Annotated in this window: 47 protein-coding genes and 1 tRNA gene; 25 read left to right on the forward strand and 23 right to left on the reverse strand. The window is 65.9% G+C overall.

Going from position 1 to position 57483, the window contains the following annotated elements:
• The coding region (locus BM031_RS25805) for a hypothetical protein (protein ID WP_218147632.1) at positions 1-207 on the forward strand (207 nt) is incomplete at its 5' end.
• A 230-nt stretch (positions 208-437) separates the two neighbouring features.
• Here the strand turns inward: BM031_RS25805 and BM031_RS21450 are convergent.
• Both BM031_RS21450 and pdxH read right to left on the reverse strand, forming a co-directional pair.
• Positions 438-1643: a class I SAM-dependent methyltransferase gene (locus tag BM031_RS21450; protein ID WP_091876592.1), complete on the reverse strand. Its 1206-nt coding sequence runs from the start codon at positions 1641-1643 to the stop codon at positions 438-440.
• Positions 1644-1699: 56 nt separating this feature from the next.
• Positions 1700-2893 carry a pyridoxamine 5'-phosphate oxidase gene (pdxH, locus tag BM031_RS21455; RefSeq protein WP_091876593.1) on the reverse strand — a complete coding sequence of 398 codons (1194 nt, stop codon included), beginning with the start codon at positions 2891-2893 and terminating at the stop codon, positions 1700-1702.
• A gap of 89 nt (positions 2894-2982) precedes the next feature.
• Here pdxH and tcdA point away from each other — a divergent pair, with 89 nt between their 5' ends.
• The 3 genes from tcdA to cysK are packed head-to-tail and all read left to right on the forward strand — an operon-like array spanning position 2983 to position 5385.
• The gene (tcdA, locus tag BM031_RS21460) at positions 2983-3867 is read left to right on the forward strand and encodes a tRNA cyclic N6-threonylcarbamoyladenosine(37) synthase TcdA (protein WP_091876594.1); all 885 of its coding nucleotides are present in this window, start codon (positions 2983-2985) and stop codon (positions 3865-3867) included.
• A gap of 32 nt (positions 3868-3899) precedes the next feature.
• Positions 3900-4424 (forward strand): FKBP-type peptidyl-prolyl cis-trans isomerase, encoded by a 525-nt coding sequence (locus BM031_RS21465; protein ID WP_229409124.1) that lies wholly within the window; start codon positions 3900-3902, stop codon positions 4422-4424.
• A gap of 28 nt (positions 4425-4452) precedes the next feature.
• Entirely contained in the window at positions 4453-5385 is a 933-nt protein-coding gene (gene cysK / locus BM031_RS21470) for a cysteine synthase A (protein WP_091876596.1), read from the forward strand.
• Here the strand turns inward: cysK and BM031_RS21475 are convergent.
• The 3 genes from BM031_RS21475 to BM031_RS21485 all read right to left on the reverse strand — a co-directional run bounded on the left by BM031_RS21475 (position 5324) and on the right by BM031_RS21485 (position 7486).
• Positions 5324-5971, reverse strand: coding sequence for an arsenate reductase/protein-tyrosine-phosphatase family protein (locus tag BM031_RS21475; protein ID WP_091876597.1), 648 nt, complete (start codon positions 5969-5971; stop codon positions 5324-5326). The two genes, cysK and BM031_RS21475, sit on opposite strands and share 62 nt — an antisense overlap.
• A 229-nt stretch (positions 5972-6200) precedes the next feature.
• Positions 6201-7172, reverse strand: a complete 972-nt coding sequence (locus BM031_RS21480) for a cation diffusion facilitator family transporter (RefSeq protein WP_091876598.1) — start codon at positions 7170-7172, stop codon at positions 6201-6203.
• Positions 7169-7486, reverse strand: a complete 318-nt coding sequence (locus BM031_RS21485) for an ArsR/SmtB family transcription factor (RefSeq protein WP_091876599.1) — start codon at positions 7484-7486, stop codon at positions 7169-7171. Before BM031_RS21485 ends, BM031_RS21480 begins: the two co-directional genes overlap by 4 nt.
• Positions 7487-7699: 213 nt before the next feature.
• Between BM031_RS21485 and BM031_RS21490 the strand changes: the two genes are divergently transcribed.
• From BM031_RS21490 to BM031_RS21505, 4 genes are read left to right on the forward strand one after another with little or no spacing between them, the layout of a single operon-like run.
• Positions 7700-10504, forward strand: coding sequence for a type VI secretion system Vgr family protein (locus BM031_RS21490; protein WP_091876600.1), 2805 nt, complete (start codon positions 7700-7702; stop codon positions 10502-10504).
• Between the two features lies 1 nt (position 10505).
• Positions 10506-11309, forward strand: a complete 804-nt coding sequence (locus BM031_RS21495) for a DUF4123 domain-containing protein (protein ID WP_091876601.1) — start codon at positions 10506-10508, stop codon at positions 11307-11309.
• Entirely contained in the window at positions 11288-12076 is a 789-nt protein-coding gene (locus BM031_RS21500) for a DUF3304 domain-containing protein (RefSeq protein WP_091876602.1), read from the forward strand. The genes BM031_RS21495 and BM031_RS21500 overlap by 22 nt, the downstream gene beginning before the upstream one ends.
• A gap of 51 nt (positions 12077-12127) precedes the next feature.
• Positions 12128-14113, forward strand: a complete 1986-nt coding sequence (locus BM031_RS21505; protein WP_177207856.1) for a phospholipase effector Tle1 domain-containing protein — start codon at positions 12128-12130, stop codon at positions 14111-14113.
• Positions 14114-14161: 48 nt separating this feature from the next.
• Here the strand turns inward: BM031_RS21505 and BM031_RS21510 are convergent, their stop codons facing one another.
• From BM031_RS21510 to BM031_RS21520, 3 genes are read right to left on the reverse strand one after another with little or no spacing between them, the layout of a single operon-like run.
• Positions 14162-16963 (reverse strand): M16 family metallopeptidase, encoded by a 2802-nt coding sequence (locus tag BM031_RS21510; protein WP_091876604.1) that lies wholly within the window; start codon positions 16961-16963, stop codon positions 14162-14164.
• 12 nt (positions 16964-16975) lie between these two features.
• Positions 16976-17878, reverse strand: a complete 903-nt coding sequence (locus tag BM031_RS21515) for a metallophosphoesterase family protein (protein ID WP_091876605.1) — start codon at positions 17876-17878, stop codon at positions 16976-16978.
• Positions 17879-17883: 5 nt separating this feature from the next.
• Positions 17884-18366, reverse strand: coding sequence for a CinA family protein (locus BM031_RS21520; protein ID WP_091876606.1), 483 nt, complete (start codon positions 18364-18366; stop codon positions 17884-17886).
• A 389-nt stretch (positions 18367-18755) separates the two neighbouring features.
• Between BM031_RS21520 and BM031_RS21525 the strand changes: the two genes are divergently transcribed.
• Positions 18756-20798, forward strand: a complete 2043-nt coding sequence (locus BM031_RS21525) for a sensor histidine kinase, YfiR-like protein-associated (RefSeq protein WP_091876607.1) — start codon at positions 18756-18758, stop codon at positions 20796-20798.
• Positions 20795-23407, forward strand: a complete 2613-nt coding sequence (locus BM031_RS21530) for an EAL domain-containing protein (RefSeq protein WP_091876608.1) — start codon at positions 20795-20797, stop codon at positions 23405-23407. Before BM031_RS21525 ends, BM031_RS21530 begins: the two co-directional genes overlap by 4 nt.
• A 119-nt stretch (positions 23408-23526) precedes the next feature.
• Here the strand turns inward: BM031_RS21530 and thiL are convergent, their stop codons facing one another.
• On the reverse strand, positions 23527-24489 hold the full coding sequence (gene thiL / locus BM031_RS21535) for a thiamine-phosphate kinase (RefSeq protein WP_091876609.1): 963 nt from the start codon (positions 24487-24489) through the stop codon (positions 23527-23529).
• A gap of 188 nt (positions 24490-24677) precedes the next feature.
• Here thiL and BM031_RS21540 point away from each other — a divergent pair, with 188 nt between their 5' ends.
• The 5 genes from BM031_RS21540 (at position 24678) to BM031_RS21560 (ending at position 31594) form a co-directional block, all read left to right on the forward strand.
• Entirely contained in the window at positions 24678-26990 is a 2313-nt protein-coding gene (locus BM031_RS21540; RefSeq protein WP_091876610.1) for an NADP-dependent malic enzyme, read from the forward strand.
• Between the two features lie 299 nt (positions 26991-27289).
• Positions 27290-28333, forward strand: a complete 1044-nt coding sequence (gmd, locus tag BM031_RS21545; protein WP_091876611.1) for a GDP-mannose 4,6-dehydratase — start codon at positions 27290-27292, stop codon at positions 28331-28333.
• A 1-nt stretch (position 28334) separates the two neighbouring features.
• Positions 28335-29276, forward strand: coding sequence for a GDP-mannose 4,6-dehydratase (locus BM031_RS21550; protein ID WP_091876612.1), 942 nt, complete (start codon positions 28335-28337; stop codon positions 29274-29276).
• A 35-nt stretch (positions 29277-29311) separates the two neighbouring features.
• The gene (locus BM031_RS21555) at positions 29312-30415 is read left to right on the forward strand and encodes a glycosyltransferase family 4 protein (RefSeq protein WP_091876613.1); all 1104 of its coding nucleotides are present in this window, start codon (positions 29312-29314) and stop codon (positions 30413-30415) included.
• A gap of 9 nt (positions 30416-30424) precedes the next feature.
• Entirely contained in the window at positions 30425-31594 is a 1170-nt protein-coding gene (locus BM031_RS21560; RefSeq protein WP_091876614.1) for a glycosyltransferase family 4 protein, read from the forward strand.
• 13 nt (positions 31595-31607) lie between these two features.
• Here BM031_RS21560 and BM031_RS21565 read toward each other — a convergent pair whose 3' ends face one another.
• Both BM031_RS21565 and BM031_RS21570 read right to left on the reverse strand, forming a co-directional pair.
• On the reverse strand, positions 31608-32600 hold the full coding sequence (locus tag BM031_RS21565) for a response regulator (RefSeq protein ID WP_091876615.1): 993 nt from the start codon (positions 32598-32600) through the stop codon (positions 31608-31610).
• 47 nt (positions 32601-32647) lie between these two features.
• Complete coding sequence (locus tag BM031_RS21570; RefSeq protein ID WP_091876616.1) at positions 32648-35968, reverse strand: MHYT domain-containing protein; 3321 nt, start codon at positions 35966-35968, stop codon at positions 32648-32650.
• A 230-nt stretch (positions 35969-36198) separates the two neighbouring features.
• Between BM031_RS21570 and BM031_RS21575 the strand changes: the two genes are divergently transcribed.
• Positions 36199-36984, forward strand: coding sequence for a substrate-binding periplasmic protein (locus tag BM031_RS21575; RefSeq protein WP_091876617.1), 786 nt, complete (start codon positions 36199-36201; stop codon positions 36982-36984).
• Positions 36985-37392: 408 nt separating this feature from the next.
• Here the strand turns inward: BM031_RS21575 and BM031_RS21580 are convergent, their stop codons facing one another.
• The 12 genes from BM031_RS21580 to hutC all read right to left on the reverse strand — a co-directional run bounded on the left by BM031_RS21580 (position 37393) and on the right by hutC (position 46084).
• On the reverse strand, positions 37393-37872 hold the full coding sequence (locus BM031_RS21580) for a T6SS effector amidase Tae4 family protein (protein ID WP_091876618.1): 480 nt from the start codon (positions 37870-37872) through the stop codon (positions 37393-37395).
• Complete coding sequence (locus tag BM031_RS21585) at positions 37869-38246, reverse strand: Rap1a/Tai family immunity protein (protein ID WP_091876619.1); 378 nt, start codon at positions 38244-38246, stop codon at positions 37869-37871. Before BM031_RS21585 ends, BM031_RS21580 begins: the two co-directional genes overlap by 4 nt.
• A complete protein-coding gene (locus BM031_RS21590; protein ID WP_091876637.1) occupies positions 38243-38737 on the reverse strand; it encodes an Hcp family type VI secretion system effector in 495 nt (164 codons plus the stop codon). The genes BM031_RS21585 and BM031_RS21590 overlap by 4 nt, the downstream gene beginning before the upstream one ends.
• A 356-nt stretch (positions 38738-39093) precedes the next feature.
• The gene (locus tag BM031_RS21595) at positions 39094-39375 is read right to left on the reverse strand and encodes a hypothetical protein (protein WP_091876620.1); all 282 of its coding nucleotides are present in this window, start codon (positions 39373-39375) and stop codon (positions 39094-39096) included.
• Positions 39376-39613: 238 nt separating this feature from the next.
• A tRNA-Leu gene (locus BM031_RS21600) sits at positions 39614-39698 on the reverse strand.
• 76 nt (positions 39699-39774) lie between these two features.
• Complete coding sequence (locus tag BM031_RS21605) at positions 39775-40242, reverse strand: hypothetical protein (protein ID WP_091876621.1); 468 nt, start codon at positions 40240-40242, stop codon at positions 39775-39777.
• A gap of 251 nt (positions 40243-40493) precedes the next feature.
• On the reverse strand, positions 40494-42215 hold the full coding sequence (locus BM031_RS21610) for an ArnT family glycosyltransferase (RefSeq protein WP_091876622.1): 1722 nt from the start codon (positions 42213-42215) through the stop codon (positions 40494-40496).
• A gap of 127 nt (positions 42216-42342) precedes the next feature.
• A complete protein-coding gene (locus BM031_RS21615; RefSeq protein WP_091876623.1) occupies positions 42343-42612 on the reverse strand; it encodes a type B 50S ribosomal protein L31 in 270 nt (89 codons plus the stop codon).
• Between the two features lie 294 nt (positions 42613-42906).
• Complete coding sequence (rho, locus tag BM031_RS21620) at positions 42907-44169, reverse strand: transcription termination factor Rho (protein WP_091876624.1); 1263 nt, start codon at positions 44167-44169, stop codon at positions 42907-42909.
• Between the two features lie 132 nt (positions 44170-44301).
• Positions 44302-44628, reverse strand: coding sequence for a thioredoxin TrxA (gene trxA, locus BM031_RS21625; protein ID WP_091876625.1), 327 nt, complete (start codon positions 44626-44628; stop codon positions 44302-44304).
• 227 nt (positions 44629-44855) lie between these two features.
• Positions 44856-45257, reverse strand: a complete 402-nt coding sequence (locus tag BM031_RS21630) for a response regulator (protein WP_091876626.1) — start codon at positions 45255-45257, stop codon at positions 44856-44858.
• A gap of 110 nt (positions 45258-45367) precedes the next feature.
• Complete coding sequence (hutC, locus tag BM031_RS21635; protein WP_091876627.1) at positions 45368-46084, reverse strand: histidine utilization transcriptional repressor HutC; 717 nt, start codon at positions 46082-46084, stop codon at positions 45368-45370.
• Positions 46085-46231: 147 nt separating this feature from the next.
• Here hutC and ada point away from each other — a divergent pair, with 147 nt between their 5' ends.
• The 9 genes from ada (at position 46232) to hutI (ending at position 57194) form a co-directional block, all read left to right on the forward strand.
• On the forward strand, positions 46232-47296 hold the full coding sequence (ada, locus tag BM031_RS21640) for a bifunctional DNA-binding transcriptional regulator/O6-methylguanine-DNA methyltransferase Ada (protein WP_370660063.1): 1065 nt from the start codon (positions 46232-46234) through the stop codon (positions 47294-47296).
• On the forward strand, positions 47293-47982 hold the full coding sequence (locus tag BM031_RS21645) for a 2OG-Fe(II) oxygenase (RefSeq protein ID WP_091876629.1): 690 nt from the start codon (positions 47293-47295) through the stop codon (positions 47980-47982). Before ada ends, BM031_RS21645 begins: the two co-directional genes overlap by 4 nt.
• A 95-nt stretch (positions 47983-48077) precedes the next feature.
• A complete protein-coding gene (locus BM031_RS21650; RefSeq protein ID WP_091876630.1) occupies positions 48078-49748 on the forward strand; it encodes an amidohydrolase in 1671 nt (556 codons plus the stop codon).
• 174 nt (positions 49749-49922) lie between these two features.
• Positions 49923-51626 carry a urocanate hydratase gene (gene hutU / locus BM031_RS21655; RefSeq protein WP_091876631.1) on the forward strand — a complete coding sequence of 568 codons (1704 nt, stop codon included), beginning with the start codon at positions 49923-49925 and terminating at the stop codon, positions 51624-51626.
• Positions 51627-51633: 7 nt separating this feature from the next.
• A complete protein-coding gene (gene hutH / locus BM031_RS21660; protein WP_091876632.1) occupies positions 51634-53190 on the forward strand; it encodes a histidine ammonia-lyase in 1557 nt (518 codons plus the stop codon).
• 21 nt (positions 53191-53211) lie between these two features.
• Positions 53212-54000 (forward strand): N-formylglutamate deformylase, encoded by a 789-nt coding sequence (hutG, locus tag BM031_RS21665; protein WP_091876633.1) that lies wholly within the window; start codon positions 53212-53214, stop codon positions 53998-54000.
• Positions 53997-55385 (forward strand): formimidoylglutamate deiminase, encoded by a 1389-nt coding sequence (locus tag BM031_RS21670; RefSeq protein WP_091876634.1) that lies wholly within the window; start codon positions 53997-53999, stop codon positions 55383-55385. The genes hutG and BM031_RS21670 overlap by 4 nt, the downstream gene beginning before the upstream one ends.
• Positions 55382-55984 carry a HutD/Ves family protein gene (locus BM031_RS21675; protein WP_091876635.1) on the forward strand — a complete coding sequence of 201 codons (603 nt, stop codon included), beginning with the start codon at positions 55382-55384 and terminating at the stop codon, positions 55982-55984. The genes BM031_RS21670 and BM031_RS21675 overlap by 4 nt, the downstream gene beginning before the upstream one ends.
• The gene (gene hutI / locus BM031_RS21680) at positions 55977-57194 is read left to right on the forward strand and encodes an imidazolonepropionase (protein WP_091876636.1); all 1218 of its coding nucleotides are present in this window, start codon (positions 55977-55979) and stop codon (positions 57192-57194) included. Before BM031_RS21675 ends, hutI begins: the two co-directional genes overlap by 8 nt.
• Positions 57195-57483: the final 289 nt, after the last annotated feature.

A 57483-nucleotide genomic window follows, 5' to 3' on the forward strand; every position in this document is an offset into this window, starting at 1 on the left:
CCACGACGAATATTTGTCTTGCGAAAACCCGCGTATATCAGGCTGATCAACCGTCGTTTCGCCGCCCGTTCTGCTGTAAGCGCATTGGATAATGCACCGGCACTCAAACATGTAAGACGTCTACAGGCGCGGCTCATCGGACCGATTGAGCATGACCGGGAAGCCGCGCCGGACACTAACTTGGAGTCCACGGATACTGCGGTTTAGCATGGGCCTTGCAGCCCATACCCCGCCAATTTGCGGTGCCTTTGGGCTGCCGCCTGACGGGTCACGTCCCAAACGAGCGAAAAGCAGGAAAAAGAAAGAAACGCTTGACGGGTCAATACATATCAGGGTGGACGGCTTGGCCGTCCGCGCGGTGAGCGCCGGCGATGGCGATGGCGATGCCGCGCATGTGCTGGCGGCAGCTGGACGCGCGGCCGGCGGAGCCGGCCACCCTACCGGTACATATACCGCCGCGACCATGGCAACTGGCTCACTTCACTTCCCGCCTTCCCGCACACGATCTGGTACAGGCTGATCCTGTCGTGCGCGAACGCATACGCGCATCCCGCCAGGTACAAATGCCAGATCCGGAAATGCTTCTCGTCCGTCAGCGTGCGGATGTGCTCGGCATTGGCTTCGAAATTGTCGGTCCAGATCGCGCAGGTGTGCGCGTAGTGCCGGCGCAGGTTTTCCACGTCGCGCACTTCCAGCCCGCCCTTCTGCATTGCCCGCACCACGGTGGACAGATGCGCCAGTTCTCCCTGCGGGAATACGTACTGGTCGATGAATTCACCGCCGCCGTAGGGCGTGGCGGCGTTGTCGACGTTGGCGGTGGTGATCCCGTGGTTCATCACCACGCCATCGGGCGCCAGTAATTTGACCACCTGGTAAAAATAGTCGGTCAGGTGCTGCACGCCGACATGCTCGAACATGCCCACGCTGGTGATGCGGTCGAACTGGCCATCCACGTCGCGGTAGTCCTGCAGCCGGATCTCGACCTGTTTTCCCAGCCCCGCGCGTTCGACCCGTTCGCGCGCCAGCGCCGCCTGGTTCTCGGACAGGGTGACGCCGACGCAGCGCGCGCCGAACTGCTGCGCGGCGCGCAGCACCAGCGCGCCCCAGCCGCAGCCGATATCGAGCAGGCTTTGGCCGGGCCGCAGGCCGATCTTGCGCAGGATGTGGTCGATCTTTTTTTCCTGCGCCGTGGCCAGGTCTTCGTCGCCGTTTTCAAAGTACGCGCAGGAATACACCATGCCCGGGTCGAGCCAGGCCGCGTAGAAAGCGTTGGAGACGTCGTAGTGGTAGCGGATGGCTTCGGCGTCTTTTTCGCGCGTGTGCGGCACCGCGCGCCGCAGCGCGTCGCCCAGGCGGCTGCGCCCCTTGCCCAGGTTCGCGGCCAGCGAGTTGCCGACGCTGATGATGTCGGCGGCCCGTCCCTTGACCTCGATGGCGCCTTCGACATAGGCCCGTCCCAGGCTGTACAGCGAGGGCGAGCGCAGGTAACGCAGGGCGGCGCGGTCGGGGACGCGGATGGTCACGCGCGGCGGATCGGAAGAAAACGCGAGCTGGCGGCCGTCCCACAGTTCCACCCGCAAGGGCAGGGACAATTTGTCACGCAGGCCCGCACTCCAGGCCGACAGCATCATTTGCTCGAACATGGCACCCTCCGGCGGTGATGGCCGGGGCGACGCGCACGCGGGCGCGAAAAACCGGCCTAGGGTTGCAAACGCTGGCGCGTCCAGCTGCCGTCTTCCTTCCGCTCGTAGACGATGCGGTCGTGGAAGCGCGAGCGGCGTCCCTGCCAGAATTCCAGGCGCTCGGGCACGAGGCGGAAACCGCCCCAGTTGCCCGGACGCGCAGGATCGTCACCAGCCTGCCGCGCGACGGTGTCGTAGTTCTGTTCGAGCTCGGCGCGGCTGCCGATGGGGGCACTCTGTTGCGAGGCAATGGCCGACAGGCGGCTTTTGAGTGGCCGGCTGCGGAAATACCGGTCGCTTTCCTCGCTCGAAGTGCGCTCTACACGTCCTTCGATGCGAACCTGGCGCTCAAGTTCGCTCCAAAAAAACAGCAGGGCCGCGTATTGATTATCCTCCAAGTCGTGGCCTTTGCGGCTATCGTAATTGGTGTACCAGGTGAAGCCGCGCTCGTCGAATTGCTTGACCAGCACGATGCGCGAGCTGGGACGGCCGTTGGCCGCCACGGTGGCCACCGACATCGCATTGGGCTCGTTCACTTCGGCCTTGAGCGCCTGCTCGAACCACTGCGTGAACTGCAGCATCGGGTCGTCCAGTACCTCGGTTTCGTTCAGGCTCGCCTGGCCGTAGTCCTTGCGCAGGTCGGCCACCGCCTGGCCCACCGTGGGGGCCGCAGGCGCAGCGCCGATGCCGCGGCGCGCCTGCATCGCCTTGCCCAGTTGCGCCATTTGTTCCTGGCTGAACAGGCGCATCGCCATCGGCGCCATTGTGCTTTCCTCGCGCTCCATGTGGGCAAGATAGCGCTGGCTGAAACGCTGCACGGCGCTGGCCGACAAGGTCGCGGCGCCGCCCGTGGCGATGGCCGCGAGTTGTTCGTGCAAGTCCTGCCACAGCGCGTCCATGTCCTGGTGGTCCTGCAGGATCACCGGGGCCAGCGCCTGCAGGGTAGCGGCGTCCTCGCCCTGGGCCACGGCGCGCAGCATCGGGATCAGGTCCTGCTCCTCGTCGTCGTGGTGCAGGTGGGCGGCTTTCTCGAAATAGGTCAGCACTGCCTGCGCGGCCTGGCGCGCCTGCTCGTCGGCGCCGAACTCGGGCAGGTGGGCGAGCAGCTTGTCGAGGGTGGCGAGCTGCTTGCGGATGCGCCCGTGGCAATGCTTGAGGACGGCGATTGGCTGGTCGAAATCGGGAGCGGTGTCGTGGAGGAGTGAGGTCATGGGGTATTTTGTTGACACACGAGAAGAATTTGGTTGACTAGAAGCTATTTTAGTGCAGACGCTCAAGCGTCGTCCGTTAAAATGCTGGGATGAACCTGACCGATACCCCCTCTTTCGCAGCAAGCCTGGATGACGAAGTCGACTTTGCACGCCGCTTCGGCGGGATCGCACGCCTCTACGGCGAGCGTGCCCTCGAACGCTTCCGTGCGGCGCACGTTTGCGTGATCGGCGTGGGCGGCGTCGGTTCCTGGATCGTGGAAGCGCTGGCGCGCAGCGCGGTCGGCCACCTGACCCTGATCGATCTCGATAACGTGGCCGAATCGAACATCAACCGCCAGCTGCAGGCCTTGACCTCGACCATCGGCATGGCCAAGATCGACGCGCTCAAGGAGCGCATTGCGCAAATCAACCCGTTTTGCAGGGTGACCCTGGTCGAAGACTTCATCGATCCGGAAAACCTCGAGTCCATGATCGCCGGTAAGGGTTTTGACTACGTGGTGGACGCCATCGACGGCGTCAAGTCGAAGGCCGCCCTGATCGCGTATTGCAGCGCCAGCAAGCTGCCGCTGATCGTCATCGGCGGCGCCGGCGGCCAGACCGACCCCACGAAGATCGAAGTGCGCGACCTCGCGCGCACCGAGCAGGAGCCGCTGCTGAAGAAGGTGCGCAAGGTCTTGCGCGCGCAGTACGGCTTCGCCAAGGGCGAAAAGAACAAGTACCACATCGACGCCGTGTTCTCGATGGAGCCGCTGCGCTACCCGGACAGCGGCGAGGCCTGCGCGGTCGATGCGGGCAGCGTCACCGGCCTGAATTGCGCGGGCTTTGGCTCGAGCATGGTCGTAACGGCAACGTTCGGCATGGTCGCCGCCGGCCACCTGCTGCGCAAGCTGGCCGACGCGGCCGATGCCGAGGCGGCGCGGGAAGCGGATGCCCAACGACAAACTGTGCAAGCGGAAGAGGCCTTGCTATCATAGGATCAGTTATCCGATCCTTGAAAGAGCCCTCCATGATCCGTCGTACCATATTGGCTGCCCTGATGCTGGCGGCCGCCGCCGCCAGCGCCCAGGACACCGCGTCCAAGCCGAGCACCCAGCCGGCGCCCGAGCAGCAAGCCGTTCCCCAGGCTACCGCGCCGCAAACCGCACCGCCGCAGGCCGAGCCAGTCGTGCCGGCCGCGCCAACGCCGCAGGTCGAGATCGTCGACCGCGTGGTGGGCAAGGGCAGGGAAGCCAGCCTCGGCAGCAATGTCACCGTCCACTACACCGGCTGGTTCCACAAGCCGCTGGCGCCCAAGCAGCGCGGCCGGAAATTCGATTCCTCGCTCGACGCCGGCCGCACGCCGCTCGAGTTCCAGCTGGGCGCGGGCCGCGTCATCAAGGGCTGGGAACAGGGCGTGGCCGGCATGAAGGTGGGCGGCAAGCGCACCCTGGTGATCCCGAGCGCACTGGCCTACGGCAAGCGCGGCGCCGGCAGCGATATCCCGCCGGACGCAGACCTGATCTTCGACGTGGAACTGCTCAACGTGAAGTAAGTCCAACCCAACCTGGCGGGAGACCGGCATGCGCATCGCGAACGACGTTACTGAACTCATCGGCAACACACCACTCGTACGGATCCGCAGGCTGTCCCGCGGGGCGGGCGCCGAGATCCTCGGCAAGCTGGAATTCCACAACCCCGCCCACAGCGTCAAGGACCGCATCGGCCTGGCCATGATCGAGGCTGCCGAGCGGGCCGGGCTCATCAAGCCCGACACCGTCATCGTCGAACCCACCAGCGGCAACACCGGCATCGCCCTGGCGATGGTGTGCGCCGCGCGCGGCTACCGCTGCAAGCTGGTGATGCCCGAAACCATGAGCAACGAGCGGCGCATGCTGCTGCGCGCCTATGGCGCCGAACTGGTGCTCACGCCCGGCGGCGAAGGCATGCTGGGTGCGATCCGGCGCGCCGAGGAACTGGTGGCGTCCAACCCGCACTACTTCATGCCGCAGCAATTCAACAACCCCGCCAACCCTGAAGTCCACCGCGCCACCACGGCCGAGGAAATCTGGCGCGATACCGACGGCCAGGTCGACATCCTGGTGGCGGGCGTGGGCACCGGCGGCACCATCACCGGCGTGAGCGAGGTCCTCAAGGCGCGTAAACCCGGCTTCCAGGCCATCGCCGTGGAACCGGAAGCCTCGCCCATGCTGTCGAAGGGCACCAAGGGCCCGCACCCGATCCAGGGCATCGGCGCCGGCTTCGTGCCGGCGGTGCTCGATACCCGCGCCTACGACGAAGTCATCACCGTCAGCAACGACAACGCCTTCGAGACTGCCCGCGCCGCCGCGCGCGAAGAAGGCCTGCTGGTCGGGATCTCGTCCGGCGCCGCCCTGTGGGCCGCGATCCAGGTCGCGCAGCGGCCCGAGAACACCGGCAAGCTGATCGTCACCATCATCCCGTCGTTCGGCGAGCGTTACCTGAGTACAGCGCTGTACGCCAACCTGGCGGGCTAGGGCGCCACGGCGTCAGGTGGGCCAGCTCACCGCTGAGCGTGCGCACGGCGCAGTCGATGCGCTTGAACACCGTGTCGAAATACGCTTCGCCCAGCGTGAACGGGTCGTGCAGGTGCGGCATGCCTACCCGGCACCAGAGGCCCAGCAGGGCGATGTGCACGTCGCCCCGTCCCGCCAGGCGCCGGCGCATCGCGTGCGCCTGGCGCACTTCCATGACCAGGAACAGGTCGCCCGGCAGCACCTCGAAATCCGTGAAGCTGGTGGCGCGGTGGCTGCGCATGTCCACATTGGCGCGCGCCGCCGCGGCGATCGCCACGGCCGGTGACTTGCCGCCGGTGGTGGTGGCCAGGCCGATCGAGGCGCAGGGCAGGCCGTAGCCGAGCGCGACCCGGTGCGCAAAGGAACTGCGGCAGATATTCCCCTGACAGACAAACACCACGCGCCTGACTTGTTCGGGCTGGCGCAGGCGGAAGTCGTCCAGCCGTCCCGCAGCCAGCTCCACCCGCGCCAGCAGGCTACGCACCAGGCCACGCCAGGTGCCGTAGCGCTTGTTGATCGGGGCGAGCAGGGGATGGTGGGTGAGCATCGGCTTCCTTGTCGGTGTGCGCGGGGGCGCAGGTACAAGGAATGAGATCACAGGGGTGTGTCGGGAGTGTGACAGGGGATGCTGTATCGCTGTGCTGCGAAAAATTGGTCGGGACAACGGTCTTGAGGGTAGGTGAGAAGAGGTAGCGCAAGCTGTTGGCCCGCCGCCTAGGCACGTCGTTCCGGCGAAGGCCGGAACCTAATTTCGTTGCGTCTTGTTAGCTCGAATTTCAGTGCGCATGTTCATGCCGCCCATGCCCCTCCAGCGCACAATCATGATGCGTCGTCCCTTCCTCCACCTGCAGCGTGCAGTGATGGATCCCGAAATCGCTGCGCAGCTTGGCCACCATCCCGTCCAGCACCCGGTCGCCCGGATACCCGCCCGGCATCACCACGTGCGCGGTCAGCGCGTTTTCGGTGGTGCTCATGGCCCAGATGTGCAGGTCGTGCACTTCCTTCACGCCCGGCTGGCCCGCCAGGAAACTGCGCACCGCGCCAGCATCCACGCCGGGCGGCACCGCCGCCATCGACAGCTGCACCGATTCGCGCAGCAGCGACCAGGTGCCCAGCACGATCACCACCACGATCGCCAGGCTCACCGCCGGGTCGATCCAGGTCCAGCCGGTGCTCATGATGACCAGGCCGGAAATCACCACGCCCAGCGACAGCGCGGCATCGGCCGCCATGTGCAGGTAGGCGCCGCGCAGGTTCAGGTCGCCCTTGCTGCCGGCCAGGAACAGCCAGGCCGAGAAGCCGTTGACCACCACGCCGATCGCCGCGACGATCGACACCGTCAGCCCCTGCACCGGCGCCGGCTCGGTGAAGCGGTGCACCGCTTCCCAGGCGATGGCGCCGCAAGCCACCATCAACAGCAGGCCGTTGCCCAGCGCCGCCAGGATCGAGGAGCCGCGCAGGCCGTAGGTGTAGCGGCCCTTCGGCGCACTCTTGGCCAGCACCGCCGCGCCCCAGGCCAGCATCAGCCCCAGCACGTCCGACAGGTTGTGTCCGGCGTCGGCCATCAGCGCGGTGGAGTGGGCGATGAAGCCGTAGACGAATTCGATCGCCACGAAGGCCGCGTTGAGGCCGATCGCCAGCGCGAAGGCGCGCCCGTTCCCGGCCGGATCGGGCATGTGGTGATGGTGGTGGCCGAAACCGTGGCCGTGGTCGTGGTCGTGGTGGTCGTGCTTGTGGTCGTGGCTCATGCGTCCATCCCGGTGGCTGGTTCGGCGATATGTTCGAACATGTTGGCGAGCAGGCTGCTGATGTGGGCGTCCGCAGCCGAGTAGAAGACCTGCTTGCCCTGGCGCTCGGCCTTGACGATGCGGGCCGCGCGCAGCAGGCGCAGGTGGTGGCTGACCAGCGAACTGGACAACTCGAGTGAGGCGGCGATGTCGCCCACCGCGGTCGGCTGCGCCAGGCAGGCCAGCACGATGCGCAGGCGGGTGGCGTCGCCGAGCAGGTGGAAAAGGTCTGCCAGTTCCTCGACCGCGCCGGGAGCGTATTCGGTGGTGGTCATGATATTTAACATGTGAAGAGTTGTTCATATGTTAGTGCAAAAAATTATACCTTGCAAGTGAACTTGCGCCTGCAGGAAATTTCCTGACGAGCCGCAAGCGCCGACGGCGTGTCTGAAGGTATGTTGGCCGATGTCGTCCATGAAGAACCATCCTGCTGCAGCGGTGAGCTCTGTCTGCCACATCCACCATCACCGAAAGAACGAGGCTTGCCTATGACCCCTGCGTTGGCGGAGCAGCTCGCTACCGCGTCCGCACTGTTTTCCAGCGAGAACAGGCTGTACGAACTGACTGTCGGCGACGGCAGCACCAATCCAGGCATAGGGAGCCTGCTGGTTGAAGCGTTTATCGCCGACGAGGCACTGAACGAACTGAGCGTCCGTGACGTCATCGTCCTCTCAACCAGCATTCATGTGGAGTTCGAAAAGCTATTGGGGCGTCCAGCACGCATGGAGATCAGCCTGGCCGATGGAACCCGTGCTTGCTTTCAGGGCGAGGTCAGCGAAGTGGCGATGCTTGGCAGTGACGGGGGCTTTGCCCGCTATCGGATACGCCTCTCACCCTGGCTGTGGCGCCTCGGCCAGGTACGCAATAGCCGCGTGTGGCAGGACAAGACCGTTATCGAGATTGTCGATTCGGTGTTTGGGGCATATTTGCCGGCCGCGCGATGGCGCTGGAGCGATGAGACATCGTCATTCATGGCAGTTTGTCCGCCGCGACCTTACCGTTGTCAGTACCGTGAATCCGACCTGGCATTCGTGCGCAGGATACTGGCCGAAGAAGGATTGAACTGGCGCTTCGAGCGGACCGAAGACGGGGCCGGCATGGTGCTGTTTGCCGACAGCAGTCATCGTCGCGCAGTGCCCGAAGACCCTGGCAGCGCAATGGAGGGGGGCATCCGTTATCACGGCGTGAGCGCCCTCGAACGTCAGGACACGGTGCAGGCTCTGGTTGCGCAGCGCCGAATTCATTCGTCGCTTGCAACGGTGTTGAGCTATGACTACGAGGCTGGACAGATCGTGGCCGCCGGTTCGCCGTCGCGTTTTCCCACCAGCCGAAAGCTGCCGGCATTGGAAGCGTTCGACGTGCTTGGCTCCTGCGCAATTCGCGGCCGTGGGCTGGCGCAGGACCATGCTGACGTGCAGATGGAGGGGCAGGAGGCCCGTAGTCAGCTATGGCGCGGACGTTCGACGGTTCGCACCCTGTGTGCGGGGACGCGCATGACAATTACCGGGACGCCGCTGCAGGAGCTCGGCGAGGCGCCCGCGTTCACGCTGTTGCGCGTCATGAGTGTGGGCGTGAACAACTTGCCGCCGCCTGCACAGCATGCGCTTGCGGAGCTGTTTGGATCGATTCCCGAGTTGCTGCAGGATGTTGCGTACAGCGATGCACCCGGCAACCTGGAGCTCGTCATCGACCGGGCTATCGAGTCTGGTTACGCCAATTGCTTCGAGGCGATTCCGGCAGCGTTGCCATGGCGCCCCCAATTGCCTTGGGACGCCGACAGTGCTCATCCGAAGCCGACTGCCAACGGTTCCCAAAGCGCGATCGTGATCGGCCCCGATGGGCGCGACCAGCCTCATGGCGCAGAGGAGCAGTATTGTGACCGTCTTGGGAGGATACGCATCCGCTTTCATTGGCAGGAAAACTGCGATGCGAGTTGCTGGGTCCGGGTCGCCCAGCGTGCCGCAGGCGGTGGCATGGGCAGCCAGTTCTTGCCACGCATTGGGCACGAAGTCATGGTGCAGTTTCTGGAAAACGACATAGACCAACCTATCGTCATCGGGTCCCTGTACAACGGACAGGGCGAGGGCGGAACCGTGCCAACCCCGGGCGGCGCGGCAGGTGCCGAGCGCGACCCGGCATGCTTCGCGCGTGCAAACGACCACATGGCCTCGGCCCAGGCTAACCTCGCCGACGGCAACAGTCCAGTTTGGCATGGCGCATCGCACGGTAGTGACGGCCATCGCAACGCCGCAGCGCAGTGGGGTATGCGCAGCAAGGAGTTCGGCGGCTCGGGCTACAGCCAGCTGCTATTCGATGACACGGATACGCAAGGCCGCATTCACTTCAAGTGCACGCATGCTGCGACCGAGTTGAGCCTGGGGCACCTGATCCACGCGGCCGACAACTACCGGGGCAGCTTTCGCGGTCTCGGTGCCGCATTGCATACCAATACTTATGGAGCGGTGAGGGCGGCAGGGCTGCTGGTGACCAGCTATGGGGTCAGGCATGAATCGGTCGGTCGGGAGCCGGTGGGTGAGAACGCGGCTCCCGTCGGCCTGTTGGGACAGGGTATCGCGCTCGCTGCCAGCCTCCATGCAGCGGCGAAGGCGCATCAGACGGTGGGCTATGCATCCCACGATGGCGCCCTGCAAGCCGATGCGAGTGTACTGGACAAGGAGAGCGCTCCACTCAAGGCCATGCTTGCATCGGTCGCGGGGACCGGCGAAGGCAAGCTGCCGTATTCGCGCGACCCGATCATGACATCCGCAGCCAAGGACGGCTTCAGTGCGAGCGCTGGGCAAAGCATCCAGCTGGCGAACGGTGAAACGGTCGTCGCAATGAGCGGTCTGGATACGCAATTTGCCGCTGGCGGACAGACGCGCTTACAGACCGGGCAGGCCATCGGCGTATTGGGCGGAGCCCTCAAATCCGGCGACGACAACGTCGGCTTGCAGATGATCGCCGCCAAGGACTGTATCGATATCCAGGCGCAGGCAGATGGCGCCATGGTGCAGGCTCGGGATCAGCTCGAGGTGTCAAGCGCCAGCATGCGGGTGGACCTGGCGGCGGCGAAAAGGATCAGCCTGTCGACGGCGGGTGGCGCGAACATCGTTATCGACGGTGGAAATATCACGCTCCAGTGTCCCGGCACACTGAAGGCGCAGGCCGGGAAGAAGAGTTTTACCGATCCGACCAAATTGGGTTTCGATATGCCGGCACTGCCGCGCAGCGTCTGTATCGCCTGCCTCAAGAAATCACTGGCGGCAGGTCCCGCCTTCACGATGGTGGAGTGACATGCTCATCGATACTTTCTCCCCAGACTGGCTCGATGACCTGTACCTGCGTGCGGAGAAAGTGGCCCTGCCTGCTCGACAGTACATTCTTATCGACGGCGCCTTTGTCCCCGGATTACACAGGATGCTTGCGAGTGAGCGCAAGGCTGTTTTGTTTGCTGCGCTTCCGGGCTGCACGGCGGAAGCGGCCGATGCATCCCCTTTCCTGACCTTGCTCGAACCTGGCGACAGGGGTATGAAGAAGCTGTTGCGGCGCTGCGACCGCTGGCCGATGGTCAGCGTGATCGAGACACGGGAATCGCTTGCGCAACTGGCTGGTCGCCTGTCGGCCTGGTGCGTTGTGGAGGTGGATAGTCAGCGTTTCAATTTCCGGTTTCCGGATACGCGGCGTTTGCCGGCCATCGTCGACACGCTGAATCCTGCCCAACGCGCCCAGTTCCTTGGGCCTGCGTCGCGCTGGACTTATGTCGCTCGGGATGGCCGCTGGCATGCGCTGCCCGTCGAAGGTTCTGACGCAGGGATTGCTGATAACCCTGAACTGGACGAGCGCCAGTTTGCCACCCTGGCAGGCGATAGCCACGCCGATGAGTTGGCGGTGCTGCTGGGCGACCGCGGGCATGAAGTTTATGAACGTCCATCGCGAACCCATGCGCCGCTCCGTTGCGCTTTGCTCGCCGCGCAAACAGCAGGGATGGACGACCACGAGCTGACCGGCTGGTGCGAATGGTTCTGGCAACAGGATCGCTTATGTGAAAACGCAGACGCGGCAGACATGTTGCATGCATGGCGAACAACATCAGTATGAGGATGGATATGCCCAAATCGATGTTGAACCGCGCAGCGCCTGTTCTGATGTTTCTCTTGATCGAAACAGGTCTTTCTGCCTGCGGCCGGCCTACTACGGTCGACGTCAGTCTTCATGGTGTCAACTACAGTGAAGAGCCGTTCAGCTATTCGGTAAAGGATCCCACTCTTGCGGACCAGCGCGGCGCTGGCGGCGAGCTGATCGATCCATTCGCGGCTGGAGGGACGACGTGCTGCGCGACGCTGCCCAAGACCTGGCGTCCTGGAATCAAGCTCCAGGTGAACACGACGCATTGGCTGGAGAAGCGTCCAGACGGCGAGCTGCCTGAGATCAAAGGAACGCATCTTGTCGAGGTGCCGCGATATCCCGATGGCAAGCCGGGGGAACTGTGGGTGCTGCGCGCAGCCGATGGAGGAATTAGTGTGGTGTCGAGCGACTTCCAGCCGGACCATTTGAATTGGCCGGGCACGGTAAAGGGATGGCCGGTGCCATCTCTCAAATATCGGCGGGAACGCTGGAAGATTATCCTTAATCATGAGCTAACCGGTATATATGGCGCTCTCTCTTTGCTGTATGAATTGGAAACCGATCCTAAGGGTAGGGCCAGAGTTGCTTGGGAATTTGCAGAAGAACATGAGCGCGAGAGTATTAAAGGATTTTCTGGTCCAGATGATCCAAAATACTTAGTTTTTCTAAGAAAGGACTATAACGAATATTTTGAGAATAGCCGGAACAGGGTGAGGCAAGTCATGGAGGAGCAGCCATGACTGCTCGGCTCTCTCCTCCTATTGGTGAAAATTTTGCAAGTGCGGTCGATTGTGGCTAATTTTTTCTCCGTGGAGGAAAATAAAAAATTCTTGGAAACGCATGAAGTACGCGAGCGCGCTCCTGTTGGAAAACCGAAAGATTCTTGCAAGACCAATCTGTTTTTTGGCTTCTTCTTTGATGGAACCAAGAATAATTACGAACAGGCCGAAGCCGCGAATAACCACTCGAACGTCGCCCGACTCTACGATTGCTATCCCGGATTGAGTGTGCCGGGAGTTCTTCCGCCCACCACAGACTGGAAAGGAAATGCATCAAGTTATACGCACTTCTTCAGAGTGTATGTGCCCGGTGTCTCTTCGCCTTTTCCACAGGTAGGCGATAGCGGCACAGGCTGGCACGGAACATCCGGCGCTGCGGCAGGAGGGTTCGGCGACTTCAGGATAGTGTGGGCACTGGTGCAAGCCGTGAACAATCTTCATCGTTATTTCACTGGCGTCCCGCTGATTTCTCCTGTTGAAACGAAAGAGCTAGTCGGGAAGATGATCATCAATAAGCTCACGCGAGCGCTTCTTGATGGAAGGGGCACCAGCGGTGCGCTCATTTCCAAGCGAGAAAAGCTAGTGCCGAGGAAGTTCGAAGAAATCCTGCTCAGATTACATGATGCGGTATCGAAGCATTGGCCTGACCGGAAAACTGGCAAGCCCGCCAAGATCGATCCGGGCATCGTCAAGACCATCTATATTTCAGTATTTGGCTTTTCCCGCGGAGCCACCGAGGCACGTGTTTTCGTCAACTGGCTGCAGTCCCTCTGCAAGCTCGATGCCAGGCTGCGAGGAAAAACTGGCGCAATGTCGCTTGGAGGCTTTCCCGTACATTTCGACTTCCTGGGCTTGTTCGATACTGTCGCCTCGGTCGGCTTGGCAAACTCGTTTGGATATTTTGACGGCCACGGTCTCTGGGCTGATGCCGAAGACAGCCTGCGTGTTCCTCCGGGAATCAACTGCCTGCATCTGGTTGCAGCACACGAGCTGCGCCGCAGTTTCCCGGTTGATTCGATTTCGGTGAACGGCGCCCTCGCTGCGGGCTGCACGGAAATCGTCGTGCCCGGAGTGCATTCCGACGTTGGTTGTGGCTACTGCCCTGGCGAGCAAGGACGCGGAATCGACCCGAAAGGCGCCGACATGCTGACGCGAATTCCGCTCCTGATGATGTACAAGGCAGCGCGCCTGAACGGCGTCCCTTTGAAGCTGGAGCTCGCCAGTTCTGTGGCGAAGGAACGCTTCGCCCTGAAACCGGAGGCGATTCGCGCATTCAACGCATACATTGCGACCTGCACCGAAAAAAGCGGGCCGCTGCATCGGATCATGCGCGAGCAGGCACGCAAGCAGATCGAATGGCGGCTCGCGCGGCGTGTCTCAGGAAGCTCCCCCTTACATAAGAGTCCCAGCTTCCTCCGCTCGTCCGTATTCGACCAGAACGATCTTCACAGTGCAGCCCATGAATTCGAAGACGAAATCAAAGCGTTCGGGAACTGGCTCAGGGATAAAGGCGGTCAATTCACTCCTTCAAGCCAGAAGGCGGGAATTGGCAACAGTCACGCCTCCGAATGGGAGGAGATCGCTACATGGTGGGAGAAGGAGAAGGCCGTGCAGCCAGCTGTGCTGGAATTCTTCGATAACTACGTCCATGATTCACGCGCATGGTTCAAGCTCATTCCCGGAAATCCCGATAACGAAAAAGATATGCTCTCTACGCTCGATAAATGGGTGAAAAGGCGCAAGGCGGTAGCTAGCCATAATGAATTGCGATCGAAGATGCGCGGTCGGGGAAACGCCATGTATCAGATGCGCGCAGACGATAGGCTGAACGAAGACCAGATTCGCGCAGCCGAGGAGTATCAGAAAACCGGGAAGATTCCCCGCCTTGTCACCGAAGGACGAGAGCCATGGGGCGCGGCATCAGATTTGATTGCATGTGCGGGCTACCTGAGATACCGGAAAGTCTACGGCGGCTCGGATTCCGATCTTATCTCCTGACCCGTCGCTGAAAAAAGGTTAGCCAGCCCACGCATGCGGGGCGCGCCATCATTTTGCTGGCCCCGCCAACTGCCCGTCGCTGTCCCGCACTTCCGCCACCCCCAGCCCCAGCGGCTGCAGCTGCGGCAGGATGCGCTTGCGGTCACCCACGGCCACGACCTTCATCCGCTCCGGCACCAGGTACTTGCGCGCCACCGCCTGCACCTGCGCCGCGGTGACGCTGGCCAGCTGCCCCGGCAGGCGCACGTAGTAATCGGCCGGCAAGCCATAGATGAACAGTTCGGCCAGGCTGGCGCCGATGTCGGCATTGGTATCGAACTGCCCTGGCAGCGACAGCACCTGGGCGTCGCGCGCGGCCGCCAGTTCGGCCGGCGGCAGCGGCGTGTCGCGGATCGCGGCCAGTTCGCGGAATACTTCGCGCACCGAGGCGCCGGTGGCCTTGGCCTGCACGTTGCCGGCAATGACGAAGGGGCCCGGCGTGCGGTCGTAGCGGAACTGCGAGTACACGCCGTAGCTGTAGCCGCGGGTCTCGCGCAGGTTGTTGTTCAGGCGGCTGGAGAACATGCCGCCGAAGGCGCCGTTCATGACCTGCAGCGCCGGGAAGTCGGGCGTGTCGCGCGCCGCGCCGATGCTGGTGATGCGCAGCGCGGTCTGGCCGGCGTCCGGCTCGTCCACCACCACCAGCCGCGCGTCCGTGCCGGCCGCATCGCCCGGCCCGCCGCCCGGCGCGTCGGCGCCGGCCCAGGCGGCGAAGCGCGCTTCCACCAGGGCTTTCAGTTCGGCGCGCGTGATGTCGCCCGAGACCACCAGCGCCGCGTTTTCCGGCACGTAGTGGCGGCGCCAGAAGGCGGCCAGGTCGTCGCGCGTGACGCTGCGGATCGCCGGCTCGGTGCCGAGCTGGCCGTAGCCCTTGGCGTGCCGGCTGCCGTACAGGGCGCCGGCGGCGGCCACCGCGGCGACCGATTCCGGCTCGTCGCGCTGCTGGATCAGGTCACCGATGCGGCTGGCGCGCTGGCGTTCCACTTCGGCGATCGGAAAGGCCGGGCGCTGCACCACGTCGGCCAGGATGTCCAGGGCCTGGGGGAAGGTGGCGCGCAGCGACAGCAGCGACACGGTGGACGCGTCGGGGCTGGTGCCGCTGTCGAGGAAGGCGCCGAGCTGCGCGATCTCGTCGGCGATCTGGGGCGCGCTGCGGGTGGCCGTGCCTTCTTCCAGCATCTGCGCGGTGAAGCCGGCCAGGCCGGGCAGGGAGGCCGGATTGGCGGCGCTGCCGCTGCGCACCACCAGCTGGCTCGATACCAGCGGCAGGCCGGGGTTGTGGTGGTGGATGACGGTGAGGCCATTGGCCAGCCTGAACGACTCGCCCCGGGGCAAGGTGAACTGCGGCGTGGGCCCGGCCTTCGGCTGCTGCGCGCGCCATGGCTCGGGCGCGTTGATGCCTTCGCTGGCCGGGGCGGCGGTGCGCTTGCCCTTGGGCGCCGGCGGCACCCGCGGGTCCTTGATGACTGGCTTGCCGGGCAGGCCGGTGACCACGGCGCGCGCCTGCTGGCGCAGGTAAGTGCGCACCACGCGCTGCACGTCGGCCGGCGTCACGCGGCGCAGGCGCTCCAGGTCCTTGGCCAGGTAGCCGGGGTCGCCGGTGTACTGGTTGTACTGGTTCAGCTGGTCGGCCAGGCCGTCGCCGCCGAGCTTTTCGATGGAGGAGAGCAGGGCGGTCTCGATGCTGTTGCGGGCGCGTTCCACTTCGTGCAGCGACGGGCCTTCGTCGCGCAGCAACGCCAGTTCGGCATCGATCGCCGCCTCCAGTTCGCGCGCCTCGATGCCGCTGCGGGCGGTGACGTCGATGACGAATGTCGACACCAGCGCGTAGGAATGCTGGGCGGCGTCGACGTCCTGGGCGATCTGCTGTTCGTACACCAGCTTCTTGTACAGCCGGCTCGACTTGCCGCCGCCCAGGATGACGGCGGCCACCGACAACTCGGCGTCGCCCGGCTGGTAGGCCGGCGGCGTGTGCCAGCCCATGAACACGCGCGGCAGCTCGACGCGGTCGTGCACCACCACCCGGCGCTCGCTGGCGATCGGCGGCGTGATGACGCTGGGCCGCATCACCGCCGGGCCGCGCTTCAGCGAGCCGAAATAGCGTTCGACCAGCGCGCGCGTCTTGACCTTGTCGATGTCGCCGGCGATGACGATGCTGGCGTTGTTCGGCGCGTAGTAGCGCGTGAAAAACTCGCGCACGTCCTCGAGCCTGGCGTTCTGGATGTCGGCGTGCGAGCCGATGATCGACGCGTAATACGGGTGGTCCTTGGGGAACAGCGCATGCGCCAGCGCTTCCTCCACCAGGCCATAGGGCTCGCCCTCGACCGTTTCACGGCGCTCGTTGCGCACCACGTCCTGCTGGGTGGTGAGCGCCTTCTGGTCCAGCACGTCGAGCAGGTAGCCCATGCGGTCGGCGTGCACCCACAGCGCCAGCTCGAGCTGGTTCGAGGGCACCGTGTCGTAGTAGTTGGTGCGGTCGTAGTCGGTGCTGCCGTTGCTGTCGAGGGCGCCGGCGCCCTCCAGCAGGCGGTCGGCCAGCCCGCGCGGGATGTGGCGGGTGGCCTCGAACATCATGTGTTCGAACAGGTGGGCGAAGCCGGCCAGCCCTGGCGCCTCGTTGGCCGGGCCGACGTGGTACCAGATGTTCACCGCCACGATCGGCAGGCGCTTGTCTTCGACCAGGATCAGCTGCAGGCCATTGGACAGCGTGGTCTTGTCGAAAGCGACGGTGGGCGCCGGCGCCTGGGCGCGGGCGTCGGGAGGGGCAGGGCAAAGGAGCATAAGCGGGAGGATCAAGGTAATGAGTTTCATGCCGGGCTTCCATCAGTGGCACACGCCGCGTCCATGGTCGGGGGTGGCGCCGGCCGGGACGCGCCTGGGGTCGGCCGGCAGGAAGCGCCATTCGTAGCCGCCCTCCAGCAGGCGCAGCGCCAGCACGCCATCGAGGCTGGCGTCGCGCACCTCGCTGTTGGGAGTGAGCTGCAGGAAGGGCGTGGCGTAGGCGCCGCCGGTGCCGACCACGAACTGGCGCACCCCGCGGGCGCGGTCCAGCCGGCCGTCGGCATCCTGCGGCGCGAAGCGCTCGTAATCGTGGTCGTGGCCCGATAAAACGATCTCGGCGCCGGCCGCGTGCAGCAGTGCGAAGGCGTCGCGCATCCGGCCCGGGCCCAGGTGGCCGCCCGAAGTATAGAGCGGGTGGTGCCAGAAAGCGAGGGTGCAGCGGCTGGGCGAGCGCGCCAGTTCGGCGCGCAGCCAGCCTATCTGGGCGGCGTGCGCCGGCCCTTTCAGGTTGCTGTCGAGCGAGACCACCAGCCAGCTGCCCAGCCGCAGCGCGTAGTAGCCGCGTCCTGCGCGCTCGCCGAAGTAGGCGTAGTATGGCCGGGCCCCGGGTGTGGCGTATTCGTGGTTGCCGGGCGTGGGCCAGGTGCGGTCGCGAAACCGTCCCCAGGTCGGGCCGTAGCAGTCCCTGAACTCGGCCGCCGTCCCCTTCGGGTAAGTGTGGTCGCCCAGCGACAGCACGGCGGCATCCGGTTCGGCGCGCAGCAAGCCTTCCACCAGCGTGGCGGTGGCGGCCGCGCCCGACCAGCGCGGGTCGGGGTGCTTGCAGCGTGCGATGTCGCCGGCGGCGTACACGGTGTAGGCGCCGGCAGCCGCCGGCCCGGCGCCGAGCAGCAGGCACAGGCCGAACGACAGGCCGCCAGGCAGGCGCGGCGCCAGCCGGGACATGGCCTTTATTCGATCATGCGCAGCAGGCCCTGCAGCGCGTGCGCCACGGTCTGCTCGCGCACGGACTTGCGGTCGCCCTGGAACACCAGCCGCTCGGTGTGGGTGGTGTCGCCGCGCGCCCAGCCGAAGCAGACCGTGCCGACCGGCTTGCCCGGCACCGCGCCGGTGGGGCCGGCGATGCCGGTGGTGGAGACCGCGACGTCGGCGGTGCTGCTCGACAGCGCGCCTTCGGCCATCTTGCCGGCGACTTCTTCGCTGACCGAGCCGAACTGGGCGATGAGCGCGGGCGAGACGTCGAGCAGCTCGGCCTTGGAGTTGTTGGAATAGGTGACGAAGCCGCAGTCGAACCAGCCGGTGGAGCCCGGGATTTCAGTGATGGCCTGCGACACGCCGCCGCCGGTGCAGGATTCGGCGGTGACCAGCATCAGGCCTTTGGCCTCTAGCGCACGGCCAACTTTAGTAGCAAGATCGAGAATATCGTTCGTCACGTGAAGCTCCTTTTGAGTACGTGTCTGCGCTGGGGTGTGGCGCGCGCGTGGCGCACGGCTTCATTCTAGCGCGCTCCACGGCCATCTGGCACGGAAAGCGTCGAGGAACGTGCGGCCACCATGTTACCCGCCCTGCATGGATGTATTTACCGGGCGCCGACAAGCCCAATCGTGAAAGGTTCCGTGCGACATGACACACAGTGCTCCGCTATGCTGGTGACGCTGCCGCGTACGCGCGGCCGGTACCTTTTTTCGTCTTCCGTAGGACCTGGAATGCCGCTCGAACGACATGCGCGTGACCGGACCGGACCGGCCCACTTGTGCGGCATGGGCGGCAGCTGTCCGCCCCAAGCTGCACCGCGTCGCCGCGCGCCGGCGGCGGAGCCTGCATGACCGGCCGTACCATCCGCACCAAGCTGGTGGCGGCCGTCATGACGACCACGCTGGCCGCGCTGCTGGTATCGATCGCGATCATCATCGGCTACGACCTGCGCAGCTACCACCGCGGCCTCATCAACGACCTGTCGACCCAGGCCGAGCTGGTCGGCCACATGACCTCGGCCGCGCTGACCTTCGACGACCCGCGCCTGGCCAATGAAAACCTGGCGCTGCTACGCACCCGCCCGATGGTGCGCGCGGCCGCCATCTACGACGCCAACGGCGAGCTGTTCGCTTCCTACCAGGCGCAGGGCGAAGCGCGCCAGATGCCGCCGCAGCTGTCGGCGGCGCCCAGCAGCGACGGCGACGACCTGGTGGTGCGCCAGCGCATCTCCGAGAACGGCGACACCCTCGGCACCGTCTACCTGCGCGCCGAGAACCAGCTGCTGGCGCGCACCCTCGACTACCTCAGCATCGCCCTTGGCGTGACCCTGCTGGCGATGGGCGTGGCCTACCTGCTGGTGCGCCGCATGGGCCACGTGGTGACGGCGCCGATCGTCGCCATTACCGAGATCGCACGCGACGTCGTGGCCACCCGCGATTATTCGCGCCGCGCGCCGCGCATCAGCGACGACGAGGCCGGGGAGCTGGTCGATTCCTTCAACGCCATGCTGATCGAGATCGAGGGCCGCACCCGCGAACTGGAAACCTCGAGCGCCGAGATCGCGCGCGAAGTGTATGAGCGTTCGCGCGCCCAGCAGGAAGTGATGCGCCTGAACGAGCAGCTCGAGCAGCGCGTCGACGAGCGCACCCTGCAGCTGGCGCTGGCCAACGCCGAACTGGCCAACGCCAACGAAGAAGCACGCAGCGCCAACCAGGCCAAGTCGGCCTTCCTGTCCTCGATGAGCCACGAGCTGCGCACGCCGCTCAATGCGATCCTCGGCTTCGCCCAGATCCTCACCTCCAACACGCTGCCCTCGACGCTCGAGCAGAAGAAGGAGTTCGCCAACCACATCCTCAAGTCCGGGCGCCACCTGCTCACGCTCATCAACGAGATCCTCGACCTGGCCAAGGTGGAGTCGGGCACGGTGACCCTGTCGATGGAACCGGTGGCGCTCGCCGACACGCTGGCGGAAACCCGCACGATGGTCGAGCCGATCGCAGCCCAGCGCGGCGTGCGCGTGCTGTTCCCCGAGGCGCCCGGCGCGGTGGTGCTGGCCGACCGCACGCGCCTGAAACAGGTGCTGCTCAACCTGCTGTCGAATGCGGTGAAATACAACCGCGAGGCCGGCGCCGTGGTGCTGGCCTGCGAGCAGGTGGCGCCGAACCGGCTGCGCCTGTCGGTGCAGGACACCGGCATCGGCCTGGACGCCGACCAGGTGGCCAGCCTGTTCCAGCCCTTCAACCGGCTCGGCCAGGAGGGCGGCAACCAGGAAGGCACCGGCATCGGCCTGGTCGTGACCAAGCGCCTGGTCGAACTGATGGGAGGCGAGATCGGCGTCACCAGCAGCCCGGGCGTGGGCAGCGTGTTCTGGATCGAGCTGGCCACCACCGCGCCGCTGGCCGCCGCCACGCTCGAGGAAGGCGCGCAGGCCACCGGGGAAGCGCAGCCGCTGCCGGACGAAGGCGCGCCGCACCTGATCCTGTATGTGGAAGACAACCCGGCCAACCTGCGCCTGGTCGAAGAGATCGTGCGCTTTCGCGGCGACCTGCGGCTGCTGTCGGCCCCGGACGGGCATGTGGGCCTGTCGCTGGCGCGCGCCCACCTGCCCGAGATCATCCTGATGGACCTGAACCTGCCCGGCATGAGCGGCATCGAAGTGCTCAGGCAGCTGCGCGCCGACCAGGCGACCGTCGCGATTCCCGTCATCGCCCTCACCGCCAATGCCATGCCGCGCGATATCGAGCGCGGCCAGGCGGCCGGCTTCAACCGGTACTTGACCAAACCGATCGACCTCGACAAATTCAGCGAAGCGATCAACAGTACGCTGGCGCAACTCTACCCACCGGGAAGCGGTGGGAAACAGGCGCCGGCCGAAAGGAAGGCCGAATGATTTCACTGTCCGACATCCGCCATGCGCGCATCCTCGTCGTGGACGACGAACCCGTCAACGTCCAGCTGCTCGAGTACCTGCTGAAAACCACCGGGTACGAGAACGTCGCGAGCACAAACGACCCGCGCCAGGTGGTGTCGATGCACCTGAAACAGCGCTACGACCTGATCATCCTCGACCTGCACATGCCCGGCATGGACGGCTTCGACGTGATGGAAGCGCTCAAGCCCCTGGAGAGCGATTCGTGGCTGCCGGTGCTGGTGGTGACGGCCGAACCGGACAAGAAACTGGCGGCGCTGGAGGCCGGCGCGCGCGACTTCATCGGCAAGCCCTTCGACACGGTCGAGGTCATGACGCGCATCCGCAACCTGCTCGAGGTGCGCCTGCTGCACCGCGAATCGCAGGACTACGGCGTGGCGCTCGAACGCGAGGTGCGCGAGCGCACCGCCGAACTGGCGCGCTTTCGCGGCGCGATGGACGCCACGCCCGACGCCATCTTCCTGATCGACACCGCCAGCATGGCGATGGTCGACGTGTCCGACGGCGCCTGCCGCATGCTCGGCTTCTCGCGCGACGCGCTGCTGCGGATCGATCCGGTGGCGCTGGGCCTTGGGACGCGCGAGCTGCTGGAGCGCCACCTGGCCGCTGACGCCGTGGCCAGCGGGCCGCAGGCGGAAAAGGTCGAGTATGGCGCGCTGCCCGGCGACATCGTCGAGACCGAGCTGCTGCGCGCGGGCGGGCAGGGCGCGGTGGCGGTGGAAATCAGCTGGAAGCTGAAGGACCTGGGCAAGAGCCGCATGCTGATCGCGGTGGCGCGCGACATCAGCGAACGCCTGCACGCGCAGGAACGCATGCGCCACATGGCCAGCTACGACGCGCTCACCGGCCTGCCGAACCGCACCCTGTTCTTCCAGAACCTGCGCGACGCGATCGAACTGGCGCGCGACAAGAACTGGCGCGTGGCGGTGCTGTGCATCACGCTCGACCGCTTCAAGATCATCAACGATTCGCTCGGCACCGCGCTGGGCGACGAGCTGCTGCGCCAGTTCAGCACCCGCCTGGTGCGCTGCGTGCGCCTGCGCGACACGGTCGGCCGGCTGGGCGGCGACGAGTTCGCCCTGATCCTCACCATGACGCGCGACCAGCAGGAAGCGGTGAATGTCGCCAACGAGATCCGCGAGGCCCTGCGCGCGCCCTTCGACCTGCACGGCCAGGCCGCCGCGCTGACGGCCAGTATCGGCATCGCCATGTACCCGGAAGACTCGACCGAGCCGGGCGCGCTCATCAAGTACGCCGACACCGCGATGGTGCGCGCCAAGGAGGCGGGGCGCGACGGCTACCGTTTCTTCACCGCCGGGATGAACGTGCAGGTGCTGGCGCGCCTGGACCTGGAACTGGCGCTGCGCGGTGCGCTCGAGGGCGGCGAGTTCGTGCTGTACTACCAGCCCAAGCTCGAACTCAATACCGGACGGGTGGCCGGCGTGGAGGCGCTGCTGCGCTGGAACCGGCCCGGCTTCGGGCTGGTGTACCCGGCCGAATTCGTGCCGGTGATGGAAGAGACCGGGCTGGTGGTGCGGGTCGGCGAATGGATCGTCCACGAAGCCTGCCGCCAGATCGCCGCCTGGAACGCGGCTGGCTTGCGCGACGTGCGGGTGGCGGTCAACGTGTCGAGCCGCCAGTTCGTCGAGGATGACTTGGAAGGCGTGATCCGCGCGGCGCTCGAGCGCCACGGGGTGGAACCGGGCATGCTGGAACTGGAATTGACCGAAAGCGCGCTGATGTCCAATGCCGAGCACACCATCGAGGTGCTGGGGCGCCTGAAGGAGCTCGGCATCCGGATTGCCATCGACGACTTCGGCACCGGCTACTCGTCGCTGGCCTACCTCAAGCGCTTCCCGATCGACAAGCTCAAGATCGACATCGCCTTCGTGCGCGACATCGTGACCAACCCGGACGACGCCGCCATCGCGCTGGCCATCATCAGCATGGCGCACAGCCTGCACATGCAGGTGATCGCCGAAGGGGTCGAGACGCGCGCCCAGATGGCGTATTTGCGGCGCCACCGCTGCGACGAGATCCAGGGCTTCCACTTCTCGCGCGGCATCCCGGCCGACGACCTGGCCCGCCTGGTGCGCGACAACCGCGCCCAGCCCGACCAGCCGCCGGCGCAGGACGACAAGGTGCAGACCCTGCTCATCGTGGACGACGACGTCAACGTGCTCACTTCGCTGCACCGCCTGTTCAGGCGCGACAACTACCGCGTGCTCACTGCGTCGTCGCCGGCCGAAGGCTTCGAGCTGCTGGCGCTGTACCGCGTGCAGGTGATCGTGTGCGACCAGCGCATGCCGGTCATGAGCGGCACCGAGTTCCTCAGCAAGGTCAAGGAGATGTACCCGGGAACGATCCGCATCATCCTGTCCGGCTACACGGGCGTGGAAACCGTGCTCGATTCGATCAACCGCGGGGCGATCTACCGCTTCTATACCAAGCCGTGGCACGACCAGCAGCTGCGGGAAAATATCCGGCTGGCGTTCCGGCATTACTGGATGACCAATGGGCCGTATGACGACCGCAAGGCGCCGAGGGAGGGGGATGAGAAGGTGGCGTAGGCGGGGCGATCAAATTGGGTCCCGGCCTGCGCCGGGACGACGTGCTTACATTGTTGGCCTAAAAACCGTCGTACGCGCCACTGGCGCCTACGACTTCCGGCGCAGGCCGGAACCCAAGTTCAACTGAAGTGATCCCACCCGCTCAAGCGAAGATCCAGCGCCGCGCCATCCGAATCCACCAGCCTCAACCCCGGCTCCGCGTCAATTTTCCCCACCCGCGTCACCGCCGTCCCGCTCGCCCGCCCCGCCTCCAGCACCTTCTCGCGATTGGCCACCGGCGCCGTAAAGCACAACTCGTAGTCATCCCCACCCGCCGCCGTAAACCGCCGTCGCAAGCCCCGGTCCTGCCGCGCCAGCACCGGCCCCGCCGGCAGCGCATCCACGTCGAGCGTCGCGCCGACGCGCGACGCGGCCAGGATGTGCCCCAGGTCCCCCACCAGCCCATCCGAGATATCGAGCGCCGCATGCGCCACCGGCTGGGCGGCCAGCGCCAGTCCCAGGGCCACGCGCGGCGACGGCAGGTGCATGCGCTGCGCCGCCGCCTGCTGGTCGTCGGGGGAGAGCGCCAGTTCCTTCCAGTACCCGGCCAGCGCCAGGCGCGCATCCCCCAGCGTCCCCGAGATCCAGATGTCGTCGCCCACCCGCGCCGCGTCGCGCCGCAGCGCGTGGCCAGGTACCAGCTCGCCGAACACGGTGATGCAGATGTTCAGCGGCCCCCTGGTGGTATCGCCTCCCACCAGTTCGCACCCGCAGGCGTCGGCCAGCGCGAACAGCCCGCGCGAGAACCCGTCCAGCCACGCCGGGTCGGCCGCGGGCAGCGCCAGCGCCAGCGTGAAGGCGACCGGCTGCGCGCCCATCGCCGCCAGGTCGGACAGATTCACCGCCAGCGCCTTGTGCCCGAGCATGAAGGGATCGGCGCCGGCGAAGAAATGCCGGTCCTCGACCAGCATGTCCGAGGAAATCGCCAGCTGCCGGCCGGGCGTGGGCGTGAGCAGGGCGCAGTCGTCGCCGATGCCGAGGGTGGCGCGGCCGGGGCGGTCGCGCCGGAAGAACTGTTTGATGAGGTCGAATTCGGAGAGCATGCGCGGATTGTAAACCGCCGCTGGAGAGGGCTGTCGCGTCAGATTCATAAGCTTTGCAACTGAATGGTCTTCTGAAATAAGCTTGTCTTCTGAATCATAAGGCTGCTTGTTGAAAATACGTAGCCTTCGATAAGTGCTCGTCTGATAAAATTGGAGGTTCCCCTCTAGTACCAGGAAGGCTGCCCGGCATGGATTCGTCATCGGATAAAAAAGAAGAACTGCGTCAACAACTGCGTGCTGCGGCGCTCGAGTACCACCAGATTCCCCGTCCGGGCAAGATCAGCGTCACCCCGACCAAGGGCCTGCTGAACCAGCGCGACCTGGCGCTGGCCTATTCCCCGGGCGTCGCCGCTCCTTGCGAAGAGATCGTCAAGGACCCGGCCAACTCGTTCAAGTACACCGCGCGCGGCAATTTGGTCGCCGTCATTACCAACGGCACCGCCGTCCTCGGCCTGGGCAACATCGGCCCGCTGGCATCGAAGCCGGTGATGGAAGGCAAGGGCGTGCTGTTCAAGAAGTTCGCCGGCATCGACGTGTTCGACATCGAGATCAACGAGAACGATCCGGACAAGCTGGTCGACATCATCGCCTCGCTCGAGCCTACTTTTGGCGGCATCAACCTGGAAGACATCAAGGCGCCGGAATGCTTCTACATCGAGCGCCAGCTGCGCGAGCGCATGAAGATCCCGGTCTTCCACGATGACCAGCACGGCACCGCGATCATCGTCGGCGCGGCCATCATCAATGGCCTGAAAGTCGTCGGCAAGGACCTGAAGAACTGCAAGCTGGTGGTCTCCGGCGCCGGCGCGGCCGCGCTGGCCTGCCTCGACCTGATCGTCGACCTCGGCTTCCCGATCGAGAACATCTTCGTCACCGACCTGGCCGGCGTGGTCTACAAGGGCCGCGCGGAGCTGATGGACCCGGACAAGGAACGCTTCGCCCAGGACACGCCGCACCGTTCGCTGGCGGAAGTCATTCCCGGCGCCGACATCTTCCTTGGCCTGTCGGCCGGCGGCGTGCTGAAGCAGGACATGGTCGCGGCGATGGCGCCGAGCCCGCTGATCCTGGCGCTGGCCAACCCGAACCCGGAAATCCTGCCGGAAGACGTGAAAGCCGTGCGCAGCGACGCCATCATCGCCACTGGCCGTTCGGACTACCCGAACCAGGTCAACAACGTCCTGTGCTTCCCCTACATGTTCCGCGGCGCCCTCGATTGCGGCGCGACCACCATCACGCGCGACATGGAAATCGCGGTGGTGCATGCGATCGCCGACCTGGCCCATGCCGAGCAGTCGGACATCGTGGCCTCGGCCTACGGCATCGCCAACCTGTCCTTCGGCCCGGAATACCTGATCCCGATGCCTTTCGATCCGCGCCTGCTGACCCACATCGCGCCGGCGGTGGCCAAGGCCGCCCAGGACGGCGGCGTGGCGACGCGCCCGATCGCCGACATGGAAGCCTACGCCGAAAGCCTGCAGCAGTTCGTCTACCGCAGCGGCACCTTCATGAAACCGCTGTTCTCGGTGGCCAAGAGCACGCCGCTGGAAGCCAAGCGCATCGTCTACGCCGAAGGCGAGGACGAGCGCGTGCTGCGCGCGGTGCAGGTGGTGGTCGACGAGAAGCTGGCGCGCCCGATCCTGGTCGGCCGTCCGGCGGTGCTGGAAAAACGCATCGAGAAATTCGGCCTGCGCCTGAAACTGGGCCAGCACGTGGACGTCATCAACCCCGACTTCGACGAGCGCTACCGCGACTACTGGCAGACCTACTACGCGATCGGCATGCGCAAGGGCGTGACCATCGACATGGCCAAGCTGGAAATGCGCCGCCGCCACACCCTGATCGGCGCCATGATGGTCCACAAGGGCGATGCCGACGGCCTCATTTGCGGCACCTACGGCACCACCCAGATGCACCTGCACTACATCGACCAGGTGCTGGGCAAGCGCGCCGGCACCAACGTGTATGCGGCGATGAACTTCCTGATCACCCCGGACCGCCAGCTGGCCATCGTCGATACCCACGTCAACGAAAACCCCGCTGCCTGCGAACTGGCCGAGATCACCGTGATGGCGGCCGAGGAAATGGAACGCTTCGGCATCCAGCCGCGCGCGGCCCTGTTGTCGCATTCGAACTTCGGCACCTCCAACAGCGCCTCGGCCCAGAAGATGCGCGCCGTGCTGCCGCTGGTGCAGGCCATGAAGCCGGACCTGGAAATCGACGGCGAAATGCATGGCGACACCGCGATCGAGGCCAAGGTGCGGATCAAGATCATGCCCGACTCGAAGCTCACCGGCGACGCCAACCTCCTGGTGATGCCGAACATCGACGCCGCCAACATCTCGTACAACCTGGTCAAGAGCGCGGCCGGCAACGGCATCGCGGTCGGCCCGATCCTGCTCGGCTGTGCCCGCCCGGTGCACATCCTGACCCCGTCCTCCACCGTGCGCCGCATCGTCAACATGACGGCGCTGTGCGTGGTTGATGCGGTTTCACAACGCTGATCGGTAAATCGGCGTCGTCGGGTGGTCGGCGCCGCCGACCACCCGACGACGCCGTCCTTTGCGGGGCGTCAAAGGTGTTTTCCTCCAAATTTCACTGTTTGTCATCGCGCAAATACAACGGTAACAAACCGTAAGCGGGCGACTTACCCCAGCCGTTTCGGGGCATAATGTCGGGACAAAGTGTTGCTTTTATTGCACCTGTTTCTGCTCTGCAAGGGTGTGAGCTACTCCCTCTCTGTTACAATCCGGGCTGCCCTGAGTCTGGCTGCCCGCGAGACCATCTTCTAGAACCCAAGAACATGCAAACAACGAAACGAGCCCTGATTACTGGCATTACCGGCCAGGATGGCGCCTACCTGGCGCAGATTCTCCTGGAAAAAGGCTACCACGTGACCGGCACCTTCCGCCGCTCCAGCTCGGTCAATTTCTGGCGCATCGAAGAGCTCGGCATCGAGAAGCACCCGAACCTGTCGCTGGTCGAATACGACCTGACCGACCTGTCATCGAGCATCCGCCTGATCGACAGCGCGCGCCCGGACGAGGTGTACAACCTGGCGGCCCAGAGCTTCGTCGGCGTGTCCTTCGAGCAGCCGGTCGCCACCGCCTCCATCACCGGCCTGGGCGCCGTCCACCTGCTCGAAGCCATCCGCATCATCAACCCGAAGATCCGCTTCTACCAGGCCTCGACCTCGGAAATGTTCGGCAAGGTGCAGGCCATCCCGCAGGTCGAGGACACCCCGTTCTACCCGCGCAGCCCCTACGGCGTCGCCAAGCTGTACGCGCACTGGATGACGATCAATTACCGCGAGTCCTATGACATCTTCGGTTCCTCGGGCATCCTGTTCAACCATGAGTCGCCGCTGCGCGGCCGTGAGTTCGTCACCCGCAAGATCACCGATTCGGTGGCCAAGATCGTCCTGAACAAGCTCGACGTCCTCGAACTGGGCAACCTGGACGCCAAGCGCGACTGGGGCTATGCCAAGGAATATGTCGAAGGCATGTGGCGCATCCTGCAGGCCGACCAGCCCGACACCTTCGTGCTGGCGACCAACCGCACCGAGACCGTGCGCGACTTCGTCACCATGGCCTTCAAGGGCGCCGGCATCGCCATCGAATTCACCGGCACCGCCGAGAACGAAGTCGGCCACTGCGCCCGCACCGGCAAGACGCTGGTGCGCGTGTCGCCCAAGTTCTACCGTCCGGCCGAAGTCGAGCTCCTCATCGGCGACCCGGCCAAGGCCAAGAGCGTGCTCGGCTGGGAGCCGAAGACCACGCTGGAAGAGCTGTGCCAGATGATGGTCGACGCCGACCTGCGTCGCAACGAAATCGGATTCTCGTTCTAACATGGAACGCGTGGCCACGGGTGACATCCCCGCCTTCATCGGCGGGCGGGAAGGCGAGGGACGCCGCGCGCTCATCACGGGCCTGCGCGGTTTCACCGGCTACTACATGGCGCAGGAACTCAGCGCCGCCGGCTACCGTGTCTATGGCACGGTGATGCCGGGCGAAGAGCTGGGCCCCGATATCTTCCCGGTCGACCTGTGCGACCGCGAGGCCGTGGCGGCCATGGTGGACGCGGTGCAGCCGGATGTCGTGGCGCACCTGGCCGGGATCGCCTTCGTGGCCCATACCAACGCCGAACTGATGTACCGCGTCAACGTGGTCGGCACGCGCAACCTGCTCGAGGCCCTGGCCGAAGGCAAGCACCGTCCCACCAGCGTGCTGCTGGCCTCGTCGGCCAATATCTATGGCAACGCCAGCGTGCCCGTCATCGACGAAAACGTGGCGCCCAGCCCGGCCAACGACTACGCCGTGAGCAAGCTGGCCATGGAATACATGGCGCGCCTCTGGATGGACAAGCTGCCGATCACCATCGCGCGCCCGTTCAACTACACCGGCATCGGCCAGGCCGAGAACTTCCTGCTGCCCAAGATCGTCTCCCATTTCCGCCGCAACGAAGCGCGCATCGAATTGGGCAACCTGGCCATCGCGCGCGATTTCTCCGACGTGCGCATGGTGGCGCGCGCCTACCGCCGCCTGATGGCCGTGGCGCCGGGCGGCGAAGCCTTCAACGTCTGTTCGGGCAGCTCGCATTCGCTGGCCAGCCTGATCGACATGATGGGCGACATCGCCGGCTACCGCATCGACGTGCACGTCAACCCGGCCTTTGTCCGCGCCAACGACGTGCTCACGCTCACCGGCAGCAACAGCAAGCTGACCGCCGTCATCGGCCAGCTCGACCCGACGCCGCTGTCCGAGACGCTGCGCTGGATGTACCAGGCGTGAGCGCAGGCGGTCTTGCCGTCGGACTCGGGACGACCATGATCGAACCGGGCCTGACGGGCGGGCGCCTCGACGGCATCGGGGTCTACACCACGGCCCTGCTGCGCCACCTGCCGCGCACCGGCTGCAGCGTGCTCCCGTATTCCTGGCCGCGCCTGCGCTCGCGCGCCGCCGCCGGCATCAGCATCGGCCAGCCGCTGCCGCAATCCTTCGAAACCGCGTCCCTGGTCGACCTGGCCACCCCCGGTGCGCACCGCGTGCACATGCCGGCCGACCTGTTCCACGTGACCGACTACCGCATCGTGCGCATGGATTGCCCGGTGGTGGCAACCCTGCACGACGCGCTGCCGATCAAGTATCCCGAGTGGTGCAATCCGCGCCTGCGCAGCGTCAAGAACTGGCTGCAGCGCAAGGCCACGGCCAAGGCCGACCATGTCATCGCGCTCTCGCACTTTGCGATCGATGAACTGGTGGAGTGCTTCGGCGTGAACCCGAACCGGGTCTCGGTGGTCTACTGTGGGGTAGACGACGAATGGCTCGAGCCGGCCGACCCGCAAGCGGTTTCCGCCACGCTGGCGCACTACCAACTCGATCCTGGCTATTTCCTTACCGTGGGCACGCTGCAGCCGCGCAAGAATGTCGACCGCCTGCTTGACGCCTGGCTGATGCTGCCGCGCGCGCTGCGCGACGAGCGCGCGCTGGTGGTGGTCGGTGCGCGCGGCTGGCGCTGCGAAGCGCTGGTGGCGCGGCTGGAAACCGCCCGCGCCGATGGCGAAAACATCGTCTGGCTCAATGCGCTCACCGACCCGGTGCAGCTGCGCCACCTGTATCTTGGCGCCGGCGTCTTCGTTTTTCCTTCGCTCTACGAAGGCTTTGGCATCCCCATCGTCGAGGCCTTCGCGTCGCGCGTGCCGGTCGTGTCCTCGAATGCCAGCTCGCTGCCGGAAGTCACGCTGGGCGCCGCACTGGAAGTCGATCCGCTCGACGCCAGGGCGCTGGCCGACGCCATGCACACCCTTGCCAATGACAGCGCCGAACGCGCGCGCTGCATTGCCGCCGGGCGCGAACGCGCCGAACAACTGACATGGCATGCGACCGCACGGCAGACCGCCGACGTGTACCGCGCCGTGCTTTCGCAGTAAGCTTTCAACATGCGTGTCCTCCATTTTTACAAGACCTATTATCCGGACTCGGTCGGCGGCATCGAACAGGTGATCCGCCAGCTGTGCGTCGGCACAGGACGCCTGGGCGTGACCAATACGGTCTTGTCGCTGTCGCGCCACAAGGACCTGGCGCCGATCGAGTTCGACGGCCATGCCGTGCACCGGGTGCCGCTGGACTTCGAGATCGCTTCCAACGCCTGCTCGCTGGCCGCGCTCGGCGCGCTGACGCGCATGGCGCAGCAGGCCGACGTCGTGCACTACCACTTCCCCTGGCCCTTCATGGACATGGCGCACTTCATCTCGCGCGTGAAGAAGCCCACCGTGGTCAGCTACCACTCCGACATCGTGCGCCAGAAGCGCCTGCTGCGCCTGTACCAGCCGCTCAAGCACCGTTTCCTGCGCAGCGTCGACAGCATCGTCGCCGCCTCGCCCAACTACCTGGCCTCGTCGCCGGTGCTGGACCGCTACCGCGACAAGACCCGCGTCATCACCTATGGCCTGGATAAATCCACCTATCCGGCGGTGGAGCCCTGCCGCCTGGCGCACTGGCGGGCCAAGGTGGGACCGAAGTTCTTCCTGTTCGTGGGCGTGCTGCGCTACTACAAGGGACTGCACATCCTGCTCGAAGCGGCCAGGGAGTCGGATTTCCCGATCGTGATCGTCGGCACCGGGCCGGAAGAACAGGCACTGAAGGATCAGGCGGCGCGGCTGGGATTGACGCACGTGATTTTCACGGGGGCGCTGGACGAAGCCGACAAGGCCGCGCTGCTCACCCTGTGCTATGCCGTGGCGTTTCCGTCGCACCTGCGTTCGGAAGCCTTCGGGATCTCGCTGCTGGAAGGGGCGATGTACGGCAAGCCGATGATCTCCTGCGAGATCGGTACCGGCACCACCTATATCAATCTCGATGGCGAGACCGGGCTGGCGGTGCCGCCGTCCGATCCGCAGGCCCTTGGCCACGCCTTGCGCACGCTGTGGGACAAGCCGGAGCTGGCGCGCCGCATGGGCGCGCGCGCCGAAGAACGCTATCACGAACTGTTTACGTCGGAACGGATGGCGGCCAGTTATACGGCGCTGTACCAGGAGCTGGTGGCGCGCAAGGCGACGGCGAACGCCGGCGGAAGCGTGGGACTGGCCGGCCTGCCGCCGACCAGGTAGGCAAAGCGAGGAGTCAGGCCTCGGCCCAGCGCTGCTGCACCGCGCGCACCGCGTCCATCTGCTCCAGGAACAAATCGACCAGCGCCGGATCGAAATGGCGCCCTTTCTGCTCGCGCAGCAAGTCCAGCGCCTCTTGCTCGCTCCAGGCTTTCTTGTACGGCCGTACCGAGGTCAGTGCGTCGAACACGTCGGCAATCGCCACGATTCGTCCCACCAGGGGGATGTCGTTGCCGCGCAGCCCGTGCGGATAGCCGCTGCCGTCGTACTTTTCATGGTGGGTCAGCGCGATCTGCGCGGCCAGCGCCAGCATTCCGCCCTCATGCTCGCCGATGATCTCGGCGCCGATCGTCACATGGCTCTGCATGATCTTCCATTCGTCCGGATCGAGGGGGCCGGGCTTCTGCAGGATGCGGTCGGGGATGCCGATCTTGCCGACGTCGTGCATCGGCGCGGCGTGCAGCAGGTCGTCGGCCTCGGCTTCGGTCAGGCCGGCGGCGATGCCGAGGATGCGCGAGAAGTGGCTCATGCGGATCACATGCAGGCCGGTCTCGTTGTCCTTGTATTCGGCCGCCAGGCCGAGGCGCTGGACGATCTCCAGGCGCGTCGCACGCAGCTCTTCCATCCGCACCAGCGACAGGTGGGTGCGCACGCGGGCGCGCACGATCGGCGGGCTGACCGGCTTGGTGATGTAGTCCACCGCGCCGGCCTCGAAGCCTTCCAGCTCGTCGGCGGTGTCGGTCAGTGCGGTCACGAAGATCACCGGGATCGCCGCCGTCTCCGGGTTGGCCTTGAGCGAAGCGCAGACTTCATAGCCGGACATGCCCGGCATCATCACGTCCAGCAGCACCAGGTCGGGATGTTCCTGGCGCGCCAGCTCGAGCGCGCGTGCGCCGTCCTTGGCGAACAGCAGGCGATAGTGGTCTTGCAGGATCTGGCGCAGCAACTGCAGGTTGCTGGCCTCGTCGTCGACCGCGAGGATCAGCGGGCGGTTGTTCGGTTGGGTCATACGGTGTGTCCTGGTGCGTCCTGTCGTACTGCTTCAATCCAATGTGCCTATTCGCCCAGCGTGGCCATCACGGCTTCCAGCTGCTGCAGGGCGAGGTCGAATTCGAAATCGCCGATCGAGCCCTGGACCTGGGCCACGCGCGGCGCCACCGGGTGGCCGGCCAGCGCCGCCGCCAGCCCGGCCAGGGCGGCGTCGTCGAGGGCGCCGCGGCGCAGGGCTTCCAGCAGCACCCCGCCGGCACGGCGGGCACGGGCCAGGTCGAAGGCGCCCAGCACTTCCGGGGCCAGGGTCGGCGTCACGCTGCCGGCGCGGATCGCCGCCAGCGCTTCGCCCAGGGCGGCGGTGGAGGCGCCCAGCGCGCTGGCCGCTTCCCGCTCGTCGGTCGGCACCGTGTTGGTGGCCTGCTCCAGCTTGGACAGCGCGTCCGACAGCTGTTCCAGCCCGACGTTGGCGGCCACGCCGCGCACCTTGTGGGCCAGCATGCGCAGTTCCTGGTGCGAGCCGCCCGCCGCGTGCAGCTGCAACGTGGTGGCGAGGTCGCCGTACTGGCGGCCGAAGTGGTCGAGCGCCTCGGCATACACGTCGGCCTTGTCGGCCCAGCGGTGCAGGCCGGCGCGGCGGTTCAGCACTTCGCGCGCCGGGCCCGGGATCTGCACGCCATCCTTGTCGGCCTGCTGCTGGTCCAGGCCCAGCACGCGCGCGATCTCGTGCGACAGCGTGAACCAGTCAACCGGCTTGGTGGCGAAACCGTCCATGCCCACTTCGACGCTGGCGCGGCGATGTTCGGCCAGCACGCTGGCGGTCATCGCGATCACCGGCGTGCGGCGGCGGCCGGTCTCGGCTTCATGGGCGCGGATCGCGCGGGTGGCCGACAGGCCGTCGAGCACCGGCATCTGGAAGTCCATCAGCACCAGGTCGAATTCGCCGGCCTTGGCCTGTTGCACCACGGCGGCGCCGTCGGGCACCGCGGTGAGGGTGTGGCCGCGGCGCGCCATCAGCAGCTGCAGCAGTTCCAGGTTCTGCGGCACGTCGTCGGCGGCCAGCACGCGCAGCGGCGGCAGCACGGCGGCGCTGCGCACGCGCGGGGCCTGCTGCGCGAAGCGCGCCAGCACCAGCGGCAGGCGCACGTGGAAGGTGGTGCCCTGACCCGGTTCGCTCTCGGCCCAGATCTTCCCGCCCATCAGCTCGACCAGCTGCTTGCAGATGGTGGTGCCCAGGCCGGTGCCGCCGAAGCGGCGCGTCATCGAGGCGTCGGCCTGGGTGAACGGGTCGAAGATCGCCTGCAGGCGTTCCGGCGCGATGCCGATCCCGGTGTCGCTCACCGACATGCACAGCTGGTCGGCCTCGAAGCCCACGCGCAGGGTCACGGTGCCTTGCGGGGTGAACTTGATCGCGTTGTCGAGCAGGTTGGTGAGCACCTGGCGCACCCGCAGCTCGTCGCCGCGCAGGCCGGTCGGCAGCGCCGGGTCGTAGTGGATGTCCAGGTGCAGGCCCTTGGCACGCGCATTCGCAGCCAGGGTCGAGGACAGCTCGTCGATCAGCGACAGCAGGTTGTAGTCGTTCTGCTCCAGCTCCACCGCGCCTTTTTCCAGCTTGGCGGTGTCGAGGATTTCGTTGAGCAGGCGCAGCAGGGCGCGGCCGGCGCTGCGGATGGTGTCGAGGTGGCGGCGCTGTTCCTTGTTCAACTCGCCGTCGAGCAGCACGTCGGTAAAGCCGAGGATGGAATTCATCGGCGTGCGGATTTCGTGGCTCATGTTGGCGACAAACGTCGCGCGCGCGGCGGCGGCCTGCTCGGCCTTGTCCTTGGCTTCGCGCAGCGCTTCTTCCATCAGGCGGCGCTCGGTGATGTCGAGGATGACGCCGTCGAGCCACTCCACCTCGCCTGCGTCGTTGCGCACGCCGCTGCCGTTTTCCCACATCCAGCGCACGCTGCCGTCGGCGTGCAGCAGGCGGTATTCGACCAGGTAGGGACGGTCCTCGCGCAGCGCGACCGCCAGTTCGTCGTTCACGCGCACGCGGTCGGTCGCATGGATCATGGCGCCGAAGGTGCGGCGCGGCGGGTCGCCCAAAAAGTCCGCGGCCGGGAAGCCGGTGACGCGTTCGACCGCGTCGCTGATGAAAACCATCGGCCAGTCGCCGTCCACGCTGCAGCGGAACGAGATGCCGGGGATGTTGCCGATCAGGGAGCGGAACTGCGCTTCGCTGGCGTGCAGCGCCTGCATGATGGCGCGCCGTTCGCTGATGTCGGTGATGAAGCAGACGAACAGGTCTTGCTGGCCCAGGCGCGCATGGCCGATCGCGCGCCGGATCGGCACCATGCCGCCATCCTTGCGCTTGCCCATGATCTCGCTGCTCTTGCTCAGCGCCTCGGTATAGCCGTCGCGCATGATGCCCAGCAGGCCATTTTGCGATGTGACGTCGTCGTCGGCGATCAACAGGCCGGCATTCTGGCCGACGATCTCGTCGCGCCGCCAGCCGAAGATGCGTTCGGACGAGGCGTTGAATTCGGTGACGGTGCCGTCGCGCGCGATGGTGATCACGCCGTCCACCGTGGTGGTGAGCAGGGCGCGCATCCAGGCTTCGCTGCGCTGCAGCTCGAGGAACATCTGGCGGTAGCGCAGCAGGCCGTTGGCGCCGACCACCAGGCCGGTGAAGACCACGGTGATGAGCGAAATGGCGATCGCCAGGAACTCGCTGTTGGAGGCGCCGCTGCCGCCCGGTTCGACCTGGCCGACGAAGCGCGCAGCCGCCATGCCGGTGTAGTGCATGCCGGCGATGGCGCAGCCCATGACGGTGGCCGCGATCAGCAGGCGGCGCGATTCGGTGAGCGAGGTAAAGCGTGTCAGGCCGAAGCGCACGCCCAGGGCGATCGTGGCCAGCACCACCGCGACCACGATCGACAAGGCGAACATTGCCGGATCGTAGCGCAGCTGCAGCTTCATCTGCATGCCCGCCATGCCCGAATAGTGCATGGCGCCGATGCCGGCGCCGACCACCACGCCGCCGATCATCAGGCCCACCAGGCCCAGGCGCTGGCGCGAGATCAGCGACAGCGCGACGGCCGACGCGCCGATGCTCGGCAGGGCCGACAGGATCGTGGTCCACGGGTCGTAGGTGATCTCGGTACACAGGTTAAACGCCAGCATGCCGATGAAGTGCATGGCCCAGACCCCGGCGCCGAGCGCGAGGCTGCCGCTGCCGAGCACGATGGCGCGGTGGGTGCGGCTGGCGGCGGCCTGGCCGGCGATCTGCAGGCCCATCCAGGAAGAGAAAATGGCGATCAGGACCGACAGCAGCACGAAGCGTGGTTCGAAGACGCCGAAAGCGAGCAGCGACGGATCATCCGGAACTGAGAAGAGTTGCAGCATGGGGCGGCTTTGTCGTAATTGGGCAAGGAAAGCGCCCGGAAATGGTCAGACCAGTATCGCATTTCCGTATGGGAAAGTCTTGTTGAACGCAGGCATCATGCGGGTTTGACCCGTGAATGTGTCGCGCGAGCGCCACCGTATCCATCAAATTGGCTAGATGCGTTGCGGAAATTTTAACGGTCCTGATATGCTCGCTGAAACCACGCGCCCGCCCGCGCCACCAGGACAGCATGCCGTTCAATCGAATTCTCATCGCAGCACTTGCCGTGGCCGGCTTGGCGGCAGTCCCGGCCTGGGCCTCGGCCTCAGTTTCGGCTCCCGGTGCGGCCGCGCAGCCGCGCCTGTACATCACGACCGAAACCTCGGCGCCGTCGAGCATGCGGGAGGGCGCGCAGGTCGTTGGCATTGCCACCGACAAGGTGCGCGATGCGATGCGCCGCGCCGGGGTCGACTACACGATCGAGCTGCTGCCATGGAAGCGCGCCTACCTGGCGGCCCAGGAGCGCCCGGACGCCTGCGTCTATTCGACTTCCCGCACGCCCGAGCGCGAAGCGCTGTTCAAATGGGTCGGTCCGATCGACACCGGGCAATGGGTGCTGATGGGGCGTGCCGACAGCAAGCTCAAGCTGAAAACCCTGGACGATGCGCGCGGCCTGCGCATCGGCACCTATAACGGCGACGCCCGCGACGGCTACCTGCGCGCTCGCGGGTTCCACGTCGACTCCGCCAACGAAGACATCGCCAATGCCGCCAAGCTCCTGCTCGACCGCATAGACCTGTGGGCGGCAGCCCTGCGCAGCGGCAGCACCATCCTGGCTAGATACGGCTATGACAAGAAGATCGTGCCGCTGCTCGTGTTCAAGCAGGTGGAGACCTACTTGGCCTGCAACCGGGCGGTACCGGACGCCGTCATCGGCCGCCTCAACCTGGCCTTCGAGGCCATGGCGCGCGACGGCAGCAGCCGCCGGATCGAGCGCAACTACGAGACCTGGGGCCAGCCGATCGTCAAGCCGTGACGCGCCGGCCGCGCGTCCATCGCGGAATGAGAATCACTATGTAAATTATTCCGACGGCGGAATGTGGGACAAAATGCTGTCGTGCTGTCATCGCCGGAAGGCGAGCCGCGGTCAAGCGCAACGCCAAGTATCATGAATGTGACCTGGATGAATTTCGCATGTACCTGTTGCACCTTCAGCAAAACCACTATTACTCGAGGCAGCATCGTCTTCCCTCGGCCTCAGATTTTCACGTTGGCGGTTATTGAATTCTTCATCTGCGCTACATGCGCTCGCGCGAACTTGCCATCGACCACTGGCGGTCCGACGCCTTCAACAGCTGGGGCCGAGCGGCTGAGCCTGCTGATCTGCTCTAAGTCCTGGACGCTGCGCTGCAGACGTCTGCACAGCAGCGTCAAGACTGGCCGGCTACTCTAGCGACCAGAACCACGTTTCCGCGCTCAGCCAGTAGCAGCTTGTCCCGCAAGCGCTCATCCCGCCCAGCATCGGCGACACGATGTCGATATGTCCACCTTCATATACGCCGGGAGTCAGGCGGAAGAACGAAACGATGCCGCTGCGGTTTCCAATATCCGTAAGTGCCGTTGGTCCGCTGAATTTTTGGGGCTTGCCGAGCATCGACGGCCGGGACAGGATTGCCGACAGCTTTGCCTGGCCTGGTTCGATATTCTTTCCCTTGAGCGGGCCGTCCTTTTTAATTGACATGCGACCGCCGGGAATCGTCACGCCCGACCGGATCAGCGCAAGGCTGACCCGGATTGCACAGGTGTTTTCATATTTTGGGTCCCCGATCAAGTCGTCCCAGCCAAGCTCGCGGAACAGGGCAGCAGGAGGCACATCGCGCTTGCGCGGGTAGTGCTTCGCCAGAACGCTAAAAGGCACGTTCATGGCTGCCTCTTTTGGGGGCAAGGAAAGCGCGCAGCGTACAGGCGCACGAGCTCGGCGGCAGCGCTGCCCGGCATTGAGCCTGCCCGGCTACGCATCGCTTCCCATATCCGGTCATCGACCTCCGTAGGCTTCATGCCAGGCGGCGCACACCATAGACGACCTTGGGTCGCATCGACTACGCCTGCTTGATAGCCTTCTACATAACGCTGCTGGTAGGCTGCATTGGGACTTTGGTGCCACTTGTCCACGCCCGGCTCACCCGACACCTGTGTCACGAAGTCATTGCCCGACAGATGCCAGGGAAACACGCCCAGCGGCTTGGCAGCCGCGCTGCAAGCCACCAACAGAGCGAGGTACAGGGCGCTGCGCTTCATGCTGCAATCCGGTTTGAGGCCAAATCCCAGCCGCCCATCGTGCTCCCAAGCGTGCCGCCGCCTATCCTCTGCTGGGTGTAAGCCATCTTGATCTTGGAGAACTTGAGCCCGAGGCTTTCGCCGAGCACGGCGCCCTCGCTGACGGACGAGGCCATGTGGCAGATCAGCACGTTCTCGAGCTGGATCTCGAAATACTTGATCGGCGTGCCGTCGCCGTCGGCACGCATGAATTCCAGCTTTGCCCTGGGGAACGTCTTCCCGCATGCCGACGATTGGAACAGAATCGGCGACGCCATATCCGCCAGCTTGGTTATGCCGATCTCGGATAAGTTAGCGCGCTCAGCCGTGTGGCCACCGGCCGTGGAGGCTGTCGCAGATTTCGGCTGAGTCACAGCCCATTCCACTGACAGACACTCGATCCAGCCCTGGTGCACGGAGTCGGTCGATTCACCCTTGATGCCGTCGATCTGCAGATAAACGTCGATTGCCATGATGCCTCCCTGTAGTGAGAGGGCATCGTCGCAGAGATGGGTTTGCTGCAACTTGGCAGTCGTCAACGCTCTTCCGGGACTAGATCATGCCCACGTCGCCGACGCTCGGGCTCTGCGAGCACGCGCGCGAGGAGCGCGAAGCCGGCGCCATGCACGGTGAGGAAGCGAGCGGCAGCAAGCGCCGTGATCGATACCCATGGCCGGCGCCTCGTCGACAGGCGATCACGCGCTTCCGAATCCTTCGGTCGGCGCGCGTCCGACGTCGGGCTGTCTCAAATCCGCTTCCATTCCTTTGCTGCAACTGTAAGAAGATTCGACAGTAAATTTAGCTCGCGGTGGACCGTTGAACCGCTGACCTAGTCGGTGTCCAGACGATGGTCCCGCCACTTCCCCAGCACCTCGGAGGTGGCATCGACGAGCTTCATGTCGCGGAACGGCTTCTCCTGGATCTTCCAGTCGCCGATCGCAGCAGGGCGAAGCACTTCAGATCGATGTCCGCGCTTCGTGGCTGATACCTCCTTTTCGTCGCCGTCGAGGGCATCGCTAACCGCTCCCCCCGCCTGGATCCGGTAGTCTTGCCGCCACGGATTTCGGCCTCGCTGCTGTCGCCAGGCGATTACCTCGGCTTTCGTTGGCATTACTCGTAAATCTCGGACGCCTTAAATCACCACCCACGCTCGCCTTCGCATAAAGCCTCGCTTCGCACTCACGCCGAGTGTTCCGTGCGTAATTATTGCGAAAAACGTGCGTATTAAGTGGGGCGATGAAGCGGGGAAATATGGGAAAGTGTAGAGAGCCTCGTGGCCCGCCGCACCTGCTAAGTGCTTGTTTTTACTTAGGAAGTGGGTAATTGCGGTGTGTTGCGTTAAGTGTTCTTGGTGCCTCCGGCCGGAATCGAACCGGCACGCCTTACGGCGCTTGATTTTGAGTCAAGTGCGTCTACCAATTCCGCCACAGAGGCCCTACAGCAGGCGCGCATATTAGCACACCGTTTGCCCGGCTGACCAGTACCGCTGTGTACGGAAAGGCCTGGCGACTCAGGCGCCGATGCGCTGCTGCAGCAGGCGCAGGCTGCCCACCGGGCCGACCACCTGCAGCGCGTGCGGCTTGACCGCCACGACGATGGCGCCTTCGCGGCCGCGCAGCCATGGCTTGGGGCGGAAGTAGCTGAGGCTGCCGGCATCGGAGGCCGTACGGCGGTAGCCCAGCGAAACCAGGGCGTCATCGAGCGTGCCGAGGAGATTGTTGGCATCGAGGCGGGTGCGCATTTCGAACCGGCCCGGGCCCATCATGGCGACCGGCATCAGCCCGCCCGCCAGCGCCGGCAGCACGATGAAGGGCAGCGGCGTGCCGGGATCGATGGCGTGCAGGACCAGCATCAGCAGCGGCAGGCCGACGGCGAGGGTGAGGGCCCATGGAAACAGCTGTCGCCAGGTAGCGGGGCGGCGCAGGAAAAAGGGTCGTTCGCGAATTCTTACAATTTCTGAAAATGTAACGCTTTTCATGGTGTCTCCTCGCAGCGCTGCGTGACCGGTTGGGCCGTCGGGCAACAAAATGCGACCAGTTTTTATTCTGACCGCCTAGCTGACAGGGAAGTTGACTCCGCTCAAATACTCGGGCTTTGGAGCGGCGCTTCTCATCGTCGGCATGGCGTGCCGCGCACTGGCGAAAAGCATGCATGAATCGTGCCAGAAAACACAAAGCCGCCCGCGATGCACGCGGACGGCCTGTCAATACAGCCTGGGCGAGGTCGCGCTCAGCGCGCGCGCTGGAACAGCCGGAAGCGTTCGTCGCTGTCGCGCACGCGCCGGCCTTCCCACAGCAGGGTAGCGCGGCGCAGGCCGTAGCGCGACACCAGGTCGCGCGCGTCGCGGTTGCGGATGTTGTCCTGCAGCAGCACATAATTGCAGGTTCCGCCGGCCATGGTGGCGAAGGGCAGGCGGCCGAAGTAGGCGAACGAGGCGCGCTGGGCCGGGCCGGCATTGGTATCGATGCAGCCGGCGTCATGCGGCAGGCGCGCCGCGATCTGCTGGGCCACGGCGGCATAGCTGCGGCCGTAGTTCAGTTCCGGCAGGAACAGGGTCATCAGGAGTACCCACAGCAGAATCAGGCCGCTCGACGACAACACCACCGCGCGCCACAGCACCGAGGGCTGGCGCGACAGGCGCCAATGGACCAGCATGATCCAGCCGATGCTGGTGGCGGCAGCGACGGCGAAGGCGACGATCCCCACCTCCGGCTTAAATCCAGGCACCAGCTTGAGCGCATTGTGCGACAGCTGGGCCGGCCAGCCGGTGAGCTTGGCGATCCAGAACAGCCATACCAGCGCGCCCAGGATGGTCAGCACCATCACCGAGAACCAGTCGATCGCATTGATCGCGCCGCGCTTCATGGTCGGCAGGCCGAAGGCGGCGATCAGGGCCAGCGGGGCCAGCATCTTGAGGAAGTCGCCGTTTTCCGGCGCCGGGTCGCACAGCAGCAGCAATGTGAGTGCGCCGAAGAACATCACCGGCATGACGATGTGCAGCAGGTGCTGCTGGCGCCGCCAGGCCCAGATCGCCCACAGCGCGAACGGCCAGGCCGGCCAGAAGAACCACACGCCGATGCGGAAGAAGCCCTTCACCGAGGCCGCGCCGGGAAAGCCGAGCTGCCCCGCGTTCCAGTCGAGCCATTCGCCGACCGGCGACAGGCCGTAGGGCTGCATCAGGGCGGCCGGCGCCAGCCACACCAGGGTGATAAGAAATCCGACAGCGGCCGCGCCGGCCAGGTGGCGCAGGGTGTCGGCGGTGGCCAGCTTCAGGTAGCGGGTGCAGGCATACAGCGCCAGCACCAGCACCGCCGGCGCCAGCATGCCGCGCGTGAGCGCCAGCGCGCCCAGCGACAGGCCTACCAGCACCGCGTTGCGGGGCGACGCGGTTTCGACGTAGCGCACCGCGCGGTACAGGAAATAGGCGAGCAGGGCGCCCTGCAGGGTGGCCGCCAGGGTCAGGTGGCTCTGCACCAGCAGGCCGAGGCAGCCGAGGTAGATCAGGACCGCGGTGTCGCCCAGGGTGCGGCCGTAGTCGTCCGGCTCGGGCTGGCCGCCGAAGGCCAGGCGCAGCGGCTGCGCCTCGGCGCGGCGGCCCAGGTGGAAGGCGGTGTACCAGAGCGACACGGCGCCAGTGACGAAAATGCCGATGGTCGAGACGCGCGCGGCCAGCACGTCGCCCAGGATCCAGCCGAACAGCTTGATGCAGGCGGCGCCGAGCCAGAAGGCCAGCGGGCCTTCCCCGGCGGCGGCCAGGCCGGCGATGTTCGGGTACAGCCAGTCGTCCAGGCCGCCATGCGCCATCGTCCACATGATGCCGAAGCTGCCCGCATCTTCCTTCCACGGGTCGCGGCCGATCAGGCCCGGCAGGATGTACAGCATGCCCAGCGCAAGCAGGGCCCAGCGGGGCAGCGCCAAGGTGGCGGCGGCGGGGAGGCGGACGGGTTTCATCAGGCAGTCTGTTACGGGATGAGAATAGTCGCGTAGTATAGCCGCGAAAAAAAAGAAGCCGGTGAACCGGCTTCTTTTATGGCAACCCTGGGCGCTGGGGCCCGGGCTTGCTGTCGTACAGTGGCGATTAGCCGTTGGCGACGGCGGTCTTCGAACCGACTGCGCCGAACTTCTGGCGGAACTTCTCGACGCGGCCAGCGGTGTCGACGATCTTGTGCTTGCCCGTGAAGAACGGATGCGATTCAGCCGAGACTTCGATCTTGATCAGCGGGTATTCTTTACCCTCGTGGGTGATCTTTTCGCGGGTGTTGATGGTCGAACGGGTCACGAACTTGAAGTCGCACGACAGGTCGTGGAAAACGACTTCGCGGTATTCTGGATGGATATCGGTCTTCATGGTAGTGCTTTCTAAGTGTAGGTAGCCAAACAGCACTTCGTCGGTCGTCCTGCTTCTTGACCCGATTGCCGATCACTTGCCAGGGGGTTGAACTGAACCGGCGATTATAAAGGGGTTTGGGGTGGAGGGCAATGTCAGGTGTGGGCGTTTATTTCATTGTTATCTTCAAGACCGTCGTACGCGCCACTGGCGCCTACGACGGTCTTAGGGGTAACAATGGAATTGTGCTAGCGATATGCGAAACAAAAAAGGCGGCCCTCAGGCCGCCCATTCACGCGATTGCTGCGCTGGCGATCAACCGCCGCGGCGCATCATGTCGAAGAACTCGATATTGTTCTTGGTCGCGCGCATCTTGTCGAGGATGAACTCCATCGCTTCGATCTCGTCCATCGAGTACAGCAGCTTGCGCAGGATCCAGATTTTCTGGAGCTGGTCCGGCTTGATCAGCAGTTCTTCGCGGCGGGTACCCGATTTGTTCAGGTTGATCGCCGGGTAGACCCGCTTCTCGGCCAGGCGGCGCTCGAGGTGGACTTCCATGTTGCCGGTGCCCTTGAATTCCTCGAAGATCACGTCGTCCATGCGCGAACCGGTTTCGATCAGCGCGGTGGCGATGATGGTCAGCGAGCCGCCTTCCTCGATGTTGCGGGCGGCGCCGAAGAAGCGCTTCGGACGCTGCAGCGCGTTGGCGTCCACACCGCCGGTCAGCACCTTGCCCGAGGCCGGGATCACGGTATTGTAGGCGCGCGCCAGGCGGGTGATCGAATCGAGCAGGATGACCACGTCCTTCTTCATCTCGACCAGGCGCTTGGCTTTTTCCAGCACCATCTCGGCGACCTGCACGTGGCGGGTGGCCGGTTCGTCGAAGGTCGAGGCGACCACTTCGCCGCGGACCGAACGCTGCATCTCGGTCACTTCTTCCGGACGCTCGTCGATCAGCAGGACGATCAGGGTCACGTCGGGGTGGTTCGCGGTGATCGCGTGCGCCATGTGCTGCAGGATGACCGATTTGCCCGACTTCGGCGAGGCCACCAGCAGGCCGCGCTGGCCCTTGCCGATCGGCGCGATCAGGTCGATGATGCGGCCGGTGATGTTTTCCTGGCCGTTCATGTCGCGTTCGAGGCGCAGCGGGTCGTTCGGGTGCAGCGGCGTCAGGTTTTCGAACAGGATGCGGTGCTTCGAGGCTTCCGGCGATTCGCCGTTGACCTTGTCCACCTTGACCAGTGCGAAGTAGCGCTCGCCGTCTTTCGGCGTACGCACTTCGCCTTCGATCGAGTCACCCGTATGCAAGTTGAACCGGCGGATCTGCGACGGCGAGATATAGATGTCGTCGGTCGAGGCCATGTAGCTGGCGTCCGGCGAGCGCAGGAAGCCGAAGCCGTCCGGCAGCACCTCGAGGGCGCCGTCGCCGAAGATCTGCTCGCCGCCTTTGGCGCGCTTCTTCAGGATCGCGAACATCAGTTCCTGTTTGCGCAGGCGGGCTGCGTTGTCGATATCGAGGCCGATTGCCATCTCCAGCAGCGCGGAGACGTGCATTGCCTTCAGTTCAGATAAATGCATGTTTGTGTGGGTGTCCCGTGACGGGAAAGTAAAGGTAGGGGAGGGAACTGCGTGGGTTCATCAAGCTGGGAAGGGCCGAGGCCGGCTGGCTTCCCGACAATGACGGCAGCGCGGGCGCGCCGCCGTCGCGTATTAGATGTTGCTGTCGATAAACGAGGTCAACTGGCCTTTCGCCATTGCGCCAACCTTCTGGGCAGCAGCGACGCCGTTCTTGAACAGGATCAGGGTCGGGATGCCGCGGATGCCGAACTGGGCCGGTACGGCCTGGTTTGCGTCGACGTCGACCTTGGCCACCACCAGCTTGCCTTCGTATTGCTTGGCGACTTCTTCCAGGATCGGCGCAATCATCTTGCATGGACCGCACCACTCGGCCCAGAAGTCTACCAGGACCGGAAGCTCGGACTTGAGCACTTCGGCATCGAAGCTAGCATCGCTGATGTGTTTAATGTTTTCGCTCATATGTTCCTCAAAAGAGGTAAAGATCAAATTGGTACGCCTGGCTTGCTGAGCCGACCCTGCTCAGGTCTGGCCGCTTCCAATGCATGCTTTTATAAATAACCGCTACACAATGGTGGAGGCACTGTGTGCAAAAAACAATATGGAAGGACGGCAAGGAGGTGTCAGGCGGGGATGTGCGGAATAATACCGCATTTTTTCAAATAGTGTAGGGCGGTTTGTACAAAATCTCAACATTGCACCGCACGACGCAACTGCTCGATCCCGACCGGCTTGCGGAAGGCGCCCGCCACCTGCAAACCGAGGGCGCGCGCCAGCTCGGTGGCGGCGTTGCGCACCCCGTCTTCGAGCGCCGACACCAGGATCACCCGGCCGCTGAATCCCTGCCCGGCCGCGGCCTGCAGGAACTCGATGCCATCCATGTCCGGCATCGCCAGGTCGCAGATCAGGAGGTCGGGCGCGTGGCGCGGCAGGGCGTCGAGCGCCCGCCTGGCGTCGATTTCGGCATGGACCACGAAGGGCCCGAGGCCGTCGAGCATGTCGCGCAGCACGTCGAGCATGAAGCGGTCATCGTCGAGCAACAGCACGCGCTGGGGCGCGGCAAACGGTGCTGGCGAGGAAGGTAGCGTCATTCAGGAGGGATGGCTGCGGTTGGACCGGGGCCATTATGGCGAAGTTTTCCAGTTCCGTGGAGATATTGAACCGCTATGTTGCTGGGGCGTTGCGAATTGGTTGATTTAGATCAAACACTACCCGTGAAGCGCGCCAGGTGGCCCGGGTGCCACATCGTCGCCACCGAGGCCACCCGGTCGCCCGAGGTGGTGCGCCGGTGCAGCACCAGGCAGGGCTGGCTTTCGCCGATGGCCAGCATGGCGGCCACTGCGGCCGGCGCGGGCTGGGCCTCGATGCCATAGGTGGCGCCCTGCAGCGGCGCGGCCGCCATCAGGTGCTCGTTCGGGGTGATGGTGCTGAAGTCCTGCTCCAGGTAGTGCGGGGCGCAGGCCGGGTTGACCCAGCGGTCTTCCACCTGGATCGGGACGTCGTTCTCGAAGTGGACGATGGCCGAGTGGTACAGCGGCGTGCCGGGCGCGAGCTCGAACTCGGCCGCCAGCTCGTCGCTCGCGGGTTCCTCGGCCAGCAGCAGCAGTTCGCTGCGGTGGATGCGGCCGCGCGAGCGGATTTCGTCGGCGATGTTGCGGATCTCGACCAGGGTCGCCTGGTACTTCTGCGGCGCCACGTAGGTGCCCGAGCCCTGGCGCCGGGTGAGGACCTGCTCGGCCGTCAGTTCGCGCACCGCGCGGTTGACGGTCATGCGCGAGACGCCGAACTGGCGCACCAGCGCCTGCTCGGACGGCACCAGCTCGCCTTCTTTCCAGCGCCCGGCCGCAATCTCGCCGAGCAGGTAATCCTTGATGCGCTGGAAAATGGGGGTGCTGTCTTGCGCGTTCGCTTCTTCCAAACTACTCTCCGGGCAGGCGTGGGCGGCAGCTGGCCGCGACACCGGATTCTAGCACCGCGCCCCCGATCGATTCGAAAGCAAGACCCGGAGTGCCACGGGAAGGCCCGGCGGCTAGGCTGTGACCATCCTTACCCACCGGGGCGTACCATGACAGCCATGACCAGTATCTACAACACCGACGAAGCGCGCTGGGCAGCCGTGCAGCGCCGCGACCGCGACGCCGACGGCCAGTTCTTCTATTCGGTGCGCTCTACCTGCGTGTACTGCCGGCCCTCCTGCCCCTCGCGCGGGGCCCTGCGCGCCAACGTCGCCTTCCATGCCAGCTGCGCCGATGCCGAGGCCGCGGGCTTTCGCGCCTGCCTGCGCTGCCGGCCCGACCAGCCGCCGCTGGCCGAGCGCCAGGCGGCGGCCGTGGCCCAGGCCTGCCGCCTGATCGAGGCGGCCGAAGAAGCGCCTGGCCTGGACAGCCTGGCGCAGGCGGTGGGCATGAGCCGCTTCCACTTCCACCGCATCTTCAAGGCGCACACCGGCATCACACCCAAGGCCTACGCCAGCGCGCAGCGCAATGCGCGCCTGCAGCAGGGGCTGGCCGGCGCGCCGAGCGTCACCGATGCGCTGTATGACGCCGGCTTCGGCTCGAGCGGTCGCTTTTATGCAGCCAGCACCGGCGCGCTGGGCATGACACCAAGCCGCTACCGCGCGGGCGGGCAGGGCGAGACCATCCACTTCGCGGTGGGCGCCTGCTCGCTCGGCGCCATCCTGGTGGCCAGCACGGCGCAGGGCATCTGCGCGATCCTGATCGGCGACGAGCCTGAGCCGCTGGTGCAGGACCTGCAGCAGCGCTTCCCCCAGGCCGAGCTGGTGGGCGCGCAAGCCGATTTCGAGCAGACCGTGGCCCTGGTAGTGGGCTTCGTCGAGGCGCCGCGCCTCGGGCTGGACCTGCCGCTGGACGTGCGCGGCACGGCCTTCCAGCGCCGCGTGTGGGAAGCGCTGCGGATGGTGCCGGCCGGCGCCACCGTCAGCTATGCCGAACTGGCCGAGCGCATCGGCCTGCCGGCGGGGGCCCGCGCCGTGGCCGGGGCTTGCGCCGCCAACCCGGTGGCGGTGGCGATTCCCTGCCACCGCGTGGTGCGCCTGGATGGCGCGCTGTCGGGCTACCGCTGGGGCGTCGAGCGCAAGCGCGCCCTGCTCGAGCGCGAGGCGGGCCAGTGACGGCCATCGACTGGGACAGCGTGGCCGGGGAGCTCGATGCCTACGGTTGCGCGGTGATTCCCGGCCTGCTGTCGGCGCAGGACTGCGTGGCTGCCAGCGCGCTGTACGAGCGCCCGGCCTTGTTCCGCAGCCGGGTGGTGATGCAGCGCCACGGGTTCGGGCGCGGCGAGTACCAGTATTTTGCCTACCCGCTGCCGGCGCCGCTGGCGGCGCTGCGCGGCGCGCTGTACGGGCCGCTGGCCGCCATCGCCAACCGCTGGCACGCACTGCTGCGCATCGAGACCCGCTTCCCGCAGCGGCACGAGGACTACCTGGCGCGGTGCCACGCGGCGGGGCAGGCCAGGCCCACGCCGCTGATCCTGCGCTACCGCGAGGGCGACTACAACTGCCTGCACCAAGACCTGTACGGCGAGCTGGTGTTCCCGCTGCAGGTGGCGGTGCTGATGTCGGCCCCGGGCCTGGACTTCGAGGGCGGCGAATTCGTGCTGACCGAGCAGCGCCCGCGCATGCAGTCGCGCGCCGAAGTCGTGCCGCTGGGGCAGGGCGATGCGGTGGTGTTCGCCGTGAACCAGCGCCCGGTGCAGGGCACGCGCGGGGTCTACCGGGTGGCGATGCGGCACGGCGTGAGCCGCCTGCGGCGCGGCACCCGGCACACCATGGGCATCATCTTCCACGACGCGACCTAGTATCGCGCTTTGCCCGGCTTGCAAACTTATATACACTCTCCGTGCCGCGGCCACGAGCCGCGGACAGCCCAACAAAAAACGGAGAAAAGAACAGTATGCGCGCCCGCCAGATTCCCCTGTCTTCCCTGATCGTCCTCGCCGGCCTCGGTGCCCTGACTTCGGCCCAGGCCGACACGGTCATCACCAACGCCAACGGCTACACCCTCAATACCAAGGGGGAACTGGTGCAGTTCAGCGCGCTTGCCTTCGACGACAAGGGGCGCATCACCGCTGTCGGCAGCACTGCCGAGGTGGCGGCGAAGGTAAAGGGGGCGCGCCAGGTCGACATGGGCGGCCGCACCGTGCTGCCGGGCCTGATCGACGCCCACGGCCACGTGTTCGGCCTGGGCCAGCAGCTGACCCAGCTCGACCTGTCCGCCACCGGCTCGCTGGCGGACGCCACCCGCGCCATCGGCGCCTACGCCAGGGCCAATACAAGCCACGCCTGGATCCGCGGCCGTGGCTGGAACCAGGAAAACTGGAAGCTGGGCCGCTTCCCCACCGCCGCCGAACTGGACGCCGTGATCGCCGACCGCCCGGTGTGGCTGGAGCGGGTCGACGGCCACGCCGGCTGGGCCAACAGCCGCACGCTGGCGCTGGCCGGCATCACCAAGTCGACGCCGGATCCGGCCGGCGGCAAGATCATGCGTGATGCAAATGGCGACGCCACCGGCGTGCTGGTGGATGCGGCGCAGGAGCTGGTCACCAAGGTCATGCCGGCGCAGACGGAAAGCGAAGGGCGCATGGTGCTCGAGCGCTCGCTGCAGGAGCTGGCGCGGGTGGGCCTGACCACCGTGCACGATGCCGGCATCGGCGTGGCCGAAGACCGCCTGTACCGCGACTACGCCGACAAGAAGAAGCTCACGGCGCGGGTGTACGCCATGATCGGCGGCACCGACAAGGATTTTGACCAGTTGGCAAAAAACGGCCCGCTCAAGGATTACGCGGACGGCATGTACGCGCTGCGCTCGGTGAAGCTGTATTCGGACGGCGCGCTGGGCAGCCGCGGCGCCGCGCTGATTAAACCCTACAGCGACGAGCCGCATTCGCACGGCCTGCTGTTCTTCAAGACCGCGCAAATGGACGCCATGATGACCAAGGCCATGCGCAAGGGCTACCAGGTCAATGTGCACGCGATCGGCGACGCCGGCAACAAGCAGATCCTCGACATCTACCAGAAAGAGGTGGCGGCCACGAAAAGCGCGGCCCAGCGCCACCGCATCGAGCACGCCCAGGTCGTGACGGCGCAGGACATCCCGCGCTTCAAGGCGCTGAACATCATCCCGTCGATGCAGCCGACCCATGCGACGTCGGACAAGAACATGGCCGAGACCCGCGTCGGCGCGGAGCGCATCAAGGGCGCCTATGCCTGGCGCAGCTTCCTGCACCAGGGCTCGCGCATCGCCTGCGGTTCGGACTTCCCGGTGGAGTCGCCCAATCCCTTCTTCGGCCTGCACGCCGCCGTCACCCGCATGGACGCCGGCGGCCAGCCGGTGGCCGGCTGGTACCCGAACGAGGCGATGTCGCTGAAGGAAGCCTTCCGCTGCTTCACGCTCGATGCCGCCTATGCCGGGCACCAGGAAAACAGCCTGGGTACGCTGGAGCCGGGCAAGCACGCCGACTTCATCGTGATCGACCGCGATCTGTTCCGGATGCCGACCTATGACATCCACAAGACCGGCGTGCTGGAGACCTGGGTGGGTGGGAAGCAAGTGTTCAAGAAGTAGGGTGGCCGGCTCTGCCGGCCGCGCGTTCAACACCGTCTCGCATCGACGCGACGACTGGTTGAACGCGCGTTCGGCGCAGCCGAACACCCTACGCGTCAATGGTGACGCTGAAATGAATTGACTTGGTTGTATAGACAACCTAGACTCATTGCTGATTCCAACCGAGGAGCCGCCATGAATTCACCGATGCCCACCGACCCGCGCTTCGACCCGACGCGCTCCATCCGCGCCCCGCGCGGGACCGACCTGTCCTGCAAGAGCTGGCTCACCGAAGCCGCCTACCGCATGATCCAGAATAACCTCGACGCCGAGGTAGCCGAGAACCCGCAGGCGCTGGTGGTCTACGGCGGCATCGGGCGCGCCGCGCGCAACTGGGAATGCTACGACCAGATCCTGGCCTCGCTGCGCACGCTGGAAGACGACCAGACCTTGCTGATCCAGTCCGGCAAGCCGGTCGGCGTGTTCCAGACCCACGCGGACGCGCCGCGCGTGCTGCTGGCGAATTCCAACCTGGTGCCCAAGTGGGCCAACTGGGAACACTTCAATGAACTGGACCGCAAGGGCCTGTTCATGTACGGCCAGATGACCGCCGGCAGCTGGATCTACATCGGCACCCAGGGCATCGTGCAGGGCACCTACGAAACCTTCGCCGAAGCCGGCCGCCAGCACTTCGGCGGCGACATGGCAGGGCGCTGGATCCTGACGGCAGGCCTGGGCGGCATGGGCGGCGCCCAGCCGCTGGCCGCCAGCTTCGCCGGCGCGGTCTCGCTCAATATCGAATGCCAGCAGAGCAGCATCGACTTCCGCCTGCGCACCCGCTACCTCGACAAGCAGGCCAGGGACATCGACGAAGCCCTGGCGATGGTCAAGGAGGCCACCGAACAACGCGAAGCCGTCTCCATCGGCCTGCTCGGCAATGCGGCCGAGGTGCTGCCGGAACTGGTGCGCCGCGCGCAAGCGGGCGGCATCAAGCCGGATCTCGTTACCGACCAGACCTCGGCCCACGACCTGATCAACGGCTACCTGCCGCTGGGCTGGACCGTGGAACAGTGGAAGGCCGCCCAGCAGGACCCGGCCCAGCACGCGCGCCTCAAAGCCGATGCCGCCGCATCCTGCGCGGTCCACGTGCGCGCCATCCTCGACTTCAAGGGCATGGGCTGCCATGCGGTCGACTACGGCAACAACATCCGCCAGGTGGCCAAGGACGAGGGCGTGGAGAACGCCTTCGATTTCCCGGGCTTCGTGCCGGCCTATATCCGTCCCCAGTTTTGCGAGGGCCGTGGCCCGTTCCGCTGGGTGGCGCTGTCGGGCGACCCGGAAGATATCTATAAAACGGACGCGAAAATCAAGGAGCTGTTCCCGCAGCACGCGCAGGTGCACCGCTGGCTCGACATGGCGCGCGAGCGCATCGCCTTCCAGGGCCTGCCGGCGCGCATCTGCTGGCTGGGACTGGGAGAGCGCCACCTGGCCGGCCTGGCCTTCAACGAGATGGTGCGCACCGGTGAACTGAAGGCGCCGATCGTGATCGGCCGCGACCACCTCGATACCGGCTCGGTGGCCAGCCCCAATCGCGAGACGGAAAGCATGCGCGACGGCACCGATGCAGTCTCGGACTGGCCGCTGCTCAATGCGCTCTTGAATACCGCAGGCGGCGCCACCTGGGTCTCGCTGCACCACGGCGGCGGTGTCGGCATGGGCTATTCGCAGCACTCGGGCGTGGTCATCGTGGCCGACGGTACCGAGGCCGCGGCCAAGCGCCTGGCGCGCGTGCTGGTGAACGACAGCGGCTCGGGCGTGATGCGCCATGCCGACGCCGGCTATGAAAGCGCGATCGACACCGCCAAGCGCAATGGCCTGAACCTCCCGATGATCAAGTAACAGTAAGATGCACACCATGACCGACACCAACCACGGCATTACCCTGCAACCCGGCCAGCTGGCCTTGTCCGACCTGCGCGCGGTCTGGGCCGGCCACGTGCCGCTCACCCTCGCTGCCGGCGCCTGGCCGGCGATCGAAGCGTCGGTCGCGCTGGTCGACGCCATCGTCGCCAAGGGCGACCCGGCCTACGGCATCAACACGGGTTTCGGCATCCTGGCCAAGGCCCACATCCCGAACGAGCAGCTGGCGACCCTGCAGCGCAACCTGATCCTGTCGCATGCGGTGGGCACCGGCCCGCTCATCGCCGACAACATCGTGCGCCTGATCGTGCTGACCAAGATCGGCAGCCTGGCGCGCGGCTACTCGGGCGTGCGCCCGGTCATCGTCGAGACCCTCCTGGCCCTGTACAACGCGGGTATCATGCCGGCGATTCCCTGCCAGGGTTCGGTGGGCGCCTCGGGCGACCTGGCGCCGCTGGCCCACATGACCCTGGCCATGCTGGGCGTGGGCCCGGTGCGCTATCGTGGAGAAGTGGTGGAGGCGCAGGACGCCTTGCGCGCCGCCGGCATCGAACCGGTGACCCTGGGCGCCAAGGAAGGCCTGGCCCTGATCAACGGCACCCAGGTCTCGACCGCGCTGGCGCTGCACGGCCTGTTCATGGCCGAACGGGTGCTGGAAGCGGGCATGGTGGCCGGCATGCTGTCGCTGGACGCCGCGCGCGGCAGCGACGCCCCGTTCGACGCCCGCATCCACGCGGTGCGCGGCCAGCCAGGCCAGATCACGGCTGCCGGCATCTATCGCGAACTGGTGGCGGGCAGCGCCATCCGCGCCTCGCACCTGGTGGGCGACGAGCGCGTGCAGGACCCGTACAGCCTGCGCTGCCAGCCGCAGGTGATGGGCGCGGCGATGGACATCATCGCCAACTCCGGCCGCACCCTGCTGATCGAAGCGAACGCCGTCACCGACAACCCCTTGTTGTTCCCGGAAGACGGGGCGATCATATCGGGCGGTAACTTCCACGCCGAGCCGGTGGCCTTTGCGGCCGACACGCTGGCGCTGGCCATCGCCGAGATCGGCGCACTGAGCGAACGCCGCATCGCGCTGCTGATCGACGCCAACCTGTCCGGCCTGCCGGCTTTCCTGGTGCGCGAGCCGGGCCTGAACTCCGGCTTCATGATCGCCCACGTTACCGCCGCCGCGCTGGCCTCGGAGAACAAGTCGCTGGCCCATCCGGCCAGCGTCGACAGCCTGCCGACCTCGGCCAACCAGGAAGACCACGTCAGCATGGCGACCTTCGCGGCGCGCCGTCTGGACCAGATGGCGCACAATACGTCGGTGATCGTGGGCATCGAGCTGCTGGCGGCGGCGCAGGGCATCGAATTCCACCGTCCATTGCGCAGTTCGGAGCACCTGGAGCACGTGCACGCCCAGCTGCGCACCAGGGTGGCCCCGTACGACGCCGACCGCTTCTTCGCGCCCGACATCGAGGCCGCGCGCCTGATGGTCGTGAACGGCGAGCTGTCCGCGTCATGCAAGGAACTGTTTACCGCGCTGCATCCGTAATAACCCAGGCCAGGAGAGGAAATGGAATACCGGTTCAAGGCAGGCAGGCTCCCCATGCTCGTGTCGATGCCCCATGCGGGCACCGACATCCCGGACGAGGTCGCGGCGACGATGGCGCCCTGCGCCGGCGCGCGCGCCGACACCGACTGGCACCTGCCGGAACTGTATGGCTTCCTCGGAGAGATGGGCGTGTCGACCATCTCGGCGCGCTGGTCGCGCTACCTGATCGACCTGAACCGCCCGCCCGAGGACACCAACCTGTACCCGGGCCTGGACACCACCGGCCTGTGCCCGGTCGACACCTTCGGGCGCGAGAGCCTCTACCTGGAAGGGAAGGCGCCGGATCAAGCGGAAGTGCAGCGCCGCCTGGCGCGCTACTGGACGCCCTACCACGAGCAGCTGCGCGCGGAACTCGATCGCCTGCGGCGCGAATTCGGCCGCGTGGTGCTGTGGGATGCGCATTCGATCGCCTCGCAAGTGCCGCGCTTTTTTGAAGGCCGCCTGCCGGACCTGAACTTCGGCACCGCCGACGGCAAGTCGTGCGACCCCGGCCTGGAGCAGGCCGTGCTGGGCGTGGCGCGCGCCCAGGACCGCTTCAGCATCGCCCTCAACGGCCGCTTCAAGGGCGGCCACATCACCCGCAAGTACGGCCAGCCCCACGACGATGTCCACGCGATCCAGCTGGAGATGTGCCAGTGCCTGTACATGAACGAAGCCGCGCCCTTCGAGTACCGTCCGGAGGTCGCGGGTGAAGTGCAACCGCTGCTGCGCCAGATGATCGGCTCGGCCGTCGACTGGGTGCGCGCATGAGGGCCCTGTTCGCGCGCCATGCGCTGCTGCCCCAGGGCTGGCAGCGCGATGTGCTGCTCGAATGGGACACGCGCGGCGACCTGACCCGCGTCGTGCCCCAGGCCGCGGCGCCGCTGGCCGTGGCGCGCGCCGACTACGTGGTGCCGGGCATGGCCAACCTGCATTCGCACGCCTTCCAGCGCGCCATGGGCGGCCTCACCGAGCGCGCCGAGGCGAGCGCCAACGGCGGCCCGGACAGCTTCTGGACCTGGCGCGACCTGATGTACCGCTTCGCCGCCCGCATCACGCCGGAGCAGATCGAGGCCATCGCCGCCCAGCTGTTCGTGGAGTGCCTGCGCCATGGCTATACCTCGCTGTGCGAATTCCACTACCTGCAGCGCGGTCCCGGCGGCCAGGCCTATGTCCGTCCAGCCGAAACCGCCGAGCGCGTGGCCGCGGCCGGCCACGCCACCGGCATGGGCCTGACCCTGCTGCCGGTGCTGTACAGCCATGCCGGCTTCGGCGAGCAGCCTTTGAAGATCGAACAGGCGCGCTTTCGCACCGGCGTCGACGACATCTTCGGCATCGTGGACGCGCTCGGTCCCCTGCGCGGCCCCCAGTTCGAAGTCGGCGCCGCCCCGCATTCGCTGCGCGCGGCCACGGTCAACCAGGTGCGCGAACTGGCGGCCAGCCTGCCGGCCGGGCGCCCGCTGCACATCCACATCGCCGAGCAGCAGGGCGAAGTCGACCAGTGCATCGCGTTTTCGGGCCGGCGCCCGGTCGAGTACCTGATGGAACAGGTCGACCTCGACGAGCGCTGGTGCCTGGTGCATGCGACCCACCTGAACGACGAAGAGCTGCGGACCCTTGCACGCAGCGGCGCGGTCGCCGGCCTGTGCCCGACCACCGAGGCCAACCTGGGCGACGGCCTGTTCCCGCTGCAGGCCTATATCGAGGCCGGCGGGCGCTTCGGCATCGGCAGCGACAGCCACGTCTCGCAAAGCCCGGTCGAGGAATTGCGCTGGCTCGAGTACGGCCAGCGCCTGCTGCACCAGCGCCGCAATATCGCGTTCACGAAAGAACAGCGCGACGTCGGCCAGTACTTGTGGCAAGCTGCCTTGCGTGGCGGCGCCCAGGCGACCGGCCGCAGGGTCGGGGCGCTGGAAGAAGGCCGGCGCGCCGACCTCTTGGTGCTGGACGGGACCCATCCGAACCTGGACGGCGCGGCCGACGAGGATGTGATGGGCCGCTTCCTGTTTTGCGGTAACGACAACCTGGTGCGCGACGTGCTGTGCGGCGGGCGCTGGGTGGTGCAGGCCGGGCGCCACATGGCGCAGGACACGGTAGCGCAGCGCTACCGGCAGGCGATCAACGAATTACGTGAACAAAGTGAGGTGGGCCAATGACCGTACTGATCCCATTCGCGGGGCTGTCGCCGGTGCCGTGGAAAAACGGCGGCGGCAGCACGACTGAAATCGCCATCGGCCCACCGGATGCCGGCTTCGAGGATTTCGACTGGCGCGTCAGCCTGGCCACCATCGAGAAGGACGGCGCGTTCTCGCTGTTCCCCGGCGTGGACCGCACGCTGGCCCTGGTCGAAGGCCATGGCATGACCCTGGACATCGACGGCGACCCGGTCATGGTGACCGAGGCCGGACCGGTGGTGGCCTTCGACGGCAGCTCGGTGGTCCAGGCAAAGCTCAGCCGCGGCGGCAGCACCGACTTCAACGCCATGACGCGCAGCGAGCGCTGCTACCACACCTTCGGCCGGCGCCGCCTGTCGGGCGACTCCACGTTTGTTGCGCGCGCCGACGTCACCATCCTGTTCCTGGCCGAGGGCGATGCCCTGGAGCTGCGCAACGAGAAGGAGCGCATCGGCCTGGTGCGCTTCGACGCCGTGGTGCTGGAAGCGGGCTCGGTGTGGAAGCTCGAAGCCGGGCAGGGCATGATCTACATCGTCGATGTCTGGTACCACAGCGACGAGGACGAAGAATCGTATGAGTGAGGCGCTGGACCTGCTGTTCACCAACGTGCACCTGGCCACGATGGTGGATGGCTACGGCGAACTGCAGGGCGCCGCCCTCGGCGTGCGCGATGGCCGCATCGCCTGGCTCGGGCCGCGCAGCGAGGCGCCGGCGGCCAATGCGGAACATGATTGCGGCGGCGCCTGGATGACGCCGGGCCTGGTCGACTGCCACACCCACATCGTCCACGCCGGCAACCGCAGCAACGAATGGGAAGCGCGCCTGAACGGCGCCAGCTATGAAGACATCGCGCGCCAGGGCGGCGGCATCATGTCCACCGTGCGCGCCACCCGCGAAGCAGACGTGGACGCGCTGCTGGCGCAAAGCCTGCCGCGCGTGGCCCGGCTGCTGTCCGAAGGCGTCACCACGCTCGAGATCAAGTCCGGCTATGGCCTGGAGCTGGCGGCCGAGGAACGCATGCTGCGCGCCGCGCGGGAAGTGGCGCAGCCGCTGCCGGTGCGGGTCGTCACCACCTTCCTCGGCGCCCATGCGATCCCGCCGGAATTCGCCGGCCGCCCCGACGAGTATGTGACTGAAGTGTGCGAACGCATGCTGCCCGCATTGGCGCGCGCAGGACTGGTCGATGCGGTGGACGCCTTTTGCGAACGGATCGGTTTCAGCAACGCGCAGACCGAGCGCATTTTTGCGGCCGCGCGCATGCTCGGGCTGCCGGTCAAGCTGCATGCCGAGCAGTTGTCCGACCAGGGCGGCGCCGAACTGGTGGCGCGCTACGGAGGGCTGTCGGCCGACCACCTCGAACACCTCACGCAAGCGGGCATCGACGCCATGGCGCGCGCCGGCACGGTGGCCGTGCTGCTGCCGGGCGCCTATTACTTCCTGCGCGAGACCGTGCAGCCGCCGATCGCCGCGCTGCGCGAGGCGGGTGTGCCGATGGCCGTCAGCACCGACTGCAACCCCGGCACCTCGCCCATGACCTCCCTGCTGCTGGCCATGAACATGGCCTGCACGCTGTGGCGCCTGACGCCGCAGGAAGCGCTGCAGGGCGCCACCCTGCATGCGGCGCGCGCCCTCGGGTTGCAGGGCGAGATCGGCTCGCTGGAAGTGGGCAAGCAGGCCGACCTGGCCCTGTGGAACATTGCGCGTCCGGCCGACCTGGCCTATGCGATGGGTTCCAATCCCTGCCGCGCGGTCGTCAACGGTGGCATTGTGCGGCCGGCGCATATCGGCTGAATCCACGTTTGTTGACTAGCGTCAAATCGCCAAATTCCAGCTCGGGAATGATGAACGCAATGGCCCTCTCAGCTTCGTAACAAGTTGTAAGGCTTAATTGATCGTTAAGGATCCACACCTATAGTGAATACGTGTGTTTCACCATCTCCCCTCCCCATTTGATGAAAATGGGTTCGCCCACGGCGCCTCACGGCCCCGTGGGTTTTTTCTTGTGCCGCGCTTTTTTCTAGGCGCTGTCACCCTTGGCTGTGGATGAGGATTGAACTGTCGAGCTGCGCCACGGTCCAAA

The organism is Massilia yuzhufengensis (assembly GCF_900112225.1).
GTDB lineage: Bacteria > Pseudomonadota > Gammaproteobacteria > Burkholderiales > Burkholderiaceae_D > Telluria > Telluria yuzhufengensis.

Excerpts from the sequence above, each read along its gene's own strand:
- BM031_RS21450 (WP_091876592.1), bottom strand. The coding sequence starts at position 1,643 with ATGTTCGAGCAAATGATGCTGTCGGCCTGGAGTGCGGGCCTGCGTGAC.
- pdxH (WP_091876593.1), bottom strand. The coding sequence starts at position 2,893 with ATGACCTCACTCCTCCACGACACCGCTCCCGATTTCGACCAGCCAATC.
- tcdA (WP_091876594.1), top strand. The coding sequence starts at position 2,983 with ATGAACCTGACCGATACCCCCTCTTTCGCAGCAAGCCTGGATGACGAA.
- BM031_RS21465 (WP_229409124.1), top strand. The coding sequence starts at position 3,900 with ATGATCCGTCGTACCATATTGGCTGCCCTGATGCTGGCGGCCGCCGCC.
- cysK (WP_091876596.1), top strand. The coding sequence starts at position 4,453 with ATGCGCATCGCGAACGACGTTACTGAACTCATCGGCAACACACCACTC.
- BM031_RS21475 (WP_091876597.1), bottom strand. The coding sequence starts at position 5,971 with ATGCTCACCCACCATCCCCTGCTCGCCCCGATCAACAAGCGCTACGGC.
- BM031_RS21480 (WP_091876598.1), bottom strand. The coding sequence starts at position 7,172 with ATGAGCCACGACCACAAGCACGACCACCACGACCACGACCACGGCCAC.
- BM031_RS21485 (WP_091876599.1), bottom strand. The coding sequence starts at position 7,486 with ATGACCACCACCGAATACGCTCCCGGCGCGGTCGAGGAACTGGCAGAC.
- BM031_RS21490 (WP_091876600.1), top strand. The coding sequence starts at position 7,700 with ATGACCCCTGCGTTGGCGGAGCAGCTCGCTACCGCGTCCGCACTGTTT.
- BM031_RS21495 (WP_091876601.1), top strand. The coding sequence starts at position 10,506 with ATGCTCATCGATACTTTCTCCCCAGACTGGCTCGATGACCTGTACCTG.
- BM031_RS21500 (WP_091876602.1), top strand. The coding sequence starts at position 11,288 with ATGGCGAACAACATCAGTATGAGGATGGATATGCCCAAATCGATGTTG.
- BM031_RS21510 (WP_091876604.1), bottom strand. The coding sequence starts at position 16,963 with ATGAAACTCATTACCTTGATCCTCCCGCTTATGCTCCTTTGCCCTGCC.
- BM031_RS21515 (WP_091876605.1), bottom strand. The coding sequence starts at position 17,878 with ATGTCCCGGCTGGCGCCGCGCCTGCCTGGCGGCCTGTCGTTCGGCCTG.
- BM031_RS21525 (WP_091876607.1), top strand. The coding sequence starts at position 18,756 with ATGACCGGCCGTACCATCCGCACCAAGCTGGTGGCGGCCGTCATGACG.
- BM031_RS21530 (WP_091876608.1), top strand. The coding sequence starts at position 20,795 with ATGATTTCACTGTCCGACATCCGCCATGCGCGCATCCTCGTCGTGGAC.
- thiL (WP_091876609.1), bottom strand. The coding sequence starts at position 24,489 with ATGCTCTCCGAATTCGACCTCATCAAACAGTTCTTCCGGCGCGACCGC.
- BM031_RS21540 (WP_091876610.1), top strand. The coding sequence starts at position 24,678 with ATGGATTCGTCATCGGATAAAAAAGAAGAACTGCGTCAACAACTGCGT.
- gmd (WP_091876611.1), top strand. The coding sequence starts at position 27,290 with ATGCAAACAACGAAACGAGCCCTGATTACTGGCATTACCGGCCAGGAT.
- BM031_RS21550 (WP_091876612.1), top strand. The coding sequence starts at position 28,335 with ATGGAACGCGTGGCCACGGGTGACATCCCCGCCTTCATCGGCGGGCGG.
- BM031_RS21555 (WP_091876613.1), top strand. The coding sequence starts at position 29,312 with ATGATCGAACCGGGCCTGACGGGCGGGCGCCTCGACGGCATCGGGGTC.
- BM031_RS21560 (WP_091876614.1), top strand. The coding sequence starts at position 30,425 with ATGCGTGTCCTCCATTTTTACAAGACCTATTATCCGGACTCGGTCGGC.
- BM031_RS21565 (WP_091876615.1), bottom strand. The coding sequence starts at position 32,600 with ATGACCCAACCGAACAACCGCCCGCTGATCCTCGCGGTCGACGACGAG.
- BM031_RS21570 (WP_091876616.1), bottom strand. The coding sequence starts at position 35,968 with ATGCTGCAACTCTTCTCAGTTCCGGATGATCCGTCGCTGCTCGCTTTC.
- BM031_RS21575 (WP_091876617.1), top strand. The coding sequence starts at position 36,199 with ATGCCGTTCAATCGAATTCTCATCGCAGCACTTGCCGTGGCCGGCTTG.
- BM031_RS21580 (WP_091876618.1), bottom strand. The coding sequence starts at position 37,872 with ATGAACGTGCCTTTTAGCGTTCTGGCGAAGCACTACCCGCGCAAGCGC.
- BM031_RS21585 (WP_091876619.1), bottom strand. The coding sequence starts at position 38,246 with ATGAAGCGCAGCGCCCTGTACCTCGCTCTGTTGGTGGCTTGCAGCGCG.
- BM031_RS21590 (WP_091876637.1), bottom strand. The coding sequence starts at position 38,737 with ATGGCAATCGACGTTTATCTGCAGATCGACGGCATCAAGGGTGAATCG.
- BM031_RS21595 (WP_091876620.1), bottom strand. The coding sequence starts at position 39,375 with ATGCCAACGAAAGCCGAGGTAATCGCCTGGCGACAGCAGCGAGGCCGA.
- BM031_RS21605 (WP_091876621.1), bottom strand. The coding sequence starts at position 40,242 with ATGAAAAGCGTTACATTTTCAGAAATTGTAAGAATTCGCGAACGACCC.
- BM031_RS21610 (WP_091876622.1), bottom strand. The coding sequence starts at position 42,215 with ATGAAACCCGTCCGCCTCCCCGCCGCCGCCACCTTGGCGCTGCCCCGC.
- BM031_RS21615 (WP_091876623.1), bottom strand. The coding sequence starts at position 42,612 with ATGAAGACCGATATCCATCCAGAATACCGCGAAGTCGTTTTCCACGAC.
- rho (WP_091876624.1), bottom strand. The coding sequence starts at position 44,169 with ATGCATTTATCTGAACTGAAGGCAATGCACGTCTCCGCGCTGCTGGAG.
- trxA (WP_091876625.1), bottom strand. The coding sequence starts at position 44,628 with ATGAGCGAAAACATTAAACACATCAGCGATGCTAGCTTCGATGCCGAA.
- BM031_RS21630 (WP_091876626.1), bottom strand. The coding sequence starts at position 45,257 with ATGACGCTACCTTCCTCGCCAGCACCGTTTGCCGCGCCCCAGCGCGTG.
- ada (WP_370660063.1), top strand. The coding sequence starts at position 46,232 with ATGACAGCCATGACCAGTATCTACAACACCGACGAAGCGCGCTGGGCA.
- BM031_RS21650 (WP_091876630.1), top strand. The coding sequence starts at position 48,078 with ATGCGCGCCCGCCAGATTCCCCTGTCTTCCCTGATCGTCCTCGCCGGC.
- hutU (WP_091876631.1), top strand. The coding sequence starts at position 49,923 with ATGAATTCACCGATGCCCACCGACCCGCGCTTCGACCCGACGCGCTCC.
- hutH (WP_091876632.1), top strand. The coding sequence starts at position 51,634 with ATGCACACCATGACCGACACCAACCACGGCATTACCCTGCAACCCGGC.
- hutG (WP_091876633.1), top strand. The coding sequence starts at position 53,212 with ATGGAATACCGGTTCAAGGCAGGCAGGCTCCCCATGCTCGTGTCGATG.
- BM031_RS21670 (WP_091876634.1), top strand. The coding sequence starts at position 53,997 with ATGAGGGCCCTGTTCGCGCGCCATGCGCTGCTGCCCCAGGGCTGGCAG.
- BM031_RS21675 (WP_091876635.1), top strand. The coding sequence starts at position 55,382 with ATGACCGTACTGATCCCATTCGCGGGGCTGTCGCCGGTGCCGTGGAAA.
- hutI (WP_091876636.1), top strand. The coding sequence starts at position 55,977 with ATGAGTGAGGCGCTGGACCTGCTGTTCACCAACGTGCACCTGGCCACG.